A 57,671-nucleotide genomic window follows, 5' to 3' on the forward strand; every position below is an offset into this window, starting at 1 on the left:
TTGATGCCGGGGCAGAGATCACCCTTAAAGCGGGCGGTAGCTTCGTCAAGCTCGACCCCAGTGGCATTACTATCGTGGGGCCTCAGGTCAGAATCAACTCCGGCGGCCGCCCTGGCGTGGGCAGCGGTCAATCGGTAGCAATGCCCTTGCTTCCTGGCCATGTGATAACAGAAGCATCTGAGCGAATTAATCAGCTCTCGCAAAAGGCTCTGCTTGCTACTCACCTCAAAACACCAGAGATATGCGAAGAGTGCTGGCGAGAAGCGCTTTCTTCAGGGCAAACGATGATTCAGGCCGAGGAGTAGCGCATGGCAGACATCACCCATATACCTATCGATTGGCAACACGCGCCCTGGCCAACGGCACAAACACAAAAGCGCCTGGCTTTGATTGAACTTGGTCTTCTCTCCCCTACTGAGCGTACCACCCTGTTTGAGATGCAAGATATTACAGCCGTGCCATTATTACAGGATCATCGGCAGCCACACCTAACCGCAGAAGGCCCATGGTTACTTGAGGTAACCCGCGAATCAATACCCCAATTTACCGCCCACAAGGCGCTTGATTGTGCTTTGCATGCATGGATTGAGAGTCGAGTATCATCCCAGCAGTTGGCCATTCAGTTAGCACCCGCCATGGTGGCGTGCCCTATGGATGAACCTCCCTCCCTGCTACGTTTTTACCTACCTCAGGTAATCAGGCACCTACATGCCGAGACCCATGCTGACTGGCACCTCTCGCTCTTCGGTGGCATCGAACAGTGGTGGCGACCAGACGATGAGCAAGGGTGGCAGTCGCTGGGTGCCATGCCGGTGCAGGAGCCACTGGAATCTCAATGGCAATTAACACTGTCCTCCTCGCTTTACCAGGCACTGCAAGGCGATCCCGAGGTTCGATCCTTTACCCGCTTACTTACCCAGCAGCATCCTGAGCTTTTGAATGGCGTGTGTGGCTGTGCTCGCTCACAGCAAGTGGAAGAGGCGCTCTTGGCTGCATCCGAAGCGGGTGTGGTTCAACGCGACGAACGTCTGGCCTATGTTTATCGCCGCTTACTGGCCCGTGATCAGGAGTCACCCAACCCATGCTGGTGAGATGGATTTGGAACTGGCTGTTCAGGCAAATCTGGCTTGGCCTGCCCAAGGGCGCGCGCTGGGGGCTGGGGGCACTAGTTGCCGGTTATCTGGTATGGCTGTTGTTGATGCCCAACCTGCACCCCATGCCCACAGACACTTCTATTCGTGGGCATAGCCATATCGATCGTCCTGTTCATCGCTTTTGGGTCAATGGTCGCTGGGGGGGAAATCTTGGCCCCTATGGAGGGGGGGGGACAGTATGCTGCCAGCGTATCAGCGGCGATACCACCGAGGTGGAGTGGATTCTAAGTATTACGGGGGAGCAGGAGCGACAGGGTATGGTGGTGGAGGAACATAGCGTAACGCTGCCAATGCCGGAGCGCACACGGGAAGACCGTTATCTGCATGTGCATTTTCTGCCCAATAACGAGGTCAAGCTGGGCTGGAGCCCAAATTTGGTATCGCCCTATGACCACTTGCCGAAACGTTTGGATCAACGTGAAGAAGGAGACGCCCCATGACCGAAGAGGAGATTGTGGCCAACTGCGAGGCATTGAACGCTATCGCGGAGGATATGCCCTCGGTGGATGCCACGCCCTGCCATGTTATTGGGAGTCACCCATGCTGGTGAGATGGATCTGGAACTGGCTGTTCAGGCAAGTCTGGCACGGCTTACCCAAGGGCGCGCGCTGGGGGCTGGGAGCACTGTTTGCCGGTTACCTGGTGTGGTTGTTTTTTCTGCCTAGTCTGCACCCTATGCCCACGGAAGCCTCTATCGAAGGGCGTAGTCATATCGACCGCCCCATTCATGATTTCTGGATTAATGGTCGCTGGGGAGGAAATGTTGAACCCTATGGAGGGGGGGGGGGTCGTCTGTTGCCAGCGTATCAGCGGCGATACCGCCGAGGTGGAGTGGATTCTTAGCATTACGGGGGAGCAGGAGCGACAGGGTATGGTGGTGGAGGAACATAGCGTAACGCTGCCAATGCCGGAGCGTGCCCGGGAAGATCGTTACCTGCATGTGCATTTTCTGCCCAATAACGAGGTCAAGCTGGGCTGGAGCCCAAATTTGGTATCGCCCTATGACTACTTGCCAAGGTGTTTGAACCAACTCGACGAAGGAGCCAACCCATGACCGAAGAGGAGATTGTGGCCAACTGCGAGGCATTAAACGCTATCGCGGAGGATATGCCCTCGGTGGATGCCACGCCCTGCCATATTATCAGGAGTCACCCATGCTGGTGAGATGGATTTGGAACTGGCTGTTCAGGCAAATCTGGCTTGGCCTGCCCAAGGGCGCGCGCTGGGGGCTGGGGGCACTGGTTGCCGGTTATCTGGTGTGGTTGTTTTTTCTGCCCAGTCTGCACCCTATGCCCACGGATACCTCCCTTCGTGGGCATAGCCATATTGATCGTTACATAAATCACTTTTGGGTTAACGGTCGTTGGGGGGGGAATCTTGATCCCTATGGGGGGGGGGGGACAGTATGCTGCCAGCGTATCAGCGGCGATACCGCCGAGGTGGTGTGGGTGTATGGGCGAACCGTCGAGGAGTTCGAGCGTGACGATGAGCCTGAAAGGCATAACGTAACACTGCCAATGCCGGAGCGTGCCCGGGAAGATCGTTACCTGCATGTGCATTTTCTGCCCAATAACGAGGTCAAGCTGGGCTGGAGCCCAAATTTGGTATCGCCCTATGACTACTTGCCAAGGCGTTTGAACCAACTCGACGAAGGAGCCAACCCATGACCGAAGAGGAGATTGTGGCCAACTGCGAGGCGTTGAACGCTATCGCGGAGGATATGCCCTCGATAAATACCATGACCTGCCATAGTAGGCTGGAAATCGGCATCTTCTTCGATGGCATTGGCCGACATGTCGAACAAGACGAAAGTTCGGGAAGGATGAGTAACGTTGCGAGGTTATACCGGGTATACCCAACCGATGCCCATGATCACCCCGGCCAGTATTTCCGCAAACTTTATCTTCCCGGCCTGGGCACGCCACTGGAGAGCGAAACGTCCGAGAGCCTGGCCACGGTGGGACGCATGGCGCCCGGTGAGGCCCGCAGCACCCTTGAGGGGCATGTAAGCGGCAGCGCCCGCAAGGCGGTGGGGCGTGGGCTGTTGGAAGAGAGCGGACGCGCCTGGTGGGAGACCTCCCGGCGTACCCTGGCCCAGCAGTTCAGTTCGCTCAAGGGCTGGGTAACCGCACCCCGCGATGCGCTTGCACGCATCGGCATTGAGTCCTGGTCGCCGCTGCGCGATACACCGTTAATGGCGCACCTATTGACCAGCGGTGCGGCAGCGCGGCTAACCAAGGCGACGCGCGAGTTCGAGGAAGAAATTGCACTAGCGAATTCCCCCGGGATGCCGCTGCGCAGTATTCGTGTCACGGTGTTCGGCTTCGATTTTGGTGCGGCCCTGGCCAAGGCCTTTATCCGCGAGCTGCTCGATAAGCGATGCGAGCGTGAGGGCGATATCTATCGCTATCAGGGTGCCGAGGTGGTGGTGGCCTTTGCCGGGCTGTTCGATTGCGTGCATCGCACCCACCCCGATATGGGGCCGCTGGAAGCCCTAACGCCTGCCGTTACGGAAATTGATGACGGTGGCCCGTTGCACCCCGCCTGCCGCCGGGCCGTGCATCTGATTGCTGCCCACGAGCGGCGGATTAGCCGCCGCTGCCGTCCCCTTGGTGGGCAACGGGCCAATTGGCGCGAGGAGTTGTTACCGGGCATCAGCGAAGATGTGGGGGGTGGCCTCAAGCCCGGCGAGCAGAAGGTTAGTGCCGAGCTGTCGCGCTATGCGTTGCACCGCATGTACCGCTTGGCGCATCGGGCGGGTGTGCCAATACCCAGCCTGGAGCAGCTCTACCAGCGCAACCCCGATGTGGCAGCTTATTTCATGATTGATGACGAGATCAATGGACATACGCTGCCGTCGCTGGCCCAGGCCTATGCCGCAGCGACCCGCAGGCATCAGGCGCCCAGCGCTGAGAGCTTTCGCTTTCACACCGAGCTGTACCTCGTCTGGCTGGCCAAGCGTTACCTGATCTACCGCGACACCAAAGCCGCGCTGGAGGAACGGCTCGCGGCGTTGCCGAGCCGCACGCCCAGCGGCGTGCTGGGCGTGCCGACGGCCTCACTGACCCGGCCTGATGAGTGGGAGAATATCGTCGCCAGCGCTGAGGAGATCGAGCAGGGGCTGGCGGAACTGGAAGCGCACTGGGGCTGGCTGACGGAGGTCGATCAGGAGGCGCGCACCATCAACGCCCAGCACTTTACGCCAACCAATGAGATTAGCCGATATGCCCAGCGGCATCTGGCCATTGAAGGCAAGTGGGCACAGCGGTGGATAGCCCGAGTAGGGGGAGAGGCGGCGCGTTATGAGATGGAAGCCACGTTCGAGCATAGCCCTGGCGTTGCGTATCTGTTCCGCTATGGCATCCATGACCGCCATGATGACGATCAGGCGCTACGCTTTCAGGCCGGGGGCGCGAACGCCAGCATCGGTAGCCGATATTATCGCTTTTTGGCCTGGCGCGGCATTGATATGCCTGGTGAAGCATCCAGGATTTAGCCGGGTTCGGGCGAAGAGCCGGAAACATCATAGGAGATCTCTATACACAATTTTATTGCCATAAGCATTCGGTGGCCGTTCACCTCGCTATTATCTGCGTCAGACGTAGGCGCTCATGGCAGTATATGGATCACGCTTAGACAAAAAAGCCCGGAACGATAGGCTCGCCCGTCAGTGTTTTACCGCGGTTGATCAATGAGTGGCTTGCCAGTTTAAGCCTGTCCGAAGCCACTCAGCTCGCCTTTTCCTGCTTATCAATGTCCGTGTTTCGTTAGCCACTCACGCAAAAAAGCAATTTCACTCTCCTGGGCGGCAATAATCTCCTCGGCCAGTTGGCGTATCTCTTCATCTTCACCGTATTCAAGCACTATTTCCGCCATGGCAATGGCGCCTTCATGGTGGGGAATCATACCTTTCGCAAAATCCGCGTCAGGGTCGCCGGTAAACGACATCGACATGTCTTCATGCATACGGGCATTAGCGGCCTTGTAGGCGGCTACAGCGGGTTGTTCCTCATGAAGGTGATCAGAGGCAGAATGGTCACCATGGCTTGCTGCTTGATGCTGCTGGGCCTGAATGGAGGGAGCGACCAGCAACCCTGCTACCACCAACACGCTTGCCGTCAGTTGAAAGAATGGGCATAACCGCTGGTAGGAACGATAAAACTGCATAGCAACTCTCCTTTTGAAAGAACCGGGAAGAAGTTTAGGTATCAGTTAAAGTGTAAAACCTAAGTGCTGCCTACAGGTCAAGATGCATGGAGTGAGTTACCCTAGAGGGAGCATCACTTATATATTTCAAAGGAGCGCCTATGGACTGGAACCCTGCTTATAGTTGGTTGGTCATCGCCTTGCTGCTAAGTTTGGCAGAGCTGACGTCAGGTGCGATGGTACTGCTTGCGCTGGGAGTAGCCGCAGCGCTGACTGCCGCAGTAACCGCATTTGGTTTAACGCTGCCCTGGCAGTTGCTCAGCATGGGTATTTTCGCGGGCATACTGGTGCCGGTAGGTGTTATGGTGATCCGCCCGCGTTTTTCACCCAGAGGAGTGGCGTATGGCACTACGGGTACAGGGGTTGAAAAAGGAAACCACTACATAACATTAAAACGCGATTTTGATAACGCAACCGGTATTAAGGTAAATGGTGACTTCTACCGGCTGCGTGTTTTGGAGAGCGGCGAAACCGAGCTGCCTTCGGGTACTCCCGTGGTGTTCAAACGCTTTGAGGGTACCACTGCATTGGTCATGCTGTATCAACCGGCAGACCTTACTCGTCAGGACGATAACTCACATCGCAAGGAGCCTTAACTATGGATTTACCCATTAGCCCTGGTTTATTAATAAGCCTGATTATTGTCGTTATCGGCATACTGATTATTTCGAAAGGGTTGGTGATTGTTCGCCAATCGGAAGTGATGGTGATTGAGCGGCTGGGCTCATTCAATCGCGTGCTGGAAAGCGGCATCAACATTATTATCCCTTTTATCGAGCAACCCCGCGCCATTACCATGCTGCGATACCGCAAGCTGGGGGAGGAGTATCAAGCGATTACCACCGATGAGATCCGTATCGACCGCCGCGAAACGGTCATGGACTTCCCCGGCCAGCCCGTGGTCACAACCGATAACGTGACTGTGCGAATCAATGGCGCTCTCTACTACCAGATCATTGACCCTAAACGCGCTGTATATGAAGTAGAGAATATGAGCCAGGCGGTGGAGGTGTTGGCGAAAACCACGCTACGCTCAGTCGTAGGCAAAATGGAGCTGGATAAGCTGTTTGAGTCTCGCGCGGAAGTGAATAACGAGATACAGGCAGCAATGGAAGAACCTGCCTCTAAATGGGGGGTTAAAATCTCCCGGGTTGAGGTACAGGATATTGCCATGCCGGATGAGGTGGAAACCGCCATGCGCCTGCAAATGGCCGCTGAACGTAAGCGCCGTGCCACCGTAACGGAAGCAGAGGGTGAAAAATCGGCAGCTATCGCCATGGCCCAAGGCCAGCGTGAGTCATCCATTCTCAACGCCCAAGGTGATAAAGAGTCGGCGATCCTCCGCGCCCAGGGTGAGCAGGAATCCATCAAGCTGGTACTCAGCGCTATTGGCGACAGTGAGGAAAACAAGCGCACGGTAGTGGGTTATCTGCTGGGGCAAAGCTATATCAAAAGCCTTCCCAATATGGCCAAAGATGGAGAGCGGGTATTCGTACCCTATGAATCCTCGGCCTTACTGGGCTCCATGGGTATGTTCCGTGAAATGGCGGGCTCCCCCGAGGATACGGTTGCCAACCACCTTAAAAATCGCAGCAACAACGGTGGTGAAAGTGGTTTCCGTAGCGGTATTGTTGGCGGTGCTGCCAGCAGCAGCTAAGCATCACCATTAAGTAACAAGCCGGGCGATAAATCGCCCGGCTTTTTTATAATACGGTTGCCGACCGGAAGCAGGCAGTACAATGAAACGTCGCATCGATATGTTCCCTGTTAGTGGTTCAATGGCAATGACGGCCAGCGTGTTGGAAGCGCAAGGCGCATTTCTAACTGATGCGCTAACTTCAGGAGAAAGTGATCGGCAAAACGCGGCCCGATCAGTTGCACACCAATTGGCATATTGGAACAACCAAACCCGGCATTAAGCGAGATCGCAGGCTGCTCTCCCATGTTCCATGGCACGGTATAGGCAATATGCTCAAAGGGTTGGCGTGGATCATTGGTGGGCGATGGCCACTCCGCTGGAAAAGCGATATTTGGCGTAGTAGGTGAAACCACTGCATCCACCTCATCGAAAACGGCCTCGGTTGCGCGACGCATGGCCATGGTTTGCTGAAAGCCCTGCACCACCTCTATACCGCTTAATCGTGAACCACCATCCGCCCATTCCAGGATGGCGGGCAGCACCCTCTTTCGTTCTGCCGCAGAGAGCTTCAATAGTTCGCTCCACTGGCGTGCCTGCCAAAAGTGGTCCAAACCATCCAGCATTTCGCGGTTCAGTACCGGTTCAAGTGGCACCAGAGTAGCCCCGGCAATTTCCAGTTGCTTTGCGGCCTGCTCGACGTGCTCGCGAATTTCTTCATCCAACGGCAGTCCACAACCTGCCTCCATCATTACTCCCACACGCAAACCCGGCATGTTCAGCGCCAGATCCTGCCAGTCGATCTTTTCCGGCGGTAAACGCATGGCATCACGCCGGTCGGTACGGGCAAGCACTGTCATCATAAGTGCCGCATCCTCTACACTACGCGTCATTGGCCCCGCACAGCGGCCTACATAGTAAGGGTCAATTGGTATACGGCCCAAAGAGGGTTTAAAGCCTACGATACCGCACCACGCTGCAGGCAAACGCACCGAGCCACCAATATCGGTCCCCACATGCAGCGGGCCAAATCCCACCGCAGCCGCAGCCCCCGCGCCAGAACTTGAACCACCGGTATTGCACGTCAAATCCCAGGGGTTGCGGGTTAAGCCATGAAATGAGGAAAGACCTGATGAGAGCATGCCAAAATCGGGGCATGTGGTTTTGGCCAACAGCAGAGCATTGTCTTCAATGAGCCGTGCCGCTGGAGGGGCGTTATCGCCAGCCACTGCCTGTTCACCCAACCCTGTCCCGGCAGGAACTGGTACTCCCTTAGTGGCAATCAACTCCTTGAGGGTAACGGGCACACCATCCAGAGCACTGCGGGGTTCTCCTTTGGCCCAGCGCTGGGCGGAGACCTCTGCAGCGGCAAGGAATGCCTCCGGCTGGTAGGCATAGAGTGCATTGATACGCGGCTCCCACTGACTAATATGCTCCATTAGCGCACTTGCCACATCACGGGGGGAAAAGGTTTTAGCGCGATACCCCGCCAGTAGTTGGGTAGCGGTAAGACGGTGCAGTTCAGGCATGGCATCACCTTTATGCTGATGTTATCGATAACATCAGCATGAACCTACAGAGTGTCTTCTGCTATTTCAATATTGACCTCAGTGTGCCCACTCTTTAGTAAGCACCAGCATCACTCCAGGCTTTCTGAGGCTTCTACGCTTCGCCACCCGGTCAGCGAGACTCCGGGCCCAGCAATACCTGTAGTCCATCCGCCAGTGTGCCGCGCCACATCGCGTAGTCATGGCCGCCGACGAATTCGCGATACGCCACCTGGTAACCCTTTTCATGCAGGATAGCGGCAAGTTGCCGGCTACTGCCGAGAATATCCGGGCTGGCACCTTCCAGCAGGCCGGCATCCATATAGAAGCGGATAGGCAGGCGCGGGGATTCGCGGAAGCGTTCGAGCAACCATTGAGGCTGCCCGTCCGGTCCCCACCAGAAGGACCCCGACTGCACCAGCGCCATGCCAAAGCGTTGCGGCGCCTGGTAGGTATAGCAGGCGGCCGCAAGACCGCCATAGCTCGATCCGGCCAGGATACGCTGGCCAGGGTCGTCCGACAGCGGCAGGCGATGCATCAGCCATGGCAACAGCTCCTCGCCGAGCATGTCACCAACATCGGGATTGCAGGGCAGTTCCACCGCGCGGCTGTCACGATCCACGTTATCCACCAGCACGGCGACCAGCGGTGGGATGCGTCCCTCGGCTATCAGATTGTCGAGAATCACCGGCGTCGGCACCTGCTCCTGGTAAGCCTGTCCGTCGAACACCAGCAGCAGCGGATAGCCCGGATGCTCAGCGGTGAATCCGGGCGGAGTGTAGAGTGCCAGTGTGCGGCGGTTGCCCAGGCGCCGACTTTCGAATACCACGCTCTCCACACGACCGCTCGGTACTCCATCACGGGGCCGCAGCCATGGCTGCGGAGGAGCACCGGGCAGTTCCACCAGCGAGTGCCCTTCCAGAGGTACCTGACGATCAGTGTGGCGATTGAGCGGGTCCGCGTGGGCTGCATCGCGAACCGTCTGACGCAGAACCCCGCGCTCGACGTCATCCAGGGGCGGCAGGCCCGAAGCGATGCGGTAGGAGGCACGCAACCCAGACGGCACCCTCAGGCTCAGGTAGTGGACGTCACTGCGCGGCAGATGGTCGAAGCGGCGGGTATTGACATCGCGGGAGGGCCAGAGCAGTCGTACCTCGCCCGCTTCGGGCAGCGCCCGCCACAGGAATGTGGCCAGCAAACGCCCCCTCTCGTCGTGTTCCAGCAGCGGCGTACCGTGTTGTTCCGCCCGGCGCCAGAAACGCTCCAGCGCCCTGGGTTGCTCATGCGCCAGTTCGGTAGCCAGACGCCTCAGCGCCGGACTGGCGGGCACGCTATCGGTATCCAGGATTTCCATCGGCTCGGGCGGCATATCATGCTCGGCCCAACTGACGCTGGCGAGCACAAGGCACGTCAGGCATGCCAGCGGCCATACAAGGCAAGGTTTCATCAGCAGCTCATCATCAAAGGTAGCGCTTTCCCGCACTTGCTCAGGCGGGCGCCACGGCTATCACTCTCTTGTCCGACCACCCACCCGCTTTGCCTATAGCGAAATGGTCAGGATCAGATATCCAAAATCAATTGAAAACAGTTATCATTAATATTAGCATTAGTATTGCTGAATAGAGAGAAAGTTCCCTTCCTTACTGCTCTTTTTTCGCAAACTCCTACTTACTGCTCATCACTTCAGGATCCGCTTCCCATGTCGTCACCCGTTGTGTCTACCCCTTTTGCGCTTTCTGCCCTTACTGTCGCCGTCGCCATGGCATTTTCCAACCCACTTGCCGCACAAGAGGCGACCACGACGTCCGACGACGATGCAACACTCGACACAATTTACGTGACGGCGGAAGCCATCGCCAGCCAGGCGTTGGGATCATCGACCATCACCGCTGAGGATATCGAACGGCGCCCACCCGCCAACGACCTCTCTGAGATTATTCGTCGAATGCCCGGTGTCAACCTGACCGGTAACAGCGCCTCCGGCCAGTATGGCAATAACCGACAGATCGACCTGCGTGGCATGGGGCCGGAAAACACCCTGGTTCTGATTGATGGCCGCCCGATCGGCTCGCGCAACGCCATTCGCATGGGGCGCAGCGGCGAGCGTAATACCCGTGGAGACACCAACTGGGTGCCTGCGGACGCCGTTGAGAGAATCGAAGTGCTGCGCGGGCCAGCAGCGGCGCGCTACGGTTCCGGGGCCTCAGGCGGCGTCATCAACATTATCACCAAGCAGCCTTCCGATACGTTAAGTGGCTCACTCAATCTGTATAGTCGTATACAGGAAGATAGTGCCGAGGGCGACAGCCAGCGTGCCGGCTTCGTACTGAGTGGACCGGTTGCTGACGATCTCTCCTTCCGTCTATACGGCAACGTCAGCCGCAGCGATGCCGACTCACTGGACATCAACGCTGATTTCGCAAGCAGCGCTGATGCTACCCCGCCTGCTGGGAGTGAAGGCGTACGCAACCGTGATATCAATGGTCTGCTGCGCTGGGATGTCAACACTGCCAATGTTATTGAGTTTGAGGCCGGCACCAGCCGCCAGGGCAACATCTACGCTGGCGACCGCGCGGTCAGCCAAAGTGGTAGCGACCTGCTCAATGAGCTTGCCAATAGCAATGCCGAAACCAACCGTCTGTATCGCAACACGGCTTCGCTCACTCACCGGGGCAACTGGGGCGCGGGCAATACTTCACGTCTAACCCTGGGCTTCGAGGGCACCAACAGCTGGCGTTTGAACGAGGGGCTGGCAGGAGGCGCTGAAGGCAGCATCAATACCGAAGCCGACGGATCTACCTCGCGTTTGCGCAACTACAACCTGGATGGCGAGGTTAACCTTCATTCCCAACTGGCGGGCAACGAACATGTCTGGACGGTTGGTTTCGAGTACCGCGACAGTCGTCTGGAGGACCCCTACGCCGTTCAGGGAGCCATCAACTATGGCGACTCCATTCCCGGCCTTGACCCAAACAACCAGGATGGCGAAGCTGATGCTCAGACCTACGCGCTGTTCGTCGAGGACAATATTTATCTGGGCGACCGCTGGATCGTCACGCCTGGGCTGCGTGTCGATCATCACAGCCAGTTCGGTACCCACGCAAGCCCCAGTCTGAACGCTCAGTTCCACGCCAGCGACACCGTCACCATCAAAGGTGGCATCGCGGAAGCCTTCAAGGCACCCAACCTTTACCAGGCCAACGACAACTATCTCTACTACACCATGGGCAATGGCTGCCCATTCGGCTACACCGGCAACAGTGGCGGCGGTTGCTACGTGTTGGGCAACAGCGACCTCGATGCGGAAACCAGTCTGAACAAGGAACTGGGCATTGAGTGGGCCGATAACGGCTACCACGCTTCACTCACCTACTTCCACAATGATTATGACAACCGCATCCAGGCGGGTCTTGACGAAGTCGGCCGCACAGTGGCCGATAATGGCGGGATCTTCCAATGGGAGAATGCATCCAAAGCCGTGGTAAGTGGCTTTGAAGGCAACCTACGCATTCCATTGATTGGTGACGACGGCAGTACGTTAAGCTGGAACAATAACTTTACGTATATGGTGGAAAACAAAAATCAAGAAACCGGACAACCCCTGTCGATCATTCCGGAGTTTACGCTCAATACATCCCTCGACTGGTGGGTCACCAGCGACCTCTCGGTATTGCTCTCCGGCACCTGGTACGGCAAACAGGAACCACCCACGCAGAGCCTGACCGGCAGCCCGCAGACCGGCGAGGCACTCAATGTACGTGGGCCGTACAGCGTCTGGGGTCTAAGCGCGCAGTACTACCTCACCAACGACATCCGAGTAGGAGCTGGCGTGGAAAACCTCTTCGATGAGCGTCTCTATCGTGAGAGCAATAGCAGTGGCGCAGGAGCAGCGACCTACAACGAACCAGGACGTGCTTACTTCATGTCACTCAATATGGATTTCTAGGTGACTGGCCTCCCCTAACACTACTAACGCCAACCGCTTGCCTGTCAGTGCCTCACTGCCAGGCAAGCCGTTGGCAAGCACTATCAAGACAGCGTTCACCTTAGAGGCCCAGCGACATCAATGGGCAACACCAACGTTTACCTCATACGGAATATCAATGTCATCGTCATCAACGTCTCTGCTTCTAGATACGCCGTATCCCGATCACTTTCACCGCGAAACCATGCCGTTATGGTTAAGTAGCACTGCCATTGCGCTGGGTCATCGCCCCCCTGATGTAACCCAACCTTACACCTGGTGCGAGTTGGGGTGTGGCGGGGGCATGAACACGCTGACCGCAGCAGCCACCAACCCTATGGGTAGATTCTTCGGAATAGATATTGATATACGGCAAGTTGAACGGGCTCGTGACTTGTCACGTCGTGCAGGTATCAACAACGTTGAGTTCATAGCTGCTGACCTCGCCAACGCCACGCATGTCATTCCAACCCAATGCGACTTTATCGTCACCCACGGTGTCTGGGCATGGGTGGAGGCCACCACCCGCGAAGGCATACAAGCCTTTATTCATCATCACCTCAAGCCCGGCGGGTTAGTCTACGTAAGCTACATGACGCACCCGGGCTCTTCATCGCTTATCGCCTTGAGCAAGCTGATGCGCGAATTCGCGCGGTCGGCCCAGGGCAGCAGCGTACAAAGGGTAACCCAGGCACTGAGGTTTGCCCGCCAACTCTCGGGCAGCGGCTATTTTGCCGAACACCCTGGCATCGAGCGCCAGTTGGAACATCTGGCCGCCGAGGACCCGGCCTATCTGGCCCACGAGTTTCTGGCCGACAGCTGGCATCCCCAACATGTGGCCGATACCCTGAACGCTCTCGCCCAGGCGGATTGTGGGTATCTGGGCAGCGCTACCCCGTTGGAGAACATCGATACTCTATCGCTGCCTGGCAAGCTGCACGCTCAACTGCGCGAGTTGGCGGAGGCGCCCACCTCACTGGTGGAAACCTTCAAGGATATCGCCCGTCATCAAAGCCTGCGGCGCGATCTCTACCAGAAAGGCGACCACGCGCTAACCACCACCGCGCACCAGGAAGCCCTCGATAGCATCGCCTTCACCCTGCTTACCGAAGTGCCTGACTCAGCTACGGATCTGGTATTCGATACCCGCATCGGGCCGATCACCGGGTCTGCCAAACTCTTTATGCCGGTACTGGGTGAGTTGCAGGCAGCGCCTTGTCGCTTTTCTCACTTGCGCCGCCTGACAGCCTATCAGCAGGCTCCCGGCCTGCTCAATCAAGTGCTGCAAACACTGTTATGGGCAGGGTACATCCACCCAATACGCCCTGAGTCGGCACACGCCAGTGCTACCCAGTTGGATAACCTGCTGCAGACGCCTGGCACCATCCAGGGAAGACACCAATGGAGACTGGCACCCCAGATGGGCACAGCAATCCATCTAAATCATAGCCACCCTGAGCTTTAGGCTGAATAGTACGCCAACTAACAGCCGGTACGTGGCAAAACAACATTAGTGACAAGAAACAAAAGAAAAATCATGAACTTAATTATTGTTAAAAAGATTAATGATTATCAATACTGGGATCTTATGCAACTGGCTCAGCTAGCAAATGCGCACTATACCCGCTCTTTCCTGCTGACTAAGCGTCTTTTGAACGGATGATTCATGACTACACACCACTATGGAATGAGAGGGTTGTCCCATGCCCTTCACGTGGCAACCCTCATACTATTCCTATCTCTCTGGAGCACCATCACCCTGGCCCAACCACGCAACCCAAGCCTATCGCTACACCATACCGTGCTGGACGAACCTTCTGAGTCTTACCGGTTTGAACGCTTCAGTGTCGCCAGCCCGGATCAACAGCGACACTGGCGTGTCACGTTAGGGATTCCCAAGCGTCCGGTGCCCGAAAATGGCTTTGCCGCATTCTGGATGTTGGATGGCAACGCTGCGCTAATGGAGTTTGATGCTCGCTTACTGGATGAGCTGATCGCTCAGACTAACCCGCCGTTGCTGGTATTTGTCGGGTATGACAACGACCTGCGTATCGACCCGGCCCGCACAAGGGACTATACCTTTGTCACCGACCCATATCATAGCGACACTACGCCATCGGAGTACACCGGAGGTGGCGCTGACGCATTCCTGGAGATCATCGAGCGCACTATCCGTCCAGAAATCGCGCGCCGTATAGCCACCGACCCGGCCCAGCAAACCCTATGGGGCCACTCACTGGGCGGCCTGCTTGTCCTGCATACGCTTTATACCCGTAGTGGTGCTTTTTCCAGCTACGCTGCTGGCAGCCCATCACTTTGGTGGGCCGATGGCGCCATTTTAGCTGAGCCCGAAGCACGCTTCATCGCCAATAATGCAGGCCGCCCTGCGCGTGTCCTACTCACGCTGGGCGGGGGGGAGCGCAACCGCGATATCAGCAATCGCGACATGAACGATCCACGCGTTCAAGCGCATCTGCGTCGAATTGCCAGCGCCCCTTCAGACTCAGCCGCGACCCTTGCTCAGCGCCTCGAACAACTTCCAGGCGTCACCGCAAGCTATCGCGAATTTCCTGAACTGACCCATGGCCTGACCTTGCGCGCATCACTCATGGACGCGCTACATCAGACGGTGGGTATCTCCGATCACAGCAACACCCGCGGCACCATTCGATGACATCCTCGTCATCGCTTCCCTAAACGATGTTTGATGGAGCAATGCCATGCTACGCCTTCCCAACCGCTATCACTTGAGCTGCCTTGCAGCCGTTTCCGTCGCCATGTGGGCACTGCCATCACTAGCTACGGCACAGGTTTTCGATGCTCCCGACCCGAACTTCAACGGCAGTGTACGTCCAGCCACCCCACTGATCGTTGCTGGTAGCGATGTCGAGTTTGTCGGACGAGGTTTTACCCCCGGCCAGACTGTTACCCTGTCGCGAGGTGACACGGTGCTCAATGCAACACCCTATGTCGCTGATGACGAAGGTAATTTCAGCGGCACAATTACGATACCGGACGACGCGGTACCAGGGCGCCATCCTCTCGTGCTCACTGCCAATACCCCCTATGCCGCCAGTATTATCGACCTGAAGATCTCCCCGCAGATACCACTTTCCGGCGAGGAACTTTTCGATATCTCTGTAGCAGCACTGCCCCAGGGACTGTATCAGACGGCTTATAGTGCCAGCAGCGATACGCTGTTCGTCACCTCTGCGGTTGGCCGCCCTCCGGTTACCCAATCGGCACTGCTGAAAGTCGCCCCCGATACCCTTGAGGTCATTGCCCAAGTCACCCCGGAAGCCATACCAGGATACGAGGATAACCGGGTATTCGCGGTGTATGGCGTTGGCGTGGACGACACTAATGGCAACGTCTGGGTCACCAATACCCGTGAAGATACGATCGCCATCTACCGCCAATCCGACCTGTCACTGGTCAAGCAGTTCGACATCGGCACAGTGCCACACTCCCGCGATGTGATCATCGACAGCCAGCGAGGCAAGGCCTACGTCTCGGCAACTGGCGAGAATTACATCACGGTGTTGGATACAGCCTCGTACGAGATCATCACCAACATCGAAATCGCTTCTCAGCTTCGCGGCGAGCGGTTCGTGCCGATGAGCCTGGAGCTGGACGAAGCTTCGGGCCGGTTGTTCACTACCAGCCTGAACACCCCGGAAGCCGTAGTGATTGACACTGAAAGCGACAGCGTCGAGCAAGTAATTCGACTGGCCAATGCCCACAGAGCCTCAGGGGTTGCCTTCGATGCCGAGAGTGAGCGGCTGCTGGTCGTCTCCCAAGGTTCCGACAACCTGCTATATGTGGATTTGGCATCAGGCGAGATCGTGCATGATGTACCTGTGGGGGCTGGTCCACTCAACGTCGCCTTTGACAATGAAAGTGGCCTGGCTTACGTCAGCAACCGTGCCTCCGGCACGCTTGCCGTTCTTGATCGTAGTGGTGAACTCGTCGCTAATCTGGACGGTGGTACCTATCCCAACCATGTTCATGAAGATAACCAGGGCAATATCTTTGCGGTCAACAAATCACGTGGTGAGGACGATCCGCAAGGGGATCACATTCGCCGCATACGCCCAGTAAGCGAATAATCTGCTGGCACATATGGCGCATCTCACCAGCCCACTCTGGCGGGGTGCGTCGCAAACCTGGTGCCCATCTCATGGTCTGCTCAACGCATCCTGAAAGTGGCTGTCCGTCAATGACTGGCCCCAGACATCGCTGTGCACCAACTCGTTCAACGGCAGTCGGGAGCGCCAGCCTTGCGCTTCCAGCTCCGGCTGGTCTAAAAACTCGCTGACATAGCCCAGGCAAAGATACGCCAGTGGATAAACATGTTCAGGTAAGTTTAAGGTAGTACTTAATTGCTCCTGATCGAGAATACTCACCCAACCAACACCAATCCCTTCTGCCCGTGCTGCCAGCCAGAGGTTTTGCACTGCCAGACAGGTACTGAACAGATCGGTTTCCACAATGCTGTTGCGCCCCAATACATGGGGGCCACCTCGGCTGCGGTCACAGGTAATGCAGAGATTTAATGGGCTTTCCATAATGCCTTGAAGCTTGAGGCTGCGATAATGTGCTTGGCGTTCTCCTTCAAAGCGCCCGGCAGCCTTTTGATTCTCCTGCTCGAATATCGCCAACACCGCTTCTCTTATCACGCGGCTTTCAATCACGATGAAATCCCAGGGCTGCATGAACCCTACCGAAGGAGCATGGTGGGCAGCCTGTAAGAGCCGTGCCAACACTTCTGGTGCAATAGGATCAGGCAGAAACTGTGAACGCACATCGCGCCGTTCATGGATGGCACGATAAAGCCCTCGCTGCTCAGCATCGGAAAAACGGTGGTTCGAGGTGGTCATTACGGTAGGGGCCTTTAAGTGTTGAGTTTTAGCGCCGTAACGCAGTTTACTCCTGCTCAAACCCCATTAGAAACTGCTTCAGCAACTCATCCAGTTGAACCCGTTGTGCTTCACTCAAGCCACTCACCAGCTGAGCCTGTGTGTCTACATGGGCGGCAACCGCTTCGTCAATCAAATCGTATCCACGTTGCGACAGAGAGATCAGAAAACCGCGACCGTCTTCAGGGTTCTTGACCCGCTCAATCAACCCGGCCTTTTCCAATTGGTTAATACGGTGGGTCATGGTGCCCGACGTCACCATGGTGGACGCCATCAGGTCCCCTGGCGATAGCGCATAGGGCGCCCCTTCCCGGCGAAGAGTCGCCAGAACATCAAAGCTTGCGTCAGTCAGACCGTATTTCGCCCAGGTCTTCTCCATCGCACGCATTAAGTAGTGGTTCAGTCGCTTGACTCGCCCGAGGGTGCCCATCGGCGCGACATCAAGATCCGGCCTCTCTCGCCGCCACTGTTTGAGAATAGTGTCTACATGATCCATGGGAGTATTTTGCGCTTAATTATCTTGACGTCAAGATTAATGACACATATCTTGATATCAAGATAATTTCCAAAACGGTACTAATGAGAACACTGCTAATGGCACTATCAAGCACGCCCCCCACCTACGCACCTAAAAAATCCTGGCTTGCCCCCCTCCTGTATCTGTTATCCGGTGGTGCCTTACTGGGCTTATCGACTAACTTGGCGAAACTGGCCGGTGACATACACCTCTCAGCCCTTGCCTTTCTGTTTTGGTCAATTGCCGGGGCAGCGCTGATTCTGGTGGTGATCTCGGCGTTACGTCGCAACCTGCCGCCGGTTAGCATTCGCAACATTGAGTATTATGCCGTCTCTGCGTTGCTGGGCGTGGCTGGCTCCAACCTGATCTTTTTCTCAGCTATTCCCCATGTGGGTGCTGGGTTCGTGGCACTCATCATCACTCTGCCACCACTGCTCACCTACGCTGGCGCGATAACATTAAAAATGGAACGGTTTCGGGTTATGCGTGCGGCGGGGATCATGTCGGCCCTTGCGGGGGCTGTCACCCTGGCCTTCCATAAGCTATCTGCACCGGATGCTGATTATCTCTGGATACTCATTGCCCTGATTGGCCCCGTACTGCTGGCCATTGGCAATCTCTACCGAACCTTGCGCTGGCCAGAAGGCGTATCCAGCGATGCGCTGGCACCTGGGATGCTAATCGCCGCTGCGGTTATCCTGCTCAGCGTGGGTTTTCTGCCGGGCTTCTCTCTTAGCGTTCAGACAGACCGCCCGCTACCCACGATGCTGATTATCCTCCAGGCGATGATCTTCGCAGGCCAGTTCCTACTGCTTTTCCTGCTACAGAAAAGCGGTGGCCCTGTCTTACTGAGCCTATTGGGATCCGTTGGTGCTGTGGTGGGCGTGCCCGTCGCGATATTGCTGCAGGGAGAAACCGCCCCCGAGGGCTTACTGCTGGGCACCCTGCTGATTGGTGCAGGTATCGCCCTGCTTAATATTGGCAAAGCCAAACAACTTCCCTAGGTTAACAAGGCCAAGAGAGACATATTATGAAAGTGGGTGCGTATCAGGCTTACTACGCACTGCAAAATCTCAGCCTACTTACCTGCACAGATAGCTACCGACGCTGCACAACATGAGTTCAGGTATGGGATGAACCCTGCATTATCATTCCGCTATACTAGGTTTAATAGCTAAGGAGGTAGTATGAATAATGTTTCTCTGGAAACAAAGCGTCGCTATTACGCGAAGGTACGGCGCTCCAATTATCAAGCGAGTATGGCGCTGGAAGGAATCACTGTTGACTCTCAAGCACCAAAAGCCAACAAGGATGATGTACTGGCTAAATATCAGAAGCACAAAATTCGCTGATGGATAAGTACGGGACAGGGAAGGATCCCTATTGCTACCGCCCTATGACTTTGCATATCTCAAACGCCTACATCATCAGCTATTTCATGACCTGTATGACTGGGCAGGGGAAATAAGAACCATCGATATCGCAAAAGGCGACACACGATTTTGCAACGTCAACCGCATCGCTCCCGAGGCTGAAAAGCTATTCACCAAGCTGGCAGAGCATAATCACTTCACTCAACTTGAAAAAGCAGACCTAATATCAGCGTGTGCGGAGCTATATGGAGATTTAAATGTCGTTCATCCCTTCCGCGAAGGGAATGGATAGAAGCCAATATCGCAGGCTACTACTGCGACTACCATCCTTTAGAGTTAATCTTTGAGCGATGTATCGGCTCTCCTCTATACGACTAACGCCAAGACATTGCCTTGGCGTTTTGTTTTCCAGCTTAGGTAATACACCTACCCCAACTGAAACGGATACACCGAGCCGATTTTCAGTAGTTGCGTCAGTTCATCCAGTGCGGTAAGGGACTCTTCCGCCAGTTGCGGGTCAGCCAGATCGTCAGGAGCGAGACGATCACGGTAGTGGCGATTTACCCAGGCAGTTAAATCATCAAACAGTGCCTCGGTCAGCAGTACGCGGCCAGTGAGCGCAGCACGTTCGGCTTCCGAAAGTACAACGCGCAAACGCAGGCAGGCGGGGCCTCCACCGTTACGCATGCTCTGTTTAACGTCTTTCACGATGACCTCATTGATCGGATTGTTACCCGCCAGCAAGTGATCCTGAATGGTGCGCCATACCGCTTCACGCTCCTGGCATTCACCGGGTACCACCAGCGTCATGGAACCGTCTGGATTGGAGAGTAGCTGGGAGTTGAACAGATAAGAGGCCACCGCATCTTCCATGCTGACAGCTTCCAGAGGCACCCGCACCGGAATGAGTGGCGTGGTCATCTTGGCGCGCAGTTCATCCAGGGTGCGCTCTTCTTCCAGGAACGCCATTTCATGGTAGAGCAGCACGGCACCATTACCAACCGCTATCACGTCATTATGGAACACGCCTGCGTCGATGGCATCCGGGTGCTGCTGGGCAAAGACTGTTTGCACATCGGTCAGACCATGTTGGCGAGCCACCGCCTGACTGGCCTCCAGTGTTTGACGGGCAGGGTAGCGCTTAGGCTTGTGTTCACCACCAAACGCCTGACGGCCATACACAAACAGATGTACCCCCGGTTCACTGTATTCACCACATAACCGGGTATGGTTGGCAGCCCCTTCATCGGAAAAAGCAGGTGTGGCAGGCAGCACCGGATGGTGTGCAAAGTGCTGCTCATCACGGAAAATAGCCTGCAGTACGCGACCGGTGGTTTGCGGCTCCAGATAACGATGGAAGCTGGACTGTAAATTGGCCGGAGTGAAGTGCACCCGGCGATCCGCTGCATCAATGCTGGGTGTAACAGTGCCGGCATTGGCTGTCCACATGCTGGAGGCGGAACATACTGCCCGTAGTAGCTGCGGGGCTTCGGCAGCGGCGCGGGTAAGCACTTCCCGGTTGCTGCCACTGAAGCCCAAGTCACGCAGCGCCCCCACATCAGGGCGCTGCTGGGGAGGCAGGACACCCTGGGCGTAGCCCGCCCCCATCAGCGACTTCATTTTCAGCAACCCCTGCAATGCTCCTTCCCTGGGGTTGGATATCAAGCCGCCGTGGCTCATGGAAGCAACGTTGCCGTGGGCCAAGCCTGAGTAGTTATGGGTGGGTCCCACCAGCCCATCGAAATTAACTTCCCAGACACTGCAGTTAGAAACGTCACTCATAGGTTGACTCCTGGCGGCAGGGTTTCTGGCATCTCCAGGGCTTCGGCTTCCACGGAAGCAACCGGATAGGCGCAGTAATCTGCCGCATAGTAGGCACTTGGGCGATGGTTGCCGCTATCACCAACACCACCAAAGGGCGCATCGCCAGAAGCACCCGTGGTTTGGCGGTTCCAGTTCACGATCCCGGCACGAATACGCAGCAGGAAGTCATCCCAGTCAGCTTTTTGCCCACCAATCAGTCCTGCGGAAAGTCCATAGCGGGTATTATTGGCCAACGCCAAGGCTTCCTCCCAGTCGCTATAACGGTGGATTTTCAGCAGCGGGCCGAAGTGCTCCTCATCAGGTACATCCAGCCCGGTCACGTCAATCAGCGCGGGGCTTAGTAAGCTGGTGTTCTCTTTCAAACGCCGCATACGGTTAATGACGGTACCGCCCAGTTCTTCCAACTCATCTTGGGCTTTCAGCAGGCCATCCGCCGCTGCCACACTAACCAGGCCGCCATAAAAAGGAGCAGGCGCTTCCTCAAACTGCCCAGCCACATGCAGCGTGGTAATGGCATTGGCAAGTGCCTCAATCAGGCGGTCGCCCACTTCCCCTTTGGGAATCATCAATCGGCGCGCACAGGTGCAACGCTGGCCACCGGAAAGGAAGGCCGACTGTAAAATGGTCAGCACCGCAGCGCGTTCGTCATCAACGTCTTTCACTACCAGTGGATTATTGCCACCCAGCTCCAGGGCAAGAATTTTATCCAGCTGCCCGGCAAACTGCTGCTGCAACATACCGCCCACTTTGGCACTACCGGTAAATAGCAAGCCGTCAATATCGGGATGCGCTGCAAGCGCCTGCCCAACCGCCACGCCACCCTGCACAAGGTTAATAACACCAGCAGGTAACCCGGCCTCCAGCCAGCACTGCAGGGTCAAATCTGCCGTTAACGGTGTTTGATCGCTAGGTTTAAATACGACGGTATTACCTGCCAACAACGCAGGCACCATATGACCATTGGGCAGATGGCCAGGAAAATTATAGGGGCCGAACACCGCCATGACGCCGTGGGGGCGATGGCGTAACACTGCTTTGGCACTTCCCACATCTTTTGCCCTCTCCCCCGTACGCTCGTTATACGCCTTAATGGAAAGGGCGACTTTGCCCACCATCGCCCCTGCCTCGGTTCGCGCTTCCCAGAGTGGTTTACCAGTTTCACTGGCAATGGCAACGGCAAGGTCTTCGCTACGCGCCTTGATCACTTCGGCAAAACGCTCTACCAGCGCCTGCCGTTCGGCAAAAGGCGTACGCGCCCAAAGGGGAAACGCACTCCGCGCAGCCTCTACAGCCGCGGCAACCTGCTCACTGGAGGCCGACGCTCCCTGCCAGAGTAGCGATGCGGAGACAGGGTCATGCTTGAAGAACGTATCCGCATCTCCTGCCATCCAGGCGCCATTGATCAATTGCTGCTGTTGGGCGTGCATGTTTATCTCCTAGACGTTGCCAAATGCGGTGTTTAGGTTTCCAGTAAGCGAACTTGGCCACCTGCGGTAACACCCAAGCGGCTTGCTTCCTGCTCGCTAAGTACGATGGTGTTGTCATGGTTGGGCGCACGACCTATCCAACTGGCGGTAAAGCTCTGCATCTCAGTGGAAGCGGCCAGCCAGCGGCTAATGCTCTCCTGGGGGGCACTGGCCGAAACCTCAACCTGACAGAGTTGTGAATTGCGGATGGCCCGAACATCGTCAATATAGGCCTCTACGGTGGGGCCACCGTCGAAAATGTCGATATAGCCTTCCCAGCGCAGCCCCTCCTTTTTAAGCATCTCAAGGGCCGGGCGGGTATGCCGGTGCACCTGCCCGATACAGGCGCGTGCCTCTTCAGCCATAAAGGTGGTGTAGATGGGGAATCTTGGCATCAGCTCGCCAATAAAGCTCTTCTGGCCCAGGCCCGTCAGCCGGTCGGCCTCATTAAAATCCATGGGGAAGAAGTGCTTGCCCAGACTTTCCCAGAAAGGGCTACGATTATGTTCATCAAACACGCCGCGCATTTCCGCCAGCACCTTGTCGGGAAAGCGGTCGCGAAACTGGGCCATAAACAGCCAGCGCGCCTTGGAAAGCAGCGCGCCGTTGCGCAGGTGTTTATTGGCTTCGCCGCGGTATTCAGGACGCAAAAAAAGCGAACACACTTCAGCATCGCCGGTATGGTCGGAGCTTAAGAACAGCGTATCGATGGTACGGTGTAAATCCAGTTGAACAGACGAATGTGCCAGGGTGCCCAACCGGTAGTTATAAAAAGGCACTTCTCGGCCTACCTGCCCCTCAATGGCACAACAGCCTGCCAGTTCTCCATTGGCTTCATCTTCCAGTACAAAGAAGTAGAGCCGGTCATCGACAGGAGAGCGCTCTTCAAAAGCGCGGGTGGCGGCTTCAATTTTCCCGGCCAGAAACTCGCGGTTATCCGGCAGCGAGGTAAACCCCACTCCAGCCTGTTGCGCAAGCGCCTGAAGCCCATCCAAATCATCTCGGGCAATGGGTCGAATGCGCATTACATCTCTCCTTCATCGAGCGCATCTACTGCGCTTGGCAAGGTTAACGGTGCGGCCAGCACCGCTCGGCCCTCTTCTACACCCAAGCGCTCGGCATGCTCCGGTGAAAGCATGAGCTGGCCCGTGGGTGATAGGGCATAGCGGGCCACAATGCAACGAAAATCACCAAGTTTCTGGTTGGCAATCATCGCCGGTTCCGCATCGGGCAGCGCATGTTCAGGCCGTGTGCGTACCGGGTGCCAGGCAGCGCCACGGAACGTTTCCAATCGCTCACGCTCGGCCTTCACGATTGGCCCCGCATCAAAAATATCCACATGCCTTGAGCGTACAAAGCCTTCAGCCAGCATTTCCTGTAATGCCTCTTCATGAGCAGGGTGCTCCCGGCCGATCGACGCCCTGGCCTGAGGCGTCAGCAGCGGCAGATAGAGCGGAAACTGCGGCATCACTTCAGCAATAAAGCTTTTTGAGCGCACACCTGCCGTGTGATTCATCTCCTGGAAACCGCGGGCGAAAAAGTGGCGGCCCACGCTCTCCCAGAAAGGTGATTCGTTCCGGCTATCCAAATAGCCAGGAAATGCCACGGCCAAAATGCGCGAAAAGCGCTCAGGGTACTGAGCGATAAACATCAAACGTGCCCGGCGCAGCAGACTTTCCGCACTGGTGCCTTTATAGCGTGGGTTTAGAGACAACGCACAAAGCAGCGTCGCGTCGGATACCTCATGGGAGAGCGCCAGGGTTTGCACTTCCCGGCGTACATTCAACTGTTGGGAGGCGTGGATCAGAGTTTCCTGGCGGTAGGTGTAATATGCCTCCGCCGCCCCTGCCTGAGCACGAATAGTGGCCGTACCCAGTACTTCGTTGCGGCTGTCATCCGCCAGAACGAACATGTAATGCTCGTTGCCGGGGAACTCTATTTGGCTGTTGAAGGTTTCCTGGGAGCGCAAAATGCGCTCCTCAAGCCGATCACGGTTGGCGGGCAGATTAGTCAGCCTGGGAACCGCATGCTCTGCCAACTGCTCCAGAGCGGGCAGGTCAGCCATTGTTACCGGTCGGATTACCAGCATCCTTAATGCCCCTTCTTGTGTGGCCTGCTGCCTATTCATGCGCTGGCAACAAGCCGCTCGATAGCACGCTCCAGTCGCGCCATGCCTTCAGCAATATCCGCCTCAGGAATCACCAGTGACGGTGCCATACGCAGTACGTTGGGGCCTGCGATCAGTGCCATGACGCCCTCTTCAATGGCCAGTGGCAGAATATCCTTGGCGCGGCCCTCAAAGGCATCTGACATCTGTGCGCCCATCAGCAATCCCATCCCACGGATCTCTTTAAACACGCCATGTTTGCGGTTGATGGTTTCCAAATGCTCACGGAACAGGTCGTGGCGATACTTGACCCCTTCAAGCACCTCGGGGGTATCGATAAACTCCACTGCCGCAAGCGCAACTGCGGATGCCAACGCGTTGCCACCGTAGGTAGAGCCGTGGGTACCAATCGCCAAGGAGGCGGCGATAGCATCGGTCGTTAGCATGGCACCAACCGGGAAACCACCACCCAGGGACTTGGCGCTGGTCAGGATATCCGGGGTAATACCGAAATTTTTATAGGCATAAAGCTCGCCGCTACGACCGACGCCGGTTTGCACTTCATCAAAGATCAGCAGTGCGTTGTGCTCGTCACACAGGTCACGCAGGCCCTGGAGGAACTCCTGGGTCGCGGGTACGATGCCACCTTCCCCCTGCATAGGCTCGACCATAATGGCGCAGGTGTCATCGCCGACCAGCCCACGCACGCTTTCCAGATCGTTGAAGCTGGCATGCAGAATGCCGCCAGGCACCGGGCCAAAACCCTGGGAGTACTTTGGCTGCCCCCCAACACTCACCGTGAAGAAGGTACGACCATGGAAGGACTGATAAAACGAAATGATTTTATCTTTGTGCTCACCGTGGTGGTCTACTGCCCAACGGCGTGCCAGTTTTAGGGCGGCCTCATTCGCTTCACCACCCGAAGAACATAGGAATACCTTGTCGGCGAATGTGCGCTCGGTCAGCGTTTTGGCAAGCTTGAGTGCTGGCTCGTTGGTAAACACATTGGACAGGTGCCATAGCGTTTCACCCTGCTCTTTCAGGGCATTGACCAGTACTGGATGGCAGTGGCCAAGGGAGTTCACCGCAATTCCCCCGGCAAAGTCGATATATTCTCGCCCCTCCTGATCCCACAAGCGGCTACCTTCACCCCTCACAGGAATAATCTGCTGCGGTGAGTAGTTGGGCGTCATGTAGTGATCGAAATCCTGACGGCTTGGGGTGTAACTCATGGGGCAATACCTCCAGTGGGGTAAAGGAATGAAAACAGTATACGAGGGCGAATGGACGCCGTGCTTTCAGTAATGGGACGGTAAATTATGAATAGCGACGCGGGCATCGGCTAGCGCCTGGCCTTAAATAGCCGCCACAGCACTTCCATACCGGGGCAGTGGAAGAGGGGTGGTTGCTACCCTAACCCAAACGCTCTTCCCTTGGTGTCATTCCGAAATGGTGCCGATAGGCAGTTGAAAAGTGCGCGCCCGAAGAGAAGCCGGTGGTAAAGGCAATATCACCCACCGGGCGATCACTCTCTCGTAGCTGCTTACGCGCCTCCTGAAGCCGTAAATCCAGGTAGTAGCGGCTGGGCACTGCCTGGAGGTACTTCTTGAATAACCGCTCTAGCTGTCGGCGGGAAATACCCAAATGTTCGGCCAGTTCCAGTGTGGATAGCGGCTCTTCGATATTCGCCTCCATAAGCGTGACCGCCTCAACCAGGCTTTGCGGAGCGTGCCCCAACCTGTTGCGTAACGGCACATGCTGGCGCTCGTCGGCCATGCGAATACGGTCACACACAAACTGTTCCGACACCTGCTCAGCGAGACGCTGGCCGTGATGTGTGCCAATCAATGTGAGCATCATGTCCATGGCTGCTGTGCCGCCTGCGCAGGTGACTCGATCCCGGTCTATTTCAAATAGCTGTTGGGAGAGCGTTACCTGGGGGTATGCCTGAACAAAAGCATCAAAGCGCTGCCAGGGCAAGGTGGCACGATAGCCCTCCAACAGCCCACAACGGGCGAGCACTTCGGTTCCCCCGGCCAGCCCACCGATGGCCACTCCCCGCCCCTGGTGGCTACGCAGCCACTCATTGAGCTTGGCGGGCAGCGCATAGGGCAACGGTGTGGGGGCACATATCAGTAGCATATCCAGCGGGCCAAGTGGTGCGCCTAATGCATGCTGGGCCAGCAGTGAAAGCTGCGCGCTACTGCGTACAGGCTCTTCGTTCAGGCTCAGGGTCACCGTGTGGTACAGCATTTGTCCACTGAGCTGATTGGCCATTTGCAGCGGCTCAATTGCACTGGCGTGAGCCAATAGAGAGAACCCTGGCAGCAGCAAAAAGGCCACCCGCCGTCGGCTGGGAGGAGGCATTAATGTGCTTGAAGGCATAGTAAATCATTGTGCTGCATGGAGACCGCCATCGGCTTGAAAACGTCTGGGTAAAACTGCCATCTTACCCAATTGTTCCCATGAAGGCAGCGCCTTAACCATACAGGCAAAAACCTGGCGCATGAATGCAAATTGCCGGGCACAAGGCCCGGCAATCAGGTAATACGCCAAGGGTTCTGTCAGCCACCGCTGTTGCCAACGCCAAATATCAGAAACCCGGCCACGATGACCCCAAGAATGATAATGACCACCGGCAATAGCTTATGCATTCCGCTGGCTGGCTTTTTGGCTTCAGGCTGGCGCTGTGGCTCAGCTTCGTCAAAATCCTCCGGTATACGCTGGTTTAAAACGTGCTCTTTCTCTTCTTCCCGAGTTTTACTTTCCCTGGTATCCATAAACACCTCCTGGTAATCCGGTACAAAGGATGAATACAGCAGCTTCTCACTGGCGCAACCGCATCACCACTTATAAGTTAATGACATCAAACTCAACGTCAGGGTTCACATCTGCATCGTAATCCACGTCGTCGCGCTCAAAGCCAAACAACTTTAGAAACTCATGCTTATAACCAGCATAGTCGGTAATTTCGAATAAGTTATCTGTAGTGACCTCCGACCACAGGTCCTGGCAGGCATTTTGAACGTCTTCCCGCAGTTCCCAGTCGTCCAGACGCAGGCGCCCCTGCTCATCTGTAACCATGCCATCGCCCTGCCCGGCATAAAGCCGTTCGCCGAAAAGCCGGTTGAGCTGATCAATCGTCCCCTCATGCAGGCCCTGCTCCTTCATGATGCGGTATACCATGGCGATATATAGCGGCATGACGGGAATAGCGGCACTCGCCTGGGTGACAACCGACTTGAGCACGGCCACGTTGGCGCCACCACCTGTTTCTTTCAGTTTGGCATCAATTGCGGCGGCGGCACGGTCCAGATCTTCCTTGGCTTTGCCGAGCGCACCATGCCAGTAGATGGGCCAGGTGATTTCAGTCCCAATATAGCTGAACGCAACACTGCGGGCCCCTTTGGCCAGCACTCCCGCCTGATCCAGAGCATCCATCCACAGTTCCCAGTCCTCCCCACCCATCACAGTGATAGTGTCTTCTATCTCTTGCTGGGTGGCAGGTTCAACTTCCGCTTCGATGATGACATCTTTATTGGTGTCAATCGCTGTGGCACGGTAGGTTTCCCCGATGGGCTTCAGACTGGAACGCTTTACTTCACCGCTATCCGGTAGTTTACGCACAGGAGAAGCCAGGGAGTAAATCACCAGATCGACTTCACCCATGTCCTGTTTAATCAACTCGATGGCCTTTTCCCTGGCTTCATGGGAAAACGCATCGCCATTAATGGACTTGCTGTAAAGCCCTTCCCGTTTGGCAAACCTGTCGAACGCAGCGCTGTTATACCAGCCAGCCGTACCCGTTTTTTTCTCACTGCCGGGTTTTTCAAAAAACACACCCAAGGTATCAGCACCGTAGCCAAAGGCAGCCGTAATGCGGGCCGCAAGGCCATAGCCACTGGATGCACCAATCACCAGTACCTTTTTAGGGCCCGCACTTTTATCCAAACCACGGGCACGAGTCGCTTCGATCTGTTCGAGAACGTTCTGCTCGCAGCCCTTGGGATGAGTCGTGGTGCAGATAAAACCGCGTACTTTAGGTTTAATGATCACGTCAGACCTCTTGATCGGATTGATTTCATTATCAGCATGGCGATGCCATTCGCTAGTGGGGGTATTCTAGCCGTATGGACGCACGCTGTCCGCCCTTGAGCTTATCCGTTATTCGCGGCAGGATAGCCGCATGCCCATTACTTACCGGCGAGATCCCCATGAATGCACAGCAGCTAGTCGATGAGCGTGGTGAACTGTGGCTAGCCCTGGCACCACTGTGGCTTGACCACGAGCCAACGGAGCGCGACTACGTCCGCATGATTAATGTCATTGAGCAGCACGAGATGTCGCTACATGAGCTTGAGTGGATGTTCCGTCTGGAGCTGGCGCCCGTGATGGCCCGCCATCAGCTCTCAATTGCGAGCGAATGGCGTAAATTCAACGATTACAAGCTAATGCAACAGTTGGTTAACCACAATCTGCGACTGAAAGGCTGGCGACGTAAAAGCTGGGCACTGTTCTCGGGGCTAACCACCATGATGGTGCGCCACCGCTGGGTAGAGTTGATGAACCGACTGATGGTAGCCCGCGGTGAACACTAGCCTTCGTACTCCTTATCAAGAGCAGTGTCCAACGCTATGCGTAGTGGTACACCATGGTCTCTAGGGCCAAAGCGCGCGATTACGCGGCCATCGCGGCCAACCAAAAACTTGGTGAAATTCCACTTGATCGTCTTGGTACCCATGACACCGGGTGCTTCACGCTTAAGCAGTACAAATAGTGGATGCGCATTGCGACCGTTAACGTATACCTTTTCCATCAGCGGAAAGCTCACGCCATACTGTTGTTCACCAAAAGCACAAAATGCCTCAGCGCTCTCCGGCGACTGTCGACCAAACTGGTTACAGGGGAAGCCCAGCACCGTGAAGCCTCTGTCGCGGTAGCGCGTGTATAAGCCTTCCAGCTCTTTTAATTGTGGTGTAAAGCCACACTGGCTCGCCACGTTAACCACCAGTAATACCTGCCCACGCAATGCGCGTAAATTGAACGGCTTGCCTTGGTGGGTATAGCAATCTTGATCATAAATCGTCATCGCAAGACCCCTACATGCCTTAGCTCGCTTATTATCACCATGCCATGGCATAGGCGGTTGCACCAGAGGCTAACTAACTGATTGGCCCCACAACCACCCTTAGCGCCAATGCAATAAGCAGCCCACCTGTGATTCGGTTAACCCAATGGGCGTGGCGTTGTAGCCACGGCAGTACCCTTGAGTGGGAAAGCCCCAGGGCAACCAATACATACCAGCCACCATCAATCACCATCGCCGTTGCGACAATAACGGCTTTAGCCAGGACACTCATCTCCGGCGTAACAAACTGACTTAATAGCGCCACAAAGAAGATGATCAGCTTGGGGTTGCCCAACGCCACCAATACTGCTTCTTTGGCTGCCTGACGGGTGGTGGTCGCCACTGAGCTGTGAGCAAGCACGCCACCTTGCCCTGCCCGTAGTGCCTGAATACCCAACCATGCCAAATAAGCAGCACCTAGCCATGTGATAACCTGAAACAATTGTGGATGACGAGCAATCAATGCTCCCAGACCCCACACTGTTAACAACGCGTAAAACCCCACTCCAAGGGCGTGAAATACCGCAGCGGTTATGCCCGGCAGCCGCCCTCCCCCAAGGGTATGGCGTAGCACCAGGGCCAGGCTTGGCCCCGGCGACATGGCGCCCATAGCACAGATCGCGGCTAGCGAAAGCCAGAGTGACAACGGCATGCTTCTCTCCATGTACATTAGGCATAAAATAGCGGCTCCATTATACGCCAGTTGCACCGCCATCAAGGGAATAAATACTGCCCCTTAAATAACACTGTTAGCATGGTACGCTGTTGGGTAAAATTTTCCCTTTTCTGATGAAGATGACGCCTGCCATGCAGGCGATTCATGGTTAATAAAGGACTTCAACATGGGTAGGGCGTTTCAAAACCGTAAGGAATCCATGGCCAAAACGGCCGCTGCAAAAACCAAGGTGTACAGCAAATACGGGCGTGAGATTTACGTCTGTGCGAAGGCAGGCGGCACGGACCCTAACGGTAACCTTGCACTACGCGGTTTGATGGAGCGTGCAAAAAAAGACCAAGTGCCTTCACATGTTATTGAGAAGGCACTGGATAAGGCCAGCGGCGCTGGCGGCGAAGATTTTTCTCCTGCACGTTATGAAGGCTTTGGTCCCGGTAATGCCATGGTCATCGTTGACTGCCTGACCGACAACCCCAACCGCACCTTTGGCGATGTGCGCGGCTGCTTTACCAAAACCAAAAGTAAGCTCGGCACACCGGGCAGTGTCAGCCATATGTTCGACCATTGCGCCATTTTCTCGTTTGCAGGCAGTGATGAAGAAGCCGTGCTGGAAGCGCTGATGGAAGCGGATGTAGATGTTACCGACATTGAGCAGGAAGAGGGGCGTATCACTGTATTTGCCCCTCACACCGACTATGCCAAAGCCAAGCAGGCACTGCTGGATGCCGTCGGTGAAGTTGATTTTGAAGTGGACGAAATCCAGTTCCTGCCTCAAACCACCACACCGATCGAAGGCGATGACGTGGCAATGTTTGAAAAACTGCTTGGTATGCTGAATGAACTGGACGATGTCCAGAACGTGTTCCATAGCGCGGAACTACCCGAAGAAAGCGAATAAACGCCTGCTACACTGGCTCCCGCCACCCACACCATGGTCGTCAGCCTACTGCTGACGGCCATAAAGGCTATACTGCGAAAACGCCTCATCCGCACCGCCAATACCCAATTTTAAGTCACTAACAAAAAGTAAAGTCGGGCAAGCCTGGATTAGCGGCAAGAACTTAACGTCTAAACTACGGTCGTTATTAATAGGTTTCCCAACGATAGTGGGTTTGTAACTCTACAGGAGGCGATGATGAGCGTTGTCCATGTAAGCGAGGAAGAGCTGCACGCAAAGTTGGAGAAGTGCATTGCTGGCGAGCGACTGCTTATTGACCATGACGGTAACCGTTTCAGCGCACGTATTCAGCATGTAGGCCTAACCGGTGTCAAGGTAATTCCAGAAACACTGATTAAGAACAGCACTGGAGACCCAGGTGATATTAATGGTGTTACTGTTCCCTATGAGGATATCTGGGAGCTTGAGGTAAAAGGGGTGGTATATAGTCGGCTTGCAGAGTGACAGCAGGATAGAGACCTACCAATGCCCGACCCAAGGGCCGGGCATTTTCTGCCAGCGGCGTATCAGAACGTCAGGCATATCTTGCCAAAGTGTTTGCCCGCCTCCTGATGCCGAAACGCATCGCCAATCTCGGTTAAAGCAAATTCGCGGTCGATGACTGGCCGCATTCCCGACGCCTCAATGGCACGAACCATCTCCAGCTGGTGACGACGGCTACCGACAATTAGCCCCTGTAACCTGGCCTGTTTGGCCATTAATTTAGCAGTGGGAATATCACCTTCGCTCCCGGTGAGCACACCAATTAACGAGATATGCCCGGCAATTTTCACCGCCTCAATGGATTGCGGTAACGTGCCAGGGCCACCGACTTCCACAACATGGTCAACCCCTGCGCCGTTGGTTAACGCCTTCACTGCCTTACCCCAGTCGGGTGTCTCTTTGTAGTTGATGGTATGTTCGGCCCCTAGCTCGCGTAAGCGGGCCAGTTTTTCGTTAGAGGAGGACGTCGCAATCACCCTGGCCCCCATCATTCTGGCGAACTGCAGTGCAAAGATGGAAACACCACCAGTGCCCAGCACCAGCACCGTGTCCCCTGCTTTGAGCCCACCATCAACCACTAAGGCGCGCCAGGCGGTCAAGCCTGCGGTGGTCAGTGTGGCGGCCTCTGCGTGGCTGTATCCCTTGGGCTGATGGGTGAACCAGTTGGTAGGGCGGATCACCTGTTCACGGGCATAACCATCCACTCCATCTCCAGGTGTGGTAGTAAAATCCCCCACCCTTGCAGGGCCTTCCAGCCAACCGGGAAAGAAGGTGGATACCACAGCGTCGCCTACCACGAACTCGTCAACGCCCTCGCCTACGGCTTCAACCACACCAGCACCATCCGACATGGGAATACGGCCATCCCCGGTGGGGATCATACCCGCCACTACGGCGTAGTCATGAAAGTTAAGCGAGTTTGCATGCAGGCGTACTTTAATTTCCCCAGGGCCGGGCTCCCCTGGTGCATCCAGTGTCACCACATCCAGTTTATCCAAACCGCCGGGCTGCCGGAGTTGAATCGCTTGCATCGCTACCTCCTGTCAAAGGGTATTCTACTGTGAGGTGGGGGCGTCATTATGTAGATCAAGGTCTTCCAGATCATGCGCCAGGAAACCACCCGACTGCCGCTGCCAAAGGCTGGCATAAATACCATTTTTTGCCAGTAGTTCCGAATGGGTTCCGCTTTCGACAATGTGACCTTCATCCACCACAATCAGTCGATCCAGCATGGCGATAGTGGAAAGTCGATGGGCGATCGCAATCACGGTTTTGCCTTCCATTAAGGCGTCCAACTGCTCTTGAATGGCAGCCTCCACTTCGGAATCCAACGCTGAAGTAGCTTCATCCAAGACCAGAATGGGCGCGTTCTTAAGCAGCACACGGGCAATGGCAATTCGCTGGCGCTGCCCACCGGATAGCTTGACCCCCCGCTCACCCACATGGGCATCCAGACCGCGACGCCCTTTAGGGTCCACCAAATCATTGATAAATGTATCGGCATGGGCACGACATACCGCCTGCCATACATCCTCATCACTGGCATGTGGGCTACCGTAACGGATGTTATCCCTCAACGAACGGTGCAAGAGAGAGGTGTCCTGGGTCACCATGCCAATTTGATGGCGTAACGAGGTTTGCGTCACCTCGGCAATATTCTGGCCATCGATCAGAATGCGTCCACCCTGCAGGTCGTAAAAGCGCAAAAGCAGATTAGCAAGGGTGGATTTACCTGCCCCTGAACGCCCAATCAGACCAATTTTCTCACCAGGATGAATGGTCAGACTCAGCCCATCAAACACTGTCTTCTGCTCACCTTTGGCCTGGGCATAATGAAAACGCAGCGCATCAAACACGATTTCGCCATTGGTTACCTGGAGTGGTTTCGCGTTGGGGAGGTCTTTCACCATCGGTTCCTGCGCAATGGTATTCATACCATCCTGAACGGTACCAATATTTTCAAACAGCCCGGCCACTTCCCATAAAATCCAGTCAGACATAAAGCGGATACGCATGACCAGTGCGATGGCAATTGCCAACACACCCAACGAAATGGCATCAAAATACCAGGCACTGATCGCCATTCCTGCAGTGCCGATCAGTAGCAACGTATTCAGCAGGGTCAGACAGACGCTCATGATGGTGACCAGGCGCATCTGGCGATGTACAGTGATCAGGAACCCCTCCATTGCATCCTTGGCATAGCGCTGTTCCCGCTCGGTATCAGCAAACAGCTTGATGGTCTGAATATTGCTGTAACTATCCACCACGCGCCCGGTCATCCGGGCGCGAGCGTCGGCCTGCGCCATAGAGACATCACGCAGACGCGGGACGAAATAACGCATGATCCCCAAATAACCGACCAACCAGAGGCCCAGAGGCAATAGCAACCATGGGTCAGCACGCCCCAGCAGGATGGCCGCCCCGGTAAAGTACACAATGGCGTAGACCAGAAGATCCATTACCTTGGTGACAGTCTCACGAATCGCCAGTGCTGTTTGCATCACTTTTTGAGACACACGCCCAGCAAACTCGTCCTGATAAAATGCCAGGCTTTGGCTGAGCATATGGCGGTGTGACAGCCAGCGGCCAATCATCGGATAGTTGCCAAAAATACTCTGGTGGGTCACCAGTGACTGCGCCAGCACCAATACCGGCAGACCAACAATGGCCAGCAGGGCAACCCCGGCAAGCCATAAGCCGTTTTCAGACCAAAAGCCTGCCCGTTCAACATGGCCCAACCAGTCCACCAGATCGCCCATATAGCTGAAGAACACGACCTCAGCAGCGGAGACCAGGGCGGTAAACAGCGACATCAGCACAAGCAGAGGCCATATCGGTCTTGAGAAGTGCCAGATAAACGGCAGGAGACCCTGGGGCGGTGTGGTGACCTCTCCTTCAGGATAGGGGTACACACGACCCTCAAAGTAACGGAATAACGGCTGCAACACACGTAAAAGCATGGAAAGTCCTTGCGTTAGCTTTTATCGACGGCATGGCTGATGAACAATCAGGAAGAGGGTTGGCGTCGCAACAACCAGCGCGCCCAAAATGGGGCAAACACCATTAGCGTCACCATACGGAGCAGATGATGAAAAGCGACGAAGACAGGGTCAATATTAAGCGCTACTGCCAGAATGGCCATTTCGCCGATCCCACCGGGGGCGAGTGCCAATAACGCGACATCACGCCCAACGCCTAACGATTGATGAATTAACTCAGCGAATAGGGCGAGTACGATCAATGCCAATAGCGTAGCCACGCCAGATTGCCACATATAGCGCCCCAGCAAACGTCTCGTTATGCCTTTAAAGCGAGAACCAATAGCACTACCCAACACCCACAGCATGATATTCATTCCCCACCCTGGCAACGTGAGGCTTGCAAGATCAAACCCTGATAACAGAGCCGCCATAATAAGCGGCGCAAGTAGCGCCGAGCTGGGGATACGCAGCCACCTGCCAAGGGGCAACAATAGCGGGATAGTGAGCAGCATCCAGCCGTGTTCCAGACCGGACTGTACCGGACCAGCCGCCCCACTTCCTCCGTTATAGGCCCAGAAGAGTGGTGGCAGGAAAAGGATAACCAGAATAATGCGCAGCGATTGCGCAACGGCAATACGCTGGGGGTCACCGCCACATTTATCGCCCAGCATAATCATTGCGGTCATGGCACCAGGGGCGGCCCCAAACCAGGCACTCACTGGATCAAAGCCGCACCGACGGTACCAGGCTGATGCCACGGCCGTTGAGGCAGCCACTCCCAGCAGCAACAACACTGCAGATACCGGCCAGTCCAATACACGTTGAGCAAGCTGCGGTGTCACCTGGCTACCCAATACCAGGCCCATTACCGCTAGAAAGATATTGCGCAGCGGCTCTGGCACATCAACGTTGATACCTCGAGCCGACACCAGCAGGTTAGCGATCAGCGGACCAAGCATCCAAGCCAGGGGTAGACCAGTGAGCTGGAACAGCATGCCGCCGACTGCGCCTACGGCTAACGATGTCACCAAGCCCTTTGCGGTCCCCGCACTGATCTGAATGTCCTTCACGCTATCTCCCCAACGCCCAAGATCATACCCCTATCGCAATCATTAACCTGCTAAGCGAACCATTAGCTTACCACTACTGCGCTAATTTGGGGCATCCAGTGAACGGGGAGCATCTTCAACCCAGTCTCACTATTACTCCTCATCATCGTCATCACGCAGTCGCGCTTGACGCTCGGCCTCTTCCTCTTTGGCATCGTCAATAACTTCCATCAGTTCATCAACGTTAGCGATGTGGCTATCAAGCTCAAAATGCCCCGTCAGCTTACTGTCGGGATGCAGCTCCCCCGCCTCATACAATGCCCACATCTCTTTACCGTAATGGGTGTTCAGCAGCTCAGGGGCAAAACGGCCAAAGTAGCTGCGCATATTGTTTACATCGCGCTCCAGCATTGCAGCAGCACTATTGTTACCGGCCGCATCAACTGCTTGGGGCAGATCGATAATTACAGGGCCATCGGCGTCTACCAACACGTTGAATTCTGATAAATCGCCATGGATCAAACCTGCACAAAGCATGCGCACCACATCCTGAATCACCTTGGCGTGGTAACGCAGTGCCTGCTCCTGGGTGAGCGTTACATCATCCAGACGCGGAGCCACATCACCGTCCGCATCGGTAATCATCTCCATAAGCAGTACGCCATCCACAAAACCGTAGGGTTTGGGTACCCGAACCTCAGCGGCAGCCAGACGGTACAAGGCATCCACCTCAGCGGAGAGCCACGCCTGTTCCTGCTCTTTCTGGCCATAGCGGGTCTTTTTAGCCATTGCCCTGGCGCGGCGACTATTGCGCTCTTTGCGTCCTTCCTGATACTGGACGGCCTGTTTAAAACTACGTTGTTTGGCCTCTTTGAATACTTTGGCACAGCGAGTGTCGTCACCACAGCGCACCACATATACCTGCGCTTCCTTGCCACTCATCAACTGCATCAGCACCTCATCGATCAGGCCATCATCGACCAGGGGCTGTAATCGTTTGGGTGTTTTCATAGCTTGCCGCGATGACTCCTACTTAATGGCGAATCCGGCGCACGCGGAAAGCGCGCCCTTTTAATTTATCTCGTTCCAGCTTCGACTGGGCTTTTTGAACAGCGCTACGCTCTACCGCCACATAGGCACTACGGGCCAGTACTTTAATTTTACCTACCTGCTCCCCGCGCAACCCACCTTCACTGGTGAGTGCACCAAGAATATCCCCAGGGCGCAGTTTATCCTTTTTACCACCCGCCAGTTGCAGAGTGGCCATTGGGGGCTCAAACGGTTCGGCGTTCTGGGTATTGGGCAGAGGCTCGGTTGCCAGCGTTTCTCCCAACAGCTCAGCCAAACGCTCCAAACGGTAGGCTTCCTGTGGCGTTACCAGGGTACAGGCAATACCGCTGGCCCCGGCTCGCCCGGTACGACCGACCCGGTGTACGTGCACCTCCAGCTCACGGGCAATTTGATAATTAAATACAGCATCCAACCGGGCAATATCCAACCCACGGGCAGCCACATCGGTGGCGACCAAAATCGAGGCGCTTTGATTAGCAAACAGGATCAGCAGCCGGTCACGGTCTTTTTGCTCCAAATCACCGTGTAACGCCAGCGCACTGAAACCTGCCCCGACCAAACCATCCGCCACCGTTTGAGTTTCCCGCTTGGTGTTACAGAACACCACACTGGTCGTCGGCCGGTTAGCCAGCAACAGCTGCTTTAGCGCAGCAAACCGGGTGTCTTCGTTAGCCACATGATAGAAGCGCTGGTCGATAGTGGTAGCGTCGTGTACATCCGCGACCTTAACCGTAACAGGGTCGCGCATCACACCACGCGTCATGGCTGCCAGACCACCAGATGCCTCTTCATCTGGAAACGTAGCGCTAAACAGCAGCGTTTGGCGATCAGCTGGCGTCTCCGCAATGATCGTGTCAATTGAAACCTGGAAGCCCATATCCAGCATGCGATCCGCTTCATCCAACACCAGCGCACTTAATGAGCCTAGCGTCAGTGAGCCTTTACGCAGATGCTCCTCAAGCCGCCCGGGTGTACCTACCACAATATGTGCGCCATGCTCCAGGGAGGCCAGTTGTGGCCCAAATGGCGCTCCCCCGCACAGGGTCAGCACTTTCACATTGGGCATACCACGGGCCAGCCGCCGCAACTCTTCCGCCACCTGATCGGCCAGTTCCCTGGTCGGGCACAGCACAAGCCCCTGCACAGCAAAAGCATCAATGCGCAAATCAGCCAGCAGCGCCAGACCAAACGCCGCCGTTTTGCCTGAGCCTGTTTTGGCCTGAGCCAGCACATCACGCCCGGCCAGCATTGGAGGCAGGCTTTGCGCCTGTACCGGCGTCATTTCGTGATAACCAAGCGAGTCTAGATTGATCAGCAGCGCAGGGGGGAGCGCCAGGGAAGCAAAAGCGGTGTCAGACACAGAAAATTCCTGAAGGGGCCATAGTGCCCGGTAAACCTATAATGTAATGCACCATACCAGAAAGTGCTCCCCCCTGCTGCGCTGCTTGGGTTTACACAAGATTGAGACTATTAGCGAATGGACGTGATTAAGACGCATGTGCCAATGCAGCAAAGCGGCCCTGGCTTAGCGATGCCAAATCACCTGGCGAAAGCTCAATCTCAAGACCCCGGCGGCCAGCGCTAACAAATATTGTTGAAAATGGCTGTGCTGATGCATCAATAAAGGTGGGCAGGCGTTTTTTTTGTCCTAGCGGGCTTACCCCACCCAATACATAGCCTGTCGTACGTTCAACCTCGTCCGGTACAGCCATAGCCGCCTTCTTTGCTCCCGCCGCTTTCGCTATCTGCTTTAATCCCAACTGGCAGTTTACCGGCACAATTCCGACTGCGAGCTGCCTGCTGTCCAGCTTTACCACCAGGGTTTTAAACACGCGCTCAGCCGCGACGCCCAGCTTTTCAGCAGCCTCCAACCCATAGGACTGCACAGCAGTATCATGGTGATACTCATGAATTTTAAATGCAACGCCTGCATGTTTTGCACTGTTAATCGCTGGTGTCATGATGCTCTCTTCGTTATTGGCATGGGCACAACCATGCATGTTTCCTCAACCAGGTAATAGCGCGAGTTGGAAAAAGAAGTCAACTGGTAAGCGCCTGCTCTGCTGCTAGGCTTAGAAAGGAGCAGGTTCGACAGGAAGCAACAGACAGGAGTCTTATATGAAAGCCACCTCCAAGGCACAGCAGAAAGCCGCCGGTGCTGCACTGTCCGCTAAACGCGGCGATACCAGGCCCAGCGAACTGGTCGGTGCCTCTAAGCAGATGTACAACACGATGAGTGAAGAGGAGCTGGAGGACATGGCGGGCACCAAACGCAAGGGTAAACCGCAAAAGAAAGAAACGTAAGCGCCCCATTGCGGGCCATCAACACAACGTTAACGCCCGCATCAATACCGTTAAACCTCAGGTCACCAGCGTAATACTGGTTACCGGGCGTAAATTACGCAGTTTACAGTGCCGCTCCACACTCTCAACGATCTCTTTGGCATCGTCTATTTGCTGCTTATCCAGTTGGATATCGACCATTAAGAAACTGCCTACCTGTGCTAACCGTACATTGCCATTGGCAATATCAAAATCCGCCACTTCCTGTACCACGTCCTGGCGCACACTACCCAGAGGTTCACCAAACATCAGCTCCCTTAATGCACCACGTACCATGCATATCGGAATAGGCAGGAAGTAGCCAACGATGATAAGGACCATCACGGGGTCAGCAAAGCGTGCATAACTTGCCCAGGGCGTTAACGTCAGCCCCCAGGTCAGCGCAAAACCCAGCATGACCGCCACACTCAGCCAGGTATCCATTTGCCACTGGCGCAGCTCAGCCGCCAGCAATGATGAACGGGCAATGCGTGCGTAGCGGCTCAGCCACCACCATGAAAGTAAACAGCCAGTGACATTAACAACGCCGAATATCAGCGCAAGGTCCAGTGTTACCAGTCGCCCACCCTGCCAAAGACTCCATAACGCGGAGGCCAATGAGAACAGACACACTGACGCAATCACTACTCCTTTGAGCAGGACGGCAAGAGGTTCAACCGTTAACCGGCCAAAAGGGTAACGGTCATCCGCTGGCTTGCGGGCCTGCTGAAGGGCAAACAGCGAAAGTGATGCCAGCACTAAACTTAATAGCGAATAGCCACTATCAAATAGAATCGTTATTGAACCGCTGGCAACACCAAGCGCAAGCCCGGTAAATGCAAACAGGCTGGCAGAAACAGCAGAAAATCTGAGCGCACGGCGCTCGGCAACAAAGGGGGACACGCTTGTTACTCCGTAGGAATTAGTAAAACGTGCGCCAGCATAGTGAGTAACCTACTATTTAACCAATCGCTCAGCGCTAATTTTTTTGGCACTCAAAAAAGAGGGATGACGCCATGCGTGCAGAACAGGTTCAGGCGTTTATTGACGTGACCGAGCACGGTTCATTCGCCGCTGCCGCCCGCCATACCGGCATAAAGCGCAGTACGTTAAGTGCCGCGGTAAATGCGCTGGAAGATAACCTGGGAGTAGCGCTGTTTGAGCGTTCCGGCAATAGCCTGACACTTACTGCAGTAGGTGAAAGCGTATTGCCAGACTGTTATCGTTTACTGACCAGCGCCAGCCGGATCAATAAACATTGCCAGCAGCATATACAGGGTGTGGAAAGCCAGCTGTGTATTGCAAGAGACGACGCCTTGCCTGAAGCCTTCTGGCGGCAGGTAATGCATGACTTGAAGCAACGCTATCCGCTAACCGCCATCTCGGTTTATCTCCTGCCGCCCCAGGAGCATCCCCAGTTTGTACTCCGCCAAACCGTCGATATCGCCTTTGGGCTATACACCGCTGAGGGAACGGCCGTGAACGCCACTAACCTTGCCCCGGTGGGCATGTGCCTGGTAGCCGCTCCAACGCACCCGCTCAGCCGCCTGCCCAATGTCACCCGGGATGATCTGGCCCAATATACCCAGGTCTGTTTAACCTACGACCAGGGCGACAAACTGGTCAGTGAAGCGCTGTTTTCGACGAATTATCTGGGGCTAACCATGTTTGAAGTGATCCGCGATGCAACGATTAACGGTACCGGCTGGGCACTTGTGCCCCACCCCCTGGTTAAACAGGCACTGGAAGCCGACCAGCTGTGTGCGCTGAACCACGATCTCGCACTGGACAGCCACTACTACCGTTATGTAGAGGGCGAAAGCCTCGGTGTTGTGGCCACGGCACTGCTGACCCGTGTGGCCCGCTTTTTAGGCACTACCCGCTAGGCTTCATGCTGTCAACAATGCCCCACACCCCATACTGCGCTCCTTCAATGGCATTAATATTGACTTGCATGAAATTAACTGCGTTGAAACATTACAGTGGAAAAAAACGCCAATGCCCTCCACGCTATTAAAAAGTGCTACATAAGGAGTTTGGGGACACGCTAGAGAACCGGCACAAGGCAGTGTCATCTATGCGTAAAGAGCTTCTGCCAGTGTCGATGTTGCCGTCAACCAAGGAGCATTTCCACGATGGTAAGACTCGAGAAGAAAGCGACCAGGCTATATGTCCTGGACACTAACGTCCTTATTCATGATCCCACAGCGCTCTACCATTTTGATGAGCACGACGTGGTTATCCCCATGACGGTACTTGAGGAGCTGGACAAGCATAAAAACGGTATTCGTGAAATCGCTCGCACGGCGCGGCAGATCAGTCGCACACTTTCTGACCTGACCAGTCAGGTCACCTTTAATGAGATTCAGCAGGGGATTCCCATCCCTCGCATCAGTGGTGAATCCGGTCGTTTACGTTTTCTGTGCTATAACGACCTAAAACCACTCGACTCCCTGGACGACAGCCCGGACAACCGCATCCTGGCCGAAACCTGCCGGTTGCGCGATGAGCGTCCCGATGCCTCCGTTATCCTGATTACCAAGGATATCAACCTAAGGGTGAAAGCCGCAGCGCTGAAAGTGCCGGTAGAGGACTATCTTAACGACCGTGCTTTCTCCGATAGCGATGCGATGATAGAAGGCGCCCAGGTATATGCGGCGGCAGGCCAGGATGGCGCCTCCTTATGGGAAACCCTGAACGTTGAAGTAACCGTTGAGCGGGTAGGGCACCAAACCTTCTATCAGCTAAGTGGCCGTATGCCCCGCCAATGGCATGTGGGCATGCTGGTGTCCGACAGTGAAAATGGCGCCGAATTTGAAGCCATTGTACGTGAACTCTCTGCCTCTTCCGCTCGGCTGCAATTGCTGACTAATTATCGCCACCATGCAGGCGTATGGGGTGTGCACGCCCACGACAGTCGCCAGAACTTCACCCTCAACCTGTTGATGGACCCTGAGATTGATCTGGTCACCATTGCCGGTAACGCGGGCACCGGTAAAACCTTTATGACGCTGGCGGCCGCTTTTCAACAAACGCTGGATAGCAAACACTTTGAACGCATCGTCTTTACACGCGCCCCTATTCCCATGGGGGAGGATATTGGCTTTCTACCCGGCACCGAAGAGGAAAAAATGTCGCCTTGGATGGGGGCTTTCCACGACAATATGGATAACCTTTTACGCAATGAGGAGGGTGAATCCAGCTGGGATAACGGCGCCACAAGGCAGTTAATTGGCTCACGGGTACAAATTCGTTCACCCAGCTTTATGCGCGGGCGGACCTTGAACGATACATTCCTGATTATTGATGAGGCCCAGAACTTCACCCCCAAACAGCTTAAGTCGCTGGTCACCAGGGCTGGCCGCAATACCAAAATCGTCTGTTTAGGCAACGTGGGACAAATAGACACTCCTTACCTTACCGCCAATACCTGTGGCATGGCAGCGGTCGTAGAGCGCTTTAGAAACTGGCCCCACGCAGGACATATTACGCTGAAAAGTGTTGAGCGTTCGCGTTTGGCACTGGCTGCCGAAGAGCTGTTATAACCCTTTTTCGTTAACTACATACAACGTCGCCAGCCTGGTTCGGGCTGGCGACGTTTTGGGTTGGGTTTGACGATGCATACGGCCCTGTTAGTGATCCTTCCAGGGATTTTTAACGCCGACGGTGTCAGCAGCAAATGCCTTACGCTCACCGAGTGGCCGCGGCTCACCAATCGTCGTGTCGTTACAGGTTTGGCGCTCCATTTCACAATTGACTTCCGCACCAAACAGCACCACAAACGCCGATAGCCAAAACCACAGCATTAACGCCACGACCGCCCCAAGCGACCCATATATCTCACTGAAAGTGGAAAAATAGCGCACATAGAGCGATAAGCCCCCCGACCCCAGTAGCCACATGGCGGTGGCAAGCAGCGTACCGTAACTTAACCACTGCCACTTTGCTGAACGGCGGTAAGGTGCAAACCGGTATAACAGCGCAATCAGGGCACTCATCATAACCAGCAGCGCCGGCCAACGTAGCCACTGCAGCACTTTATCCAGCGGTGGGTCCACCGCCAGTATATCCACCACCATCGGCACCACCGCGATGACCCCCAAAGACACCAGCGTCACCATAATCAGCCCCAGCGTTAAACCGACAAGTAGTGCGCCACGCTTCACTGCAGGGCGTTTCTCGTTTTCACCGTATACCACGTTGAGCCCCATGACTAACGCGGACACGCCCTTGGAGGCGATATACATTGCCGTCAACAACCCCGCCAGCGCGGCCATCACGTTACCGGCCTGGGCGCTCTCAACAAAGTCTTGAGTCTGCTGGTCAATAAGGTTTGCCGCATCCGGAGGCATAAAGCGACTGAGTTCATGCAGCTGACGCCCCGCTTCCATAGGGTCAAACAGCAATCCCCAGAGAGAAATAACCGCCGCAATAGTAGGAAATAACGCCAGCAGCGCATAAAAGGCCACGCTCGCGGCATAGATCGTAATGCGGTCCCGGCGAGCTGCCCGCCATACCCGCCAGACGATGTCGTACCAGCCCAGACGGGGAATATCATTAGGGGCGGTTGCGTGGCGCCCCCGGTGTTGCTTCGGCTCATGCTGTTCCTGTCGGGCATCCTGTCGAGTCATCTCAAGCCCTCCCACATCAGTAACAGTGCCAGTGCAACAGCAAACGCCATCATTAAACCGCCACTATGGTGGCGCATCCAGCCCTCGGCGGATAAGAACCGAGTCAACCACGCCATCACAATACGCTCACCTCCCAGAGAAGCCTCAATGCATGCCGTCTTTACTCCATGACACCTGTACGCGACCCAATGTGACAGACTCACAAGCCTGATGGCAAATGGACTATACAGCCACCACAAATCACCCGATGGAGGCGCAGCAGCCCTCACATTACGCACTAAGTAAACACTCATTGCCACCAGCATCACGCCTGCGGGGAATGGCCATATAACACCCAGCCACTCCTTGAGTGGTAGCGGTGCAATGCTGCCCTCAGGAAGCGGTAGCCAGACAGGCGTCATCAGCGCGGCAATCAGTGCGACCAACCATGCCCCCCATTGAAATCGATGGCTACCGCCCTGCTGGCGTTGCTGCCATTGGCGCCACAGGCACACACTCACCAGCGCTGCCGTACCTATCGCCGCCCAGGTCAGTAGCATAATCAGACGTTCATGATGCATGTCATACAGTGCGCTTTTGACCCCCCACTTGCTCACCATGCCCGCCGCCAATGCGCCGGTTAGCGATACTCCAGGCAAGGCAAGTAAGCAAAACAGGAATGGCTGTGGCCAACGGGGCATATGTTCACTGACACTGGTGCCCATAAACAGAGCGCCTTTGGCCAGGGCATGGTGGGCGGCAAACAGCACCACACCCGGTAATAGCAAAGGCCAAACGTCAGGTGCGGCCAACCCCATGGCGACCAGTGCAGTTAACATCCCCATCTGACTGATACTGGAATATGCCAACACCGCCTTGGGATGGCGTTGCCAAACACCATAAAGTGCTGCGCCAAACGCTGCCGCCAGACCCGCCAGCAGCATAATGTTGCCCAACTGCATCAATGCGGGTGATAACCCTTCAACGCCCAGTGGCAGAACGTTAACCCACCCCAGTAACCCTGCTTTAATCATGGCCCCGCTAAGTACCGCACTGGCAGGGGCTGGTGCCACAGGGTGGGCCAGCGGCAACCAGACATGCAAACCAATAACGCCCGCTTTCACACCAAACCCAAGCCACAGCAACAGTGCCATGGCGGCTCCCTGCTCCGCCTCAGCAATACCCTCACGCATGCCCTCAAGGGAAAGGGTTTGCGCCGCACCGGCAGCCCACAGCAGACCACCCAGGATCATCCCTTCGCCGATCACAGCCAGAATCAAATACGCTTTCGCTCCCAGCCGCGCCTGTTCACTGCCGCTGTGTACTACCAAGCCATAGGCAGCGAATGTCATTAAAGCAAAACCCAGATAAAAACTGGCAATATCCTGGGCAATGACCAACAGGAGATTACCTAAAAAAGTAAGCGGCCATAGCAGCGCCAAACGCACCAGACGCTGCTCAGTCTCATCATCACCCGCTTGAGCCTTATCCTGCTCGGCGGCAAAGTATCCCCGCGCATGTACTGCCGCCAAGGTCCACAGTAAGGCCGTAAATGCCAACCATGGGCGGCTCAGCGCATTCAACTCCCAATACCCTCCCAGCATCCAGGCATCTATCACCCACTGGGCTTCGCCCCCATACGCCAGCAGCAGCGCAGGCCAAGACGCAGACAGCCATAGCAGAGTAAAGTACCTGCGAGTAACTACAGGCGTTCGATAAGCCTGCCAAACCACGTTAGCAGCGACACATAGCGGCCAAATCAAAGCCACCCACAGGAGTAAGCTCATCATGGCAAATACTCCCCGACGGCCACTCGTGCAGCCCAATCCAATGGGCTAAATGGCAACCCAGCCAGTAGCCCCGCCCCCAAACTGATTAAGGCAGTAAATACCGCTGGCCATAACAACCAACCATGGGTTTCCAACCGCCCAAGACACTGCTCCTTTGGCCACTCGCCCTGGCCATGTGCCGGCCCGGGACGAAACCACAGGCGGTGCACAATAGGCAGGAAGTACATCGCGTTTAAGGTACTGCTGGCCACGAGTACCGCCACGACCCAGTACATTCCCCCCTGGATGGCGCCAATCCCCAGGTACCACTTGGTGATAAACCCAGCAATCGGCGGTAACCCGATCATGCCAAACGCCCCCACGGTAAATGCCAGGCTGGTTAACGGCATACGTTTGCCAGCACCGTTCATCTCATCAATGCGATGAATACCCAACTCTTCGGCATAATTCCCTGCGCAAAAGAACAGCGTCACCTTCATTAACCCCTGATGCAGCAGGTGGGCAAGCGCCCCTATCGTGCCAAAAGGACCAAACAGGCTCACCCCCAGAACGACGTAAGAAACCTGGCTGATCGTGGAATATGCCAAACGGGGCTTTAGCTCCTGCTGTGCGATAGCCCGCACTGAGCCGTAGATAATGGTGATGGACGCGGCGATGGCCAGTGCTGTAGTTACCCCAAGCTCAACGCTAAGTTCAATGCCATAAAGATCATAAATAATACGTAGAATGCCAAAAGCCCCCGCCTTCACGACAGCAACCGCATGTAGCAGCGCACTCACCGGCGCAGGAGCAACCATGGCTCTGGGTAACCAGCCATGCAGAGGTACCATGGCCGCCTTAACCGCCAACCCACCCACTAACAGTGCAAATATCAGCGTCAATAACCCACGGTGGTCGTTTAAATAGTGAGCAAGCCCACGCTCCGACGCAAATGAGTGGTCACCGGTTAAGCTGTAAAGCATCACCACACCCAGTAACAACACTACCCCTGCCGTCAGCGTATAGCGCAAATAGACCCGGCCAGCCGCCAGTGCCTTGGCCGTGCCCGAATGCACCACCAAGGGATATGTGGAAAGCGTCAACATTTCGTAGAAAATCAGGAAGGTAAACAGGTTGCCGGCCAAAGCGATCCCCAGGGTACTGGCGACGCATAAGCTGAAAAAACCAAAAAAGCGTTTGCGATTGGCGGCCCCCTCCAAATAGCCAATGGCGTATATCGTGGTGCATAACCATAGCAGCGACGATAAGCCAGCAAACATAACCCCCAGCGCATCAGCTCTCAGCACAAAATCAATACCGCCAATAATCTGGAAGCTGAAGGTATCCTGATACCCTTCCGAAACACGCCCTATCATCAGTGTGACGAGAATAATCTTGCTGACCGCAGCCACTAAGTTGATGCTGGTTCTCAGCCGTCGTGCTTCCTCCGGTAAGATAAAAATCGCCACTGCTGCCAAAAGAGAGGTTGCCAGTGTTGTAAGCGGTAACCATGCCGCATTCATACGACACCTCCATGCAACAACGACAGCGGCAAATGCGCCAGTAAGCCGAGGCCAAAAGCGGCCAGCGCTAAACAGAGCGCAATTAAATCCATACCAGGAGCAAGTGGCTGATAGTGATGGCGTGGTGCCTGTTCATCAAAGGAGTAACGGAAGACACGAAACACATAGGCTGCCGTCAACAGCGTCCCAACCAGCAGTGCTGCCACAGCTACCCACTGCTGGGTCATCACCATCGCTTGCAGAAGCAGCCACTTCGCCGTAAAGCCCGCGCTAGGCGGCAATCCCATTAGCGTGACGGAAGCAATACCAAAGATCAGCAGGGACAGCGGCAAGCGGCGGCTTGACCCTGCAAGCCCTTTCAGGGAGCTTTCGCCAGTGGCGAGAATCAGATTACCAGCCGCCATAAACATTGCAGCCTTAGCCAGCGCATGCCCTATCAGTTGAAGCCAAAACCCCTGCCAGGCCAACGCCTGGGGTAACGGCGCGATATCCGGCCCCAACAGCAGAGGAAATACCACCATCAGATAGCCAAGCTGTGCAACGGTGGAAGAGGCCACTAAGGTTTTAAGCGAGTTTGCCCGCCATGCCACCAGCCCGCCCCAAACAATCGCCAGCATGCCCAGCCATGCCACCAATTGTGGCGCAAAAGACGTGCCAGGGAGCAGAATGCTCCATAACATGACCAGAATGAATAACGAGGCTTTAATCACCAGCGCCGCATGCAGTGCGCTGACGGGGGTCCAGGCACTTTCATGCACTGGTGTCAGCCAGCCATGTAGGGGGAACAGGGCAGCCTTTAGTGCCAGACCAGCCCCCATCAATGCTGCCGCCACCCAGGCGACCGGCCCTGGCTCGACCACGTCAGCCAGCGTCTGCAAATCAAGCTGCCCCCAGTAACCGAGCACCAGGGCCACGCCAAGCAGGTAAGCCAGTGACCCGACCAGTGTTAATAGGAGGTAGCGCATCCCAGCCACCAGCGCCGCTGGTTTGCCCGACAGTAACAGCATACCTACCGCTGCCAACCCCATTAATTCCAGAGCGGCATAAAGCGTTAGCAGATCAGCCGCCACCCAAATCAGTGAGAGCGCACTTATCAATACGCCCATTAACGGCCACAGCCAGCGGGACAGCTTGCCTGGATTGGTCAAACGCAAATGACCAGGTGTGTACAACGCAGCGGCAGCGCCCACCCACTGGGTGACTAACAGCATGAGAATGCCAAGGCCATTCAAGCGTAGCGAAATCGTGACGCCTGCCACCTGCCACTGCCAACGCAACAAGCCTGCCTGTTGATAATCAATTAACAGCAGACCACCGGCCAATAGAATAGGTAGGCATGCCAACGCAACCGGGAGCACCCGCCGAGTTGAAAACAGCGCGCCCAGCAGGCCAAATAGAATAGGTAACACTAACGTAGCCGCTAACGCCCAGTGGGTCAGCCAAAGTGGCTCGAATGTTGCGTTGAGCAGGCCAAACCGCCATATCATTGACTCTGCCCCCTAACGCCATCGTCAGGCCTGGGGGATGCATCATGGTCAAACATAAGAAGATAGCGAATCAGCAATGCCCCTAATAAAGAGCCCAACCAGGCAATCGACAATCCGACGCTGATCAGTGCCTGCGCCCCTTCTACCGTGCCTGCCATACCCGCCAGTAGCAGAAAAACGCTGGAGCCAAGGATATTAAATGCCAGTAACCGCCGCAGCAGATGGCGATGAAATGCAAACGCCCCCATGGCGGTTGCCGCAATAACAATTGATGCCAGTACCAGGGGGTGTTCAGTAGGTGAGTACACCATTTCTGGCATAACGTAGCGGATGGCCCCCCCCATCATTAAGCACCAGGCCAGCGCCAGCAATACCCGCGTAACCCCATGGGAGCACGAGTCGCGTGAATAATCATAGTAATTCATTGCATCTATATTATACGCGGGATAAGTGGTGCCAGGAGAAAAAACCCCAAGGGCATAAAAAAAGCATGCCCCTGTAAACACGACACCCAGCACCACTTCAACTAACGCCAGCCAGGGAGCCCCCAGCAGTAACCATGCCAGCGCCATAAAGAGAGCAAACACCACAAACAGGCAGCTAGCCCGCAACAAGTGGCGATCAAACAGGCAGACAAGCGCTGCTGCCCCCAGGCAGAGTGCCACCACCCCTTCTAATAAAACAAAGGAAGCTATCATGCGCCTTCGCTAATACCTTGCATCGGCTACGGAAGTGATTACTTTGCCTGCCTTTTCAGTGCTTGTCGACGCGCGGCTAAGCCAAACGCTCACTTAACCAGCGGCCAATATCCCCCACCTGCTGTGGGCATAGCGCATGGGCCATGGGGTACTGGCGATAGTTCACCGAATACCCCATGGCTTTCAACCGTTCTGCGCCGCTACGGCCCAAACTTTCCGGCACAATGGGGTCAAAATTGCCGTGGTGAACTTCAATAGGTATTTGCCGGTTTTCTTCGGCCAAGTCGATGCTGTCGGCAGTGGCAAAGTAAGTTGACATCGCCAGCAGCCCACCCAGGCGGTGCGGGAAAGAGAGGGCAGCCTGATAGGCAACTGCGCCGCCCTGGGAAAAGCCTGCCACAATAATACGCTGGCTATCGATACCCTGATCCAACTGCTCCTGCATCAGTTCCTGAATGCGCACAGCGGACTTTCGCAGTTGTACCTCATCCACCCGGCGACCCAAATCCATAGCGAGAATGTCATACCAGGCGGGCATCACCATGCCGCCATTGATAGTGACCGGCAGGCGCGGTGCATGCGGCATAATAAAGCGCACATGAGCATCCTGGGGTAGGGTAAGTGCGGGTACAAGTGGCTCAAAATCATGCCCGTCGGCACCCAAGCCATGAATAATAAATACACACGCATCGGCGGGTTGACCATTTCTCGGCTCAATAATCAGTTCGCCAGGGGCTGTCATGGGATTGATTCCTTGCTGAATTTAAAAGCGCCACCCTAGCGTAAAGTGGCGTTTACGGCGAGTCATTATCCGTTAAAACGGCCAGACCAGCGGAATCAGCGCCAGAGCAATCGCTCCGGTCAGCAAATTTAAACCTCCCCCCACACGCAGGAAATCACTGATCCGATACCCTCCTGGGCCGTGCACCATCAGGTTGGTTTGATAGCCAATGGGGGTTAGAAAGCTGGCTGAGGCCGCAAACATGACAGCCACCACGTAAGGCATCGGATTGACACCCAAACTTTCCGCCGCCGCCATGACAACGGGAAAAATAATCACCGCCGCAGCATTATTGGTCACAAGCTCGGTGAGCAATGCCACCACACAGTAGGTACCAATCAGCAGCAACATCGGGTTGCCTGCGACCAACGCCAGAATACCCCCTGCGATGACATCCGCGGCACCTGAACTTTGCAGTGCAGCGCCCACCCCAAATGATGCCGCAATGGTCAGTAGTACCTGAGTATCCAGCCCCCGCTTGGCGGCCCCCACTGTGCAGCACCCTGTTAATAATGCCAATGCCGCCCCCAGCATGGCGGCATTAAGCATGCTCAGCACACCCAGCGCGGCCAGTAGCACAGCTCCCAGCAGTATCGCCCATGCCAGCGGTGCTTTTTCATGTACCGGGCGTGCCGAACCGTTCAACTCACTGATCAGCAGAAAGTCTTTGGATTGGCGGTGGCGTTCAATAAAGGGTGGACGGGCCTCAAGCAGGAGCACATCAGCAGGCTGTAGACGCACTTGTCCCAGATTGCCGGTCACCCGCTCTCCACCACGACAAATGGCTAGCACAGCGGCGCCGTAAAGGGTTCTAAAGCGGCCATCACGGATACGCTGACCGATGAACTGGCATTGGTTCGAGACAACCGCTTCGACCAAGCGACGCTCTTTGAACTCCTTCTCCAGACTGGATGCTCCATCTCTGGAGGGGATCAAGCCACGAATCTGCTGTAACTCCACAGCGGCATCGCTGGTGCCTACGAAAACGAGCCGGTCACCCGCCTTAAGTTGCTCACCAGGCCCGACGACACTCACCACGTTGCCCGCGCGCTCTATCTCTACTAGAAATAATTCCTGTAGATGGCGCAGCCCTGCCTCCTCCACCGTGCGGTCGACCAGTACACCTGCGGGATCAACTTCCATTTCAATGGTGAATTCCCGGGGATTGGCAAAGGCTTTCGACATACCTTCCCGGGACGGCAGTAAGCGAGGCCCAAGGAAGATCAAATATGCCAGCCCCACCACCGCCACAGGAATACCTACCCATGCCAGGTCAAACAACCCCATCGCCAGATTTGGATAGCGATCAACCAGCAGGCCGTGTACGACCAGGTTGGTACTGGTACCAAACAGCGTAATGGTGCCTCCCAAAATAGACGCAAAGCTTAGTGGCATTAGCAGTCGTTGCGGGGATAGCCTTAGCCGACGGCTCCAGCTCATGACAGCAGGAATATAAGTCGCCACGACGGGCGTATTATTGAGAAAACCACTTAGCGTGGCCACCGGCAATACCAGCCGTGCAAGTGCGCCACGCTCACTGTTGGGGCGCCCCAGCACATAGCGAATAATCAGGTCAATTCCCCCGGTTTCTCGGATGCTGGCCACCAGCACATACATAAAGGCGACAGTGAATAAACCGGTGTTGGAAAACCCTCCCAACGCCTGTTGTGGGTCAATCACGCCTAACGTCATTAACACCACTACCGCACCCAGTAGAATAATATCTGGCCCCAGCCGCGACAGTGCCATCAGTGGAAAAATAGTCAGCACTACCCCAACTGCAATCCAAGCGTCCAGCGACATAACACTTATCCCTACCCTAAAAGCATGGGGCTATTGTGACGCCTACGGGATATTCTAAAAAGTTATTTTTAGAAACAATTTAATATCAAAAAAGAATATAAAGTAATCACTAACGCGCGGAACAGTACGGTGAGGACAGCATAGGTGACGACAGGTAACGTCCTGAAAGCGTGAACATGGGGAAGAGTTTGCTAAAGAGATACCCGACTGGCTAAACAGGTATGCTTTCAACACAAAAAAACCCCGCTCAAAGCGGGGTTTCTTAGCACACCAGTATTAATTACCAGTGGCAGACATCAAGCTGGAATTAACCCAGAACTTTGATGTTGGAAGCCTGAAGGCCTTTTTTACCCTGAGTGACGTCGAAGGAAACCTTCTGGCCGTCTTGCAGAGTTTTGAAGCCGTCAGCTTGAATTTCGGAGAAGTGTGCGAACAGGTCGTCACCATTGTCGTCCGGAGAAATGAAGCCGAAGCCTTTAGTGTCGTTAAACCACTTAACGGTACCAGTTGCCATGATCGAAATCCTCGATTGAGCTTAATGTAGAGCCGGGTAATACCCGAGTTGCAGTGGGTAGAACAAGAAACTTTCACCAGACTCAACGCTTGAGCGTTTCGATACTGCTGACAACGTTCGACTTGCTAACCTACTGCATTGAAGGATGCGCTTAACCAAGCCGCACGTCAACACTATGATGGAAAAAAATGTCAGTGCAATGAATTTTCTTCCAGAATCCAGCCAGCCGCCTTTTCGGCGATCATTAATGTAGGAGAATTGGTGTTTCCACTGGTAATCGTCGGCATCACGCCCGCATCCGCCACACGCAGCCCCCTCACGCCACGTACCCGCAGTTTTGCATCCACCACCGCCATGGGATCGTCTACTTTGCCCATCCGCGTGGTCCCGACCGGATGAAATATCGTGGTGCCAATATCTCCCGCCAGTAGCGCCAGTTCTTCGTCCGTTTGATATTCAATCCCAGGTTTCACTTCTTCCGGCGCATATTTGGCAAACGCGGGCTGCCCAGCGATACGCCGCGTGACCCTGAGCGAATCGGCAGCTACCTTGCGGTCTTCCGGCGTACTCAGGTAGTTGGGAGAAATTGACGGCGCCTGACGCGGGTCACGGCTTTTCAGGCGCACGGTGCCTCGGCTGGTGGGGTTTAGATTACACACACTGGCGGTAATGGCCGGGTATGGGTGCAGCGGCTGACCAAAGGCTTCAAGGCTTAATGGCTGCACGTGGTACTGAATATTCGGATGCGGGTACTCATCAGCGCTGCGCGTAAAGGCGCCCAACTGGGAGGGCGCCATGCTCATCGGCCCTGTTCGGCGAGTCAGGTACTCCCAGCCGATACCCACTTTACCCATCAGGGTACTGGCCATGGCATTAAGGGTTTTGGCATTGCTGACACGATACACTGAGCGGATCTGGAGGTGATCCTGCAGGTTCTCGCCCACCCCCGGCAGATCGTGGATGACCTCTATTTCATGCTCACGCAAGTGCTCAGCAGGCCCTATACCCGAGAGCAGCAGCAGGTGAGGTGTGCCGATTGCCCCTGCACATAGTACGACTTCTTTCAGCGCCTTCGCTTTAATGACCTTGCCACCACGCACGACCTCCACTCCGCCACAGCGCAACACCCCATTCTCGTCTTCAATATGGAGTCGGTTAACCTGAGTGGAGTGCCATAGTGTTAGATTATCGCGTTTAAGGGCGCTGCGTAGAAACGCTTTGGCCGTATTCCAGCGCCAGCCATTCCGTTGGTTGACTTCAAAGTAGGCAACGCCTTCGTTACTCCCTCGATTGAAGTCCTGTGTACGGGGGATACCAGCCTGTACGGCAGCTTCGGCGAAGTCATCCAGCACCTGCCATCTCAAACGCTGCTTTTCCACCCTCCACTCGCCACCATGGCCATGAAACTCACGATGAGTGGCATCCTCATCCCCACCGTTATCCAGCCGGTAGTGGTTTTCATGCTTGATAAAGTCCGGCAGACAGTTCTCCCAGCACCACTCATCGCTGCCGACCACATTGGCCCAATAATCGTAGTCCCGTGACTGACCACGCATGTAGATCATGCCATTGATGCTGGAGCATCCCCCTAATGTTTTACCACGGGGATAGATAAGCGAGCGGCCGTTAAGCCCAGGGTCCGGTTCGGTACGAAACAGCCAGTCGGTACGCGGGTTATTGATGCAGTACAGGTATCCCACAGGAATATGTATCCAGTGGTAATTGTCCCGGCCACCCGCCTCAATCAACAGCACCTTATTATTTGGGTTGGCACTGAGCCGATTGGCCATCAGGCACCCGGCGGTGCCTGCGCCGACAACAATATAGTCAACGTTATTATTGGTTAGTTCTGGCATGGATAAGCTCTCGCAACGTATTGGCGTTACTTCGCGGTGGGCATGACAAATTCAGCGCCAGCATCAATGGAGTCTGACCAGCGCTGCATAATGGATTTCTGCTTGGTATAGAAACGCACGCCCTCTTCTCCATAGGCATGGGTGTCGCCAAACAGCGAACGCTTCCAGCCCCCGAAGCCGTGCCATGCCATGGGTACCGGAATAGGTACATTGATCCCCACCATACCCACCTGAATGCGGCGCCCAAACTCCCTGGCAACACTGCCACTCTCGGTAAAGCAGCTGACTCCATTACCAAACTCATGGTCGTTGATCAGTTGAATGGCAGTCGCGATATCAGGCACGCGCACGCAGACCAGCACCGGACCGAAAATCTCTTCTTTATAGATAGTCATCTCCGGCGTGACATGATCAAACAGCGTACCGCCCATCCAGAAGCCCTCATGGCAACCAGCACCGGCTTGGCTAACATCGAACTCACGCCCATCCACTATCAGTTGAGCACCTTCTGCCACTCCCTTCTCGATGTAGCCGGTAATCCGCTGGTGTGCCTGCCGGGTAACGATCGGCCCCATTTCAGCATCCAACTGCATACCGTCTTTTACTTTTAGCGCTGCGGCCCGCTCAGCCAGCATGGGCACGACTTTATCGGCCACCTCACCCACCAGCACTGCCACACTGATCGCCATGCACCGCTCGCCTGCCGAACCATAAGCAGCCCCAATCAGAGCATCCACCGCCTTATCCAGGTGGGCATCGGGCATCACTACCATATGGTTTTTCGCTCCGCCTAATGCCTGTACGCGCTTACCATGCCTGGCACCGCGTTCATAAATCAGGTTGGCGATGGGCGTGGAGCCCACAAAGGACAACGCTTTAACGTCCGGGTGGTCTATCAAGGCTTCAACTGACGCCTTGTCCCCCTGAACCACATTAAACACCCCATCCGGCAGGCCTGCCTGCTGCAAAAGATCAGCGATCATCAACGAGGCGCTGGGGTCCAGTGGACTGGGTTTCAGAATAAAGGTGTTACCAGCGGCTATAGCAATCGGGAACATCCACATGGGCACCATAGCCGGGAAGTTAAACGGCGTAATACCCGCTACAACACCGAGAGGTTGACGAACTGTCCAGTTATCAATACCGGTGCTCACCTGCTCGGTGTAGTCACCCTTGAGCAGTTGGGGGATGCCACAGGCAAATTCCACAATATCGATTCCTCTGGCCACCTCACCCTGGGCATCGGTAAAGACCTTGCCATGCTCTTTGGTAATCGCCTCCGCCAGCGCATCCTTATTGGCATTGAGCAGCTCTAAAAACCTGAACATCACCCTGGCACGACGAATAGGTGGTGTATCGGCCCAGCTGGGAAAGGCTGCTTGGGCAGCCTCTACAGCGGCCTCAACATCTACCTGGGCAGCAAGGGCCACCTGTCCCGTGACCCGGCCTGTGGCAGGGTTAAATACCTCTTGAGTAAGGCCAGAGCGGCCTTCATTGAGCTGTCCATTAATAAAGTGATTAATCGCTGTTGTTGTCATCGTGGCTACCTTTATAAGAAGAACTAAAACAAGCACCTGAATAAGGGATGCTGTGATTGCTACTGTAGCCACATCCTAGCCCGCACTACGCGCCAAGCAATTGAGTAATTTTTAACCTGGATATAAGCTTTGCTAATAACACAATCACAATAGGTCTTCTCTCATGCAGGAGTACGCAGCGCTGCGGGCGTTTGTTGCGGTAGCACGCACAGGCAGCGTCTCACGGGCAGCCGAGCAGCTACACCTTACTCAACCTGCCATTAGTCTAAAGTTGAAGCAGTTGCAGCAACATTTGGGGTTAACCCTATTCAGCCGACGCCCACAGGGGCTGACGCTGACCGCCGATGGCTATGCACTACTACCCGCCGCGGAAACAGCGCTGGCCAGCGCCCAGGCGTTTGAGCAGAGCGCCAGCGCTTTACACAATACGCTGCGCGGCAAACTGAAGATCGGCACCATTGTTGATCCCGAATTTATTCGCCTGGGAGATTTTCTAAGCCGTTTGATGGCGCGTGCACCCCAACTTGAGACAGAGCTACACCACGGCATGAGCGGCAACGTACTGGCCAACGTGGAACAAGGCGAATTGGATGTGGGCTTTTTTCTTGCTCCACCCGGTGAAGGCACGGGAAGCAATGCCCTTGCCTGGCGTGAACTCACTCACTTCCACTACCACGTGGTCGCTCCAGCTGGCTGGGAGCCCAAATTAATGGATACGCGCTGGGAGGTATTAGCAAGCCTTCCCTGGATTGTGACCCCTCCGGTCTCAGCCCATCACCGGTTGCTGGAGCGTGTGTTGGCGCCCAGCGGCGTAGCCCCCAACCGGGTTGCCCAGGTGGACCAGGAAGCATGTATGCTGGATCTGGTGCGCGCAGGGGTTGGGCTGAGTCTGGCGCGCGATGCATTGGCAATGGCCGAACGCCAGGAGAGCGGATTGGCGGTGGCTGAAAACATTCGCCTGCCCTGCGCCCTCAGCCTTATATGGCGCAGCGACCGCGCCACCGAGCCCACCATCCTGGCAGCGCTGGATACTCTGGATACCGTATGGCCCCATCGGCTGAGCTAAACCCATCACCAGCAACGCCCACTTTAATAATATGCAGAGTCAGGTTGTGCGGAACGATTTTAACGTGGGCTTGCCCCATGTAGGGCACCAGCTGTTTTAAGCGCTGACAACTAATTTGGGTAAAACAGTAATTCTCAACTAAAGTGATTAGGCAGAAAAAATAGACCAGTCGGCTAAAGGACTGGTTATTGGCAGGGAACGTAAGATATTACGCATCGTTGATCTAAAGATAGGAGATCTTATGAGCAACAGCATCACGACAGTGAACCCGACCACCGGCGAAACGCTACAAACCTATACGCGGATGGATTCCAGTCAGGCGAAGCAGGTTGTCGAGGCAAGTCATCAAGCGTTTCTTGATTGGCGTCTTAAGCCACTGGAGCAGCGTGCCCACGTGGTAAGAGCTATTGGTGAAGCGCTTAGTACAAATAAAGAAGCGCTTGCCGACCTGATAGTCAAAGAGATGGGCAAGCCCCCCGTGCAGGCTCGCCAGGAAATTGATCTTTGCGTTGGTATTTGTGACTACACCGCAGAACATGGCCCTCAAAAACTGGCTGATGAAGAGCGACAACCAGGTAACGGCGAGCGTGGCTTTATCACGTACTCCCCTATGGGGGTGATTTATGGTATTCAGCCATGGAA

General features: G+C 55.4%; 56 protein-coding genes and 1 pseudogene (1 of these 57 running past the window's edge). 25 read left to right on the forward strand and 32 right to left on the reverse strand.

Translation table 11 applies throughout. From position 1 onward, the window contains the following. From HP566_RS17290 to HP566_RS17320, 7 genes and pseudogenes are all read left to right on the forward strand, one after another. Window positions 1–305: pseudogene (locus HP566_RS17290) on the forward strand (type VI secretion system tip protein VgrG); the annotation flags it as partial. A gap of 3 nt (window positions 306–308) precedes the next feature. After that, window positions 309–1,091, forward strand: a complete 783-nt coding sequence (locus tag HP566_RS17295; RefSeq protein ID WP_249978561.1) for a DUF4123 domain-containing protein — start codon at window positions 309–311, stop codon at window positions 1,089–1,091. After that, window positions 1,082–1,594, forward strand: a complete 513-nt coding sequence (locus HP566_RS17300) for a DUF3304 domain-containing protein (protein ID WP_249978562.1) — start codon at window positions 1,082–1,084, stop codon at window positions 1,592–1,594. Before HP566_RS17295 ends, HP566_RS17300 begins: the two co-directional genes overlap by 10 nt. 100 nt (window positions 1,595–1,694) lie before the next feature. Next, complete coding sequence (locus HP566_RS17305; protein WP_249978708.1) at window positions 1,695–1,997, forward strand: DUF3304 domain-containing protein; 303 nt, start codon at window positions 1,695–1,697, stop codon at window positions 1,995–1,997. Next, window positions 1,927–2,208: a DUF3304 domain-containing protein gene (locus HP566_RS21910; RefSeq protein WP_249978703.1), complete on the forward strand. Its 282-nt coding sequence runs from the start codon at window positions 1,927–1,929 to the stop codon at window positions 2,206–2,208. The genes HP566_RS17305 and HP566_RS21910 overlap by 71 nt, the downstream gene beginning before the upstream one ends. Before the next feature lie 100 nt (window positions 2,209–2,308). Further along, window positions 2,309–2,821: a DUF3304 domain-containing protein gene (locus HP566_RS17315; RefSeq protein WP_249978563.1), complete on the forward strand. Its 513-nt coding sequence runs from the start codon at window positions 2,309–2,311 to the stop codon at window positions 2,819–2,821. Then, window positions 2,818–4,650: a phospholipase effector Tle1 domain-containing protein gene (locus tag HP566_RS17320; RefSeq protein ID WP_249978564.1), complete on the forward strand. Its 1,833-nt coding sequence runs from the start codon at window positions 2,818–2,820 to the stop codon at window positions 4,648–4,650. Before HP566_RS17315 ends, HP566_RS17320 begins: the two co-directional genes overlap by 4 nt. Before the next feature lie 254 nt (window positions 4,651–4,904). On the opposite strand, the gene copM is transcribed toward HP566_RS17320, so the two are convergent. Beyond that, window positions 4,905–5,321 (reverse strand): CopM family metallochaperone, encoded by a 417-nt coding sequence (copM, locus tag HP566_RS17325; protein WP_249978565.1) that lies wholly within the window; start codon window positions 5,319–5,321, stop codon window positions 4,905–4,907. A 140-nt stretch (window positions 5,322–5,461) separates the two neighbouring features. Here copM and HP566_RS17330 point away from each other — a divergent pair, with 140 nt between their 5' ends. Both HP566_RS17330 and HP566_RS17335 read left to right on the forward strand, forming a co-directional pair. Next, the gene (locus tag HP566_RS17330) at window positions 5,462–5,956 is read left to right on the forward strand and encodes an NfeD family protein (protein ID WP_249978566.1); all 495 of its coding nucleotides are present in this window, start codon (window positions 5,462–5,464) and stop codon (window positions 5,954–5,956) included. 2 nt (window positions 5,957–5,958) lie between these two features. Next, window positions 5,959–7,017, forward strand: coding sequence for an SPFH domain-containing protein (locus HP566_RS17335; RefSeq protein WP_249978567.1), 1,059 nt, complete (start codon window positions 5,959–5,961; stop codon window positions 7,015–7,017). A 110-nt stretch (window positions 7,018–7,127) separates the two neighbouring features. On the opposite strand, the gene HP566_RS17340 is transcribed toward HP566_RS17335, so the two are convergent. Next, a complete protein-coding gene (locus HP566_RS17340) occupies window positions 7,128–8,525 on the reverse strand; it encodes an amidase (protein ID WP_249978568.1) in 1,398 nt (465 codons plus the stop codon). Window positions 8,526–8,676: 151 nt separating this feature from the next. Then, window positions 8,677–9,912: an enterochelin esterase gene (gene fes, locus HP566_RS17345; protein ID WP_249978569.1), complete on the reverse strand. Its 1,236-nt coding sequence runs from the start codon at window positions 9,910–9,912 to the stop codon at window positions 8,677–8,679. Between the two features lie 330 nt (window positions 9,913–10,242). Here fes and HP566_RS17350 point away from each other — a divergent pair, with 330 nt between their 5' ends. The 5 genes from HP566_RS17350 (at window position 10,243) to HP566_RS17365 (ending at window position 16,616) form a co-directional block, all read left to right on the forward strand. Next, window positions 10,243–12,489 carry a TonB-dependent siderophore receptor gene (locus tag HP566_RS17350; RefSeq protein WP_249978570.1) on the forward strand — a complete coding sequence of 749 codons (2,247 nt, stop codon included), beginning with the start codon at window positions 10,243–10,245 and terminating at the stop codon, window positions 12,487–12,489. A 157-nt stretch (window positions 12,490–12,646) separates the two neighbouring features. Next, the gene (locus HP566_RS17355) at window positions 12,647–13,972 is read left to right on the forward strand and encodes a class I SAM-dependent methyltransferase (protein WP_249978571.1); all 1,326 of its coding nucleotides are present in this window, start codon (window positions 12,647–12,649) and stop codon (window positions 13,970–13,972) included. A gap of 72 nt (window positions 13,973–14,044) precedes the next feature. Beyond that, the gene (locus HP566_RS21665; protein ID WP_284041542.1) at window positions 14,045–14,170 is read left to right on the forward strand and encodes a hypothetical protein; all 126 of its coding nucleotides are present in this window, start codon (window positions 14,045–14,047) and stop codon (window positions 14,168–14,170) included. Window positions 14,171–14,173: 3 nt separating this feature from the next. Next, complete coding sequence (locus HP566_RS17360; protein ID WP_249978572.1) at window positions 14,174–15,181, forward strand: alpha/beta hydrolase; 1,008 nt, start codon at window positions 14,174–14,176, stop codon at window positions 15,179–15,181. 46 nt (window positions 15,182–15,227) lie between these two features. After that, window positions 15,228–16,616, forward strand: a complete 1,389-nt coding sequence (locus HP566_RS17365; RefSeq protein WP_249978573.1) for a YncE family protein — start codon at window positions 15,228–15,230, stop codon at window positions 16,614–16,616. 69 nt (window positions 16,617–16,685) lie between these two features. Here HP566_RS17365 and bluB read toward each other — a convergent pair whose 3' ends face one another. Both bluB and HP566_RS17375 read right to left on the reverse strand, forming a co-directional pair. After that, window positions 16,686–17,387, reverse strand: a complete 702-nt coding sequence (bluB, locus tag HP566_RS17370) for a 5,6-dimethylbenzimidazole synthase (RefSeq protein WP_249978574.1) — start codon at window positions 17,385–17,387, stop codon at window positions 16,686–16,688. 46 nt (window positions 17,388–17,433) lie between these two features. Then, entirely contained in the window at window positions 17,434–17,922 is a 489-nt protein-coding gene (locus HP566_RS17375; RefSeq protein WP_249978575.1) for a MarR family winged helix-turn-helix transcriptional regulator, read from the reverse strand. A 98-nt stretch (window positions 17,923–18,020) separates the two neighbouring features. On the opposite strand from HP566_RS17375, the gene HP566_RS17380 reads away from it, so the two are divergent. The 3 genes from HP566_RS17380 (at window position 18,021) to HP566_RS17390 (ending at window position 19,608) form a co-directional block, all read left to right on the forward strand. Then, window positions 18,021–18,947: a DMT family transporter gene (locus tag HP566_RS17380; protein WP_249978576.1), complete on the forward strand. Its 927-nt coding sequence runs from the start codon at window positions 18,021–18,023 to the stop codon at window positions 18,945–18,947. A 183-nt stretch (window positions 18,948–19,130) separates the two neighbouring features. Next, complete coding sequence (locus HP566_RS17385; protein ID WP_249978577.1) at window positions 19,131–19,295, forward strand: YhfG family protein; 165 nt, start codon at window positions 19,131–19,133, stop codon at window positions 19,293–19,295. Window positions 19,296–19,326: 31 nt separating this feature from the next. Further along, window positions 19,327–19,608, forward strand: coding sequence for a Fic/DOC family protein (locus HP566_RS17390; RefSeq protein WP_249978578.1), 282 nt, complete (start codon window positions 19,327–19,329; stop codon window positions 19,606–19,608). Between the two features lie 134 nt (window positions 19,609–19,742). On the opposite strand, the gene astB is transcribed toward HP566_RS17390, so the two are convergent. From astB to fabV, 8 genes are all read right to left on the reverse strand, one after another. Further along, window positions 19,743–21,098: an N-succinylarginine dihydrolase gene (astB, locus tag HP566_RS17395; RefSeq protein WP_249978579.1), complete on the reverse strand. Its 1,356-nt coding sequence runs from the start codon at window positions 21,096–21,098 to the stop codon at window positions 19,743–19,745. Next, window positions 21,095–22,567: a succinylglutamate-semialdehyde dehydrogenase gene (gene astD / locus HP566_RS17400; RefSeq protein WP_249978580.1), complete on the reverse strand. Its 1,473-nt coding sequence runs from the start codon at window positions 22,565–22,567 to the stop codon at window positions 21,095–21,097. The genes astB and astD overlap by 4 nt, the downstream gene beginning before the upstream one ends. Window positions 22,568–22,599: 32 nt before the next feature. Further along, window positions 22,600–23,631 (reverse strand): arginine N-succinyltransferase, encoded by a 1,032-nt coding sequence (gene astA / locus HP566_RS17405; RefSeq protein WP_249978581.1) that lies wholly within the window; start codon window positions 23,629–23,631, stop codon window positions 22,600–22,602. Then, window positions 23,631–24,695 (reverse strand): arginine N-succinyltransferase, encoded by a 1,065-nt coding sequence (locus tag HP566_RS17410; protein ID WP_249978582.1) that lies wholly within the window; start codon window positions 24,693–24,695, stop codon window positions 23,631–23,633. The genes astA and HP566_RS17410 overlap by 1 nt, the downstream gene beginning before the upstream one ends. A gap of 35 nt (window positions 24,696–24,730) precedes the next feature. Continuing rightward, window positions 24,731–25,945: an aspartate aminotransferase family protein gene (locus tag HP566_RS17415; RefSeq protein WP_249978583.1), complete on the reverse strand. Its 1,215-nt coding sequence runs from the start codon at window positions 25,943–25,945 to the stop codon at window positions 24,731–24,733. 181 nt (window positions 25,946–26,126) lie between these two features. Continuing rightward, window positions 26,127–27,098 (reverse strand): GlxA family transcriptional regulator, encoded by a 972-nt coding sequence (locus HP566_RS17420; protein ID WP_249978584.1) that lies wholly within the window; start codon window positions 27,096–27,098, stop codon window positions 26,127–26,129. Window positions 27,099–27,277: 179 nt separating this feature from the next. Further along, entirely contained in the window at window positions 27,278–27,493 is a 216-nt protein-coding gene (locus HP566_RS17425; protein ID WP_249978585.1) for a hypothetical protein, read from the reverse strand. 70 nt (window positions 27,494–27,563) lie between these two features. Continuing rightward, the gene (gene fabV, locus HP566_RS17430; RefSeq protein ID WP_249978586.1) at window positions 27,564–28,769 is read right to left on the reverse strand and encodes an enoyl-ACP reductase FabV; all 1,206 of its coding nucleotides are present in this window, start codon (window positions 28,767–28,769) and stop codon (window positions 27,564–27,566) included. A gap of 158 nt (window positions 28,770–28,927) precedes the next feature. Here fabV and HP566_RS17435 point away from each other — a divergent pair, with 158 nt between their 5' ends. Continuing rightward, window positions 28,928–29,311, forward strand: coding sequence for a DUF7079 family protein (locus HP566_RS17435; protein WP_249978587.1), 384 nt, complete (start codon window positions 28,928–28,930; stop codon window positions 29,309–29,311). On the opposite strand, the gene HP566_RS17440 is transcribed toward HP566_RS17435, so the two are convergent. Together HP566_RS17440 and HP566_RS17445 are read right to left on the reverse strand one after the other, a co-directional pair. Then, window positions 29,308–29,802, reverse strand: coding sequence for a glutathione peroxidase (locus HP566_RS17440; RefSeq protein WP_249978588.1), 495 nt, complete (start codon window positions 29,800–29,802; stop codon window positions 29,308–29,310). The genes HP566_RS17435 and HP566_RS17440 overlap by 4 nt on opposite strands. 73 nt (window positions 29,803–29,875) lie before the next feature. Continuing rightward, window positions 29,876–30,493, reverse strand: a complete 618-nt coding sequence (locus tag HP566_RS17445) for a LysE family translocator (protein WP_249978589.1) — start codon at window positions 30,491–30,493, stop codon at window positions 29,876–29,878. A gap of 190 nt (window positions 30,494–30,683) precedes the next feature. Between HP566_RS17445 and HP566_RS17450 the strand changes: the two genes are divergently transcribed. Both HP566_RS17450 and HP566_RS17455 read left to right on the forward strand, forming a co-directional pair. Next, window positions 30,684–31,415, forward strand: a complete 732-nt coding sequence (locus HP566_RS17450) for a YebC/PmpR family DNA-binding transcriptional regulator (RefSeq protein ID WP_249978590.1) — start codon at window positions 30,684–30,686, stop codon at window positions 31,413–31,415. A 237-nt stretch (window positions 31,416–31,652) separates the two neighbouring features. After that, window positions 31,653–31,919, forward strand: coding sequence for a hypothetical protein (locus HP566_RS17455; protein WP_249978591.1), 267 nt, complete (start codon window positions 31,653–31,655; stop codon window positions 31,917–31,919). Between the two features lie 62 nt (window positions 31,920–31,981). Here the strand turns inward: HP566_RS17455 and HP566_RS17460 are convergent, their stop codons facing one another. The 6 genes from HP566_RS17460 to ybaK form a co-directional block, all read right to left on the reverse strand. Then, entirely contained in the window at window positions 31,982–32,989 is a 1,008-nt protein-coding gene (locus HP566_RS17460) for a zinc-dependent alcohol dehydrogenase family protein (RefSeq protein ID WP_249978592.1), read from the reverse strand. A gap of 24 nt (window positions 32,990–33,013) precedes the next feature. Further along, window positions 33,014–34,921 carry an ABC transporter ATP-binding protein gene (locus HP566_RS17465; RefSeq protein WP_249978593.1) on the reverse strand — a complete coding sequence of 636 codons (1,908 nt, stop codon included), beginning with the start codon at window positions 34,919–34,921 and terminating at the stop codon, window positions 33,014–33,016. A gap of 47 nt (window positions 34,922–34,968) precedes the next feature. Beyond that, window positions 34,969–36,012 (reverse strand): AbrB family transcriptional regulator, encoded by a 1,044-nt coding sequence (locus tag HP566_RS17470; protein ID WP_249978594.1) that lies wholly within the window; start codon window positions 36,010–36,012, stop codon window positions 34,969–34,971. 132 nt (window positions 36,013–36,144) lie between these two features. Then, the gene (locus tag HP566_RS17475) at window positions 36,145–37,002 is read right to left on the reverse strand and encodes a PA4780 family RIO1-like protein kinase (protein WP_249978595.1); all 858 of its coding nucleotides are present in this window, start codon (window positions 37,000–37,002) and stop codon (window positions 36,145–36,147) included. A 22-nt stretch (window positions 37,003–37,024) separates the two neighbouring features. After that, a complete protein-coding gene (gene dbpA, locus HP566_RS17480) occupies window positions 37,025–38,422 on the reverse strand; it encodes an ATP-dependent RNA helicase DbpA (RefSeq protein WP_249978596.1) in 1,398 nt (465 codons plus the stop codon). Window positions 38,423–38,549: 127 nt separating this feature from the next. After that, window positions 38,550–39,023: a Cys-tRNA(Pro) deacylase gene (gene ybaK, locus HP566_RS17485; RefSeq protein ID WP_249978597.1), complete on the reverse strand. Its 474-nt coding sequence runs from the start codon at window positions 39,021–39,023 to the stop codon at window positions 38,550–38,552. 157 nt (window positions 39,024–39,180) lie between these two features. On the opposite strand from ybaK, the gene HP566_RS17490 reads away from it, so the two are divergent. Continuing rightward, window positions 39,181–39,366 (forward strand): DUF3008 family protein, encoded by a 186-nt coding sequence (locus HP566_RS17490; RefSeq protein WP_249978598.1) that lies wholly within the window; start codon window positions 39,181–39,183, stop codon window positions 39,364–39,366. 57 nt (window positions 39,367–39,423) lie between these two features. Here the strand turns inward: HP566_RS17490 and HP566_RS17495 are convergent, their stop codons facing one another. Next, window positions 39,424–40,287, reverse strand: a complete 864-nt coding sequence (locus tag HP566_RS17495; protein ID WP_249978599.1) for a cation diffusion facilitator family transporter — start codon at window positions 40,285–40,287, stop codon at window positions 39,424–39,426. Between the two features lie 113 nt (window positions 40,288–40,400). Here HP566_RS17495 and HP566_RS17500 point away from each other — a divergent pair, with 113 nt between their 5' ends. Next, complete coding sequence (locus HP566_RS17500) at window positions 40,401–41,270, forward strand: LysR family transcriptional regulator (protein WP_249978600.1); 870 nt, start codon at window positions 40,401–40,403, stop codon at window positions 41,268–41,270. A 249-nt stretch (window positions 41,271–41,519) separates the two neighbouring features. After that, entirely contained in the window at window positions 41,520–42,929 is a 1,410-nt protein-coding gene (locus tag HP566_RS17505; protein ID WP_249978601.1) for a PhoH family protein, read from the forward strand. Window positions 42,930–43,016: 87 nt separating this feature from the next. Here HP566_RS17505 and HP566_RS17510 read toward each other — a convergent pair whose 3' ends face one another. The 10 genes from HP566_RS17510 to HP566_RS17555 all read right to left on the reverse strand — a co-directional run bounded on the left by HP566_RS17510 (window position 43,017) and on the right by HP566_RS17555 (window position 55,963). Then, a complete protein-coding gene (locus tag HP566_RS17510; protein ID WP_249978602.1) occupies window positions 43,017–44,015 on the reverse strand; it encodes a YihY/virulence factor BrkB family protein in 999 nt (332 codons plus the stop codon). Further along, complete coding sequence (locus HP566_RS17515) at window positions 44,012–45,784, reverse strand: complex I subunit 5 family protein (protein ID WP_249978603.1); 1,773 nt, start codon at window positions 45,782–45,784, stop codon at window positions 44,012–44,014. The genes HP566_RS17510 and HP566_RS17515 overlap by 4 nt, the downstream gene beginning before the upstream one ends. Then, on the reverse strand, window positions 45,781–47,286 hold the full coding sequence (locus HP566_RS17520) for a proton-conducting transporter membrane subunit (RefSeq protein ID WP_249978604.1): 1,506 nt from the start codon (window positions 47,284–47,286) through the stop codon (window positions 45,781–45,783). Before HP566_RS17520 ends, HP566_RS17515 begins: the two co-directional genes overlap by 4 nt. After that, window positions 47,283–48,773 carry a complex I subunit 5 family protein gene (locus HP566_RS17525; RefSeq protein WP_249978605.1) on the reverse strand — a complete coding sequence of 497 codons (1,491 nt, stop codon included), beginning with the start codon at window positions 48,771–48,773 and terminating at the stop codon, window positions 47,283–47,285. The genes HP566_RS17520 and HP566_RS17525 overlap by 4 nt, the downstream gene beginning before the upstream one ends. Then, window positions 48,770–49,471: a Na(+)/H(+) antiporter subunit B gene (locus tag HP566_RS17530; RefSeq protein ID WP_249978606.1), complete on the reverse strand. Its 702-nt coding sequence runs from the start codon at window positions 49,469–49,471 to the stop codon at window positions 48,770–48,772. Before HP566_RS17530 ends, HP566_RS17525 begins: the two co-directional genes overlap by 4 nt. A gap of 76 nt (window positions 49,472–49,547) precedes the next feature. Next, entirely contained in the window at window positions 49,548–50,213 is a 666-nt protein-coding gene (locus HP566_RS17535) for an alpha/beta hydrolase (protein WP_249978607.1), read from the reverse strand. Window positions 50,214–50,285: 72 nt separating this feature from the next. Beyond that, the gene (locus HP566_RS17540) at window positions 50,286–52,055 is read right to left on the reverse strand and encodes an SLC13 family permease (RefSeq protein WP_249978608.1); all 1,770 of its coding nucleotides are present in this window, start codon (window positions 52,053–52,055) and stop codon (window positions 50,286–50,288) included. 307 nt (window positions 52,056–52,362) lie between these two features. Continuing rightward, window positions 52,363–52,569 (reverse strand): cold-shock protein, encoded by a 207-nt coding sequence (locus HP566_RS17545; protein WP_054641278.1) that lies wholly within the window; start codon window positions 52,567–52,569, stop codon window positions 52,363–52,365. A gap of 191 nt (window positions 52,570–52,760) precedes the next feature. Next, window positions 52,761–54,425 (reverse strand): GMC family oxidoreductase, encoded by a 1,665-nt coding sequence (locus HP566_RS17550; protein WP_249978609.1) that lies wholly within the window; start codon window positions 54,423–54,425, stop codon window positions 52,761–52,763. Between the two features lie 26 nt (window positions 54,426–54,451). Continuing rightward, entirely contained in the window at window positions 54,452–55,963 is a 1,512-nt protein-coding gene (locus tag HP566_RS17555) for a CoA-acylating methylmalonate-semialdehyde dehydrogenase (protein ID WP_249978610.1), read from the reverse strand. A gap of 163 nt (window positions 55,964–56,126) precedes the next feature. On the opposite strand from HP566_RS17555, the gene HP566_RS17560 reads away from it, so the two are divergent. Both HP566_RS17560 and HP566_RS17565 read left to right on the forward strand, forming a co-directional pair. Then, on the forward strand, window positions 56,127–57,029 hold the full coding sequence (locus tag HP566_RS17560; protein WP_249978611.1) for a LysR family transcriptional regulator: 903 nt from the start codon (window positions 56,127–56,129) through the stop codon (window positions 57,027–57,029). A 241-nt stretch (window positions 57,030–57,270) separates the two neighbouring features. Beyond that, a protein-coding gene (locus HP566_RS17565; protein ID WP_249978612.1) for an NAD-dependent succinate-semialdehyde dehydrogenase crosses the window boundary here: on the forward strand, window positions 57,271–57,671 show its start. Its footprint extends 982 nt past the window's final position; 401 of the gene's 1,383 nt are visible here — the first part of the coding sequence; it begins with the start codon at window positions 57,271–57,273; its stop codon lies off the right edge, out of view.

It is taken from the genome of Vreelandella olivaria (genome assembly GCF_023507745.1).
Lineage (GTDB): Bacteria > Pseudomonadota > Gammaproteobacteria > Pseudomonadales > Halomonadaceae > Vreelandella > Vreelandella olivaria_A.

Bases quoted from the DNA above. Each gene is read 5' to 3' on its own strand.
- HP566_RS17545 (WP_054641278.1), bottom strand. From the start codon at position 52,569: ATGGCAACTGGTACCGTTAAGTGGTTTAACGACACTAAAGGCTTCGGC.
- copM (WP_249978565.1), bottom strand. From the start codon at position 5,321: ATGCAGTTTTATCGTTCCTACCAGCGGTTATGCCCATTCTTTCAACTG.
- HP566_RS17320 (WP_249978564.1), top strand. From the start codon at position 2,818: ATGACCGAAGAGGAGATTGTGGCCAACTGCGAGGCGTTGAACGCTATC.
- HP566_RS17425 (WP_249978585.1), bottom strand. From the start codon at position 27,493: ATGGATACCAGGGAAAGTAAAACTCGGGAAGAAGAGAAAGAGCACGTT.
- HP566_RS17535 (WP_249978607.1), bottom strand. From the start codon at position 50,213: ATGACAGCCCCTGGCGAACTGATTATTGAGCCGAGAAATGGTCAACCC.
- HP566_RS17500 (WP_249978600.1), top strand. From the start codon at position 40,401: ATGCGTGCAGAACAGGTTCAGGCGTTTATTGACGTGACCGAGCACGGT.
- HP566_RS17530 (WP_249978606.1), bottom strand. From the start codon at position 49,471: ATGATAGCTTCCTTTGTTTTATTAGAAGGGGTGGTGGCACTCTGCCTG.
- HP566_RS17330 (WP_249978566.1), top strand. From the start codon at position 5,462: ATGGACTGGAACCCTGCTTATAGTTGGTTGGTCATCGCCTTGCTGCTA.
- HP566_RS17305 (WP_249978708.1), top strand. From the start codon at position 1,695: ATGCTGGTGAGATGGATCTGGAACTGGCTGTTCAGGCAAGTCTGGCAC.
- HP566_RS17540 (WP_249978608.1), bottom strand. From the start codon at position 52,055: ATGTCGCTGGACGCTTGGATTGCAGTTGGGGTAGTGCTGACTATTTTT.
- HP566_RS17525 (WP_249978605.1), bottom strand. From the start codon at position 48,773: ATGATATGGCGGTTTGGCCTGCTCAACGCAACATTCGAGCCACTTTGG.
- ybaK (WP_249978597.1), bottom strand. From the start codon at position 39,023: ATGACACCAGCGATTAACAGTGCAAAACATGCAGGCGTTGCATTTAAA.
- HP566_RS17415 (WP_249978583.1), bottom strand. From the start codon at position 25,945: ATGAGTTACACCCCAAGCCGTCAGGATTTCGATCACTACATGACGCCC.
- HP566_RS17560 (WP_249978611.1), top strand. From the start codon at position 56,127: ATGCAGGAGTACGCAGCGCTGCGGGCGTTTGTTGCGGTAGCACGCACA.
- astB (WP_249978579.1), bottom strand. From the start codon at position 21,098: ATGAGTGACGTTTCTAACTGCAGTGTCTGGGAAGTTAATTTCGATGGG.
- HP566_RS17475 (WP_249978595.1), bottom strand. From the start codon at position 37,002: ATGAAAACACCCAAACGATTACAGCCCCTGGTCGATGATGGCCTGATC.
- HP566_RS17295 (WP_249978561.1), top strand. From the start codon at position 309: ATGGCAGACATCACCCATATACCTATCGATTGGCAACACGCGCCCTGG.
- HP566_RS17420 (WP_249978584.1), bottom strand. From the start codon at position 27,098: ATGCCTTCAAGCACATTAATGCCTCCTCCCAGCCGACGGCGGGTGGCC.
- HP566_RS17460 (WP_249978592.1), bottom strand. From the start codon at position 32,989: ATGCAAGCGATTCAACTCCGGCAGCCCGGCGGTTTGGATAAACTGGAT.
- HP566_RS17380 (WP_249978576.1), top strand. From the start codon at position 18,021: ATGGCACTATCAAGCACGCCCCCCACCTACGCACCTAAAAAATCCTGG.
- HP566_RS17520 (WP_249978604.1), bottom strand. From the start codon at position 47,286: ATGAATGCGGCATGGTTACCGCTTACAACACTGGCAACCTCTCTTTTG.
- HP566_RS21910 (WP_249978703.1), top strand. From the start codon at position 1,927: ATGGAGGGGGGGGGGGTCGTCTGTTGCCAGCGTATCAGCGGCGATACC.
- HP566_RS17440 (WP_249978588.1), bottom strand. From the start codon at position 29,802: ATGACGATTTATGATCAAGATTGCTATACCCACCAAGGCAAGCCGTTC.
- HP566_RS17550 (WP_249978609.1), bottom strand. From the start codon at position 54,425: ATGCCAGAACTAACCAATAATAACGTTGACTATATTGTTGTCGGCGCA.
- HP566_RS17365 (WP_249978573.1), top strand. From the start codon at position 15,228: ATGCTACGCCTTCCCAACCGCTATCACTTGAGCTGCCTTGCAGCCGTT.
- HP566_RS17435 (WP_249978587.1), top strand. From the start codon at position 28,928: ATGAATGCACAGCAGCTAGTCGATGAGCGTGGTGAACTGTGGCTAGCC.
- HP566_RS17555 (WP_249978610.1), bottom strand. From the start codon at position 55,963: ATGACAACAACAGCGATTAATCACTTTATTAATGGACAGCTCAATGAA.
- HP566_RS21665 (WP_284041542.1), top strand. From the start codon at position 14,045: ATGAACTTAATTATTGTTAAAAAGATTAATGATTATCAATACTGGGAT.
- bluB (WP_249978574.1), bottom strand. From the start codon at position 17,387: ATGACCACCTCGAACCACCGTTTTTCCGATGCTGAGCAGCGAGGGCTT.
- HP566_RS17490 (WP_249978598.1), top strand. From the start codon at position 39,181: ATGAAAGCCACCTCCAAGGCACAGCAGAAAGCCGCCGGTGCTGCACTG.
- astA (WP_249978581.1), bottom strand. From the start codon at position 23,631: ATGCGCATTCGACCCATTGCCCGAGATGATTTGGATGGGCTTCAGGCG.
- HP566_RS17465 (WP_249978593.1), bottom strand. From the start codon at position 34,921: ATGCTTTTACGTGTGTTGCAGCCGTTATTCCGTTACTTTGAGGGTCGT.
- HP566_RS17505 (WP_249978601.1), top strand. From the start codon at position 41,520: ATGGTAAGACTCGAGAAGAAAGCGACCAGGCTATATGTCCTGGACACT.
- HP566_RS17455 (WP_249978591.1), top strand. From the start codon at position 31,653: ATGAGCGTTGTCCATGTAAGCGAGGAAGAGCTGCACGCAAAGTTGGAG.
- HP566_RS17515 (WP_249978603.1), bottom strand. From the start codon at position 45,784: ATGATGAGCTTACTCCTGTGGGTGGCTTTGATTTGGCCGCTATGTGTC.
- astD (WP_249978580.1), bottom strand. From the start codon at position 22,567: ATGCACGCCCAACAGCAGCAATTGATCAATGGCGCCTGGATGGCAGGA.
- HP566_RS17450 (WP_249978590.1), top strand. From the start codon at position 30,684: ATGGGTAGGGCGTTTCAAAACCGTAAGGAATCCATGGCCAAAACGGCC.
- HP566_RS17355 (WP_249978571.1), top strand. From the start codon at position 12,647: ATGTCATCGTCATCAACGTCTCTGCTTCTAGATACGCCGTATCCCGAT.
- HP566_RS17510 (WP_249978602.1), bottom strand. From the start codon at position 44,015: ATGACTCGACAGGATGCCCGACAGGAACAGCATGAGCCGAAGCAACAC.
- HP566_RS17375 (WP_249978575.1), bottom strand. From the start codon at position 17,922: ATGGATCATGTAGACACTATTCTCAAACAGTGGCGGCGAGAGAGGCCG.
- HP566_RS17315 (WP_249978563.1), top strand. From the start codon at position 2,309: ATGCTGGTGAGATGGATTTGGAACTGGCTGTTCAGGCAAATCTGGCTT.
- HP566_RS17340 (WP_249978568.1), bottom strand. From the start codon at position 8,525: ATGCCTGAACTGCACCGTCTTACCGCTACCCAACTACTGGCGGGGTAT.
- HP566_RS17335 (WP_249978567.1), top strand. From the start codon at position 5,959: ATGGATTTACCCATTAGCCCTGGTTTATTAATAAGCCTGATTATTGTC.
- HP566_RS17360 (WP_249978572.1), top strand. From the start codon at position 14,174: ATGACTACACACCACTATGGAATGAGAGGGTTGTCCCATGCCCTTCAC.
- HP566_RS17385 (WP_249978577.1), top strand. From the start codon at position 19,131: ATGAATAATGTTTCTCTGGAAACAAAGCGTCGCTATTACGCGAAGGTA.
- HP566_RS17445 (WP_249978589.1), bottom strand. From the start codon at position 30,493: ATGCCGTTGTCACTCTGGCTTTCGCTAGCCGCGATCTGTGCTATGGGC.
- fes (WP_249978569.1), bottom strand. From the start codon at position 9,912: ATGCCGCCCGAGCCGATGGAAATCCTGGATACCGATAGCGTGCCCGCC.
- HP566_RS17300 (WP_249978562.1), top strand. From the start codon at position 1,082: ATGCTGGTGAGATGGATTTGGAACTGGCTGTTCAGGCAAATCTGGCTT.
- HP566_RS17350 (WP_249978570.1), top strand. From the start codon at position 10,243: ATGTCGTCACCCGTTGTGTCTACCCCTTTTGCGCTTTCTGCCCTTACT.
- HP566_RS17410 (WP_249978582.1), bottom strand. From the start codon at position 24,695: ATGCTGGTAATCCGACCGGTAACAATGGCTGACCTGCCCGCTCTGGAG.